Origin of the sequence: Amycolatopsis albidoflavus (assembly GCF_039525725.1) — a bacterium.
GTDB classification, from domain to species: Bacteria; Actinomycetota; Actinomycetes; order Mycobacteriales; family Pseudonocardiaceae; genus Amycolatopsis; species Amycolatopsis albidoflava.
In genome coordinates this window covers 770485-827393 of record NZ_BAAAHV010000011.1, presented here as the reverse complement: position 1 = coordinate 827393, position 56909 = coordinate 770485, and the positions used below count along the sequence as shown (strand labels likewise).

The 56909-nt window shown below is 68.8% G+C and carries 52 protein-coding genes and 1 pseudogene (2 of these 53 only partly in view); 27 read left to right on the top strand and 26 right to left on the bottom strand.

The features are described 5' to 3' along the window. The 8 genes from ABD156_RS18310 to ABD156_RS18275 form a co-directional block, all read right to left on the bottom strand. Positions 1-1048 carry the 5' portion of a Wadjet anti-phage system protein JetD domain-containing protein gene (locus ABD156_RS18310; protein ID WP_344274391.1) on the bottom strand. 125 nt of this gene lie to the left of the window's left edge, so 1048 of the gene's 1173 nt are visible here — the first part of the coding sequence; the start codon lies at positions 1046-1048; its stop codon lies off the left edge, out of view. Then, complete coding sequence (locus tag ABD156_RS18305; RefSeq protein ID WP_344274389.1) at positions 1045-4449, bottom strand: ATP-binding protein; 3405 nt, start codon at positions 4447-4449, stop codon at positions 1045-1047. Before ABD156_RS18305 ends, ABD156_RS18310 begins: the two co-directional genes overlap by 4 nt. Next, the gene (locus ABD156_RS18300; protein ID WP_344274386.1) at positions 4446-5189 is read right to left on the bottom strand and encodes a DUF4194 domain-containing protein; all 744 of its coding nucleotides are present in this window, start codon (positions 5187-5189) and stop codon (positions 4446-4448) included. Before ABD156_RS18300 ends, ABD156_RS18305 begins: the two co-directional genes overlap by 4 nt. Then, a complete protein-coding gene (locus ABD156_RS18295) occupies positions 5182-6660 on the bottom strand; it encodes a DUF3375 family protein (RefSeq protein ID WP_344274522.1) in 1479 nt (492 codons plus the stop codon). Before ABD156_RS18295 ends, ABD156_RS18300 begins: the two co-directional genes overlap by 8 nt. 851 nt (positions 6661-7511) lie before the next feature. Next, positions 7512-7838: a hypothetical protein gene (locus ABD156_RS18290; protein WP_344274384.1), complete on the bottom strand. Its 327-nt coding sequence runs from the start codon at positions 7836-7838 to the stop codon at positions 7512-7514. After that, entirely contained in the window at positions 7805-8158 is a 354-nt protein-coding gene (locus tag ABD156_RS18285; protein WP_344274381.1) for a hypothetical protein, read from the bottom strand. The genes ABD156_RS18290 and ABD156_RS18285 overlap by 34 nt, the downstream gene beginning before the upstream one ends. A gap of 70 nt (positions 8159-8228) precedes the next feature. Then, complete coding sequence (locus tag ABD156_RS18280; RefSeq protein WP_344274379.1) at positions 8229-8714, bottom strand: hypothetical protein; 486 nt, start codon at positions 8712-8714, stop codon at positions 8229-8231. Positions 8715-8970: 256 nt separating this feature from the next. Beyond that, the gene (locus tag ABD156_RS18275) at positions 8971-10122 is read right to left on the bottom strand and encodes a helix-turn-helix domain-containing protein (RefSeq protein ID WP_344274375.1); all 1152 of its coding nucleotides are present in this window, start codon (positions 10120-10122) and stop codon (positions 8971-8973) included. Between the two features lie 73 nt (positions 10123-10195). Here ABD156_RS18275 and ABD156_RS18270 point away from each other — a divergent pair, with 73 nt between their 5' ends. From ABD156_RS18270 to ABD156_RS18250, 5 genes and pseudogenes are all read left to right on the top strand, one after another. Next, the gene (locus ABD156_RS18270; protein ID WP_344274372.1) at positions 10196-10432 is read left to right on the top strand and encodes a hypothetical protein; all 237 of its coding nucleotides are present in this window, start codon (positions 10196-10198) and stop codon (positions 10430-10432) included. After that, a complete protein-coding gene (locus ABD156_RS18265; RefSeq protein WP_344274369.1) occupies positions 10429-10701 on the top strand; it encodes a hypothetical protein in 273 nt (90 codons plus the stop codon). Before ABD156_RS18270 ends, ABD156_RS18265 begins: the two co-directional genes overlap by 4 nt. Further along, the gene (locus tag ABD156_RS18260; protein WP_344274367.1) at positions 10702-10824 is read left to right on the top strand and encodes a hypothetical protein; all 123 of its coding nucleotides are present in this window, start codon (positions 10702-10704) and stop codon (positions 10822-10824) included. A gap of 51 nt (positions 10825-10875) precedes the next feature. After that, positions 10876-11501, top strand: a pseudogene (locus ABD156_RS18255) (helix-turn-helix domain-containing protein). 12 nt (positions 11502-11513) lie between these two features. Next, positions 11514-12044 (top strand): hypothetical protein, encoded by a 531-nt coding sequence (locus ABD156_RS18250; RefSeq protein WP_344274361.1) that lies wholly within the window; start codon positions 11514-11516, stop codon positions 12042-12044. 733 nt (positions 12045-12777) lie between these two features. Here ABD156_RS18250 and ABD156_RS18245 read toward each other — a convergent pair. The 9 genes from ABD156_RS18245 to ABD156_RS18205 form a co-directional block, all read right to left on the bottom strand. Beyond that, the gene (locus ABD156_RS18245; protein ID WP_344274358.1) at positions 12778-12996 is read right to left on the bottom strand and encodes a hypothetical protein; all 219 of its coding nucleotides are present in this window, start codon (positions 12994-12996) and stop codon (positions 12778-12780) included. Positions 12997-13080: 84 nt separating this feature from the next. After that, on the bottom strand, positions 13081-13788 hold the full coding sequence (locus ABD156_RS18240) for a hypothetical protein (protein ID WP_344274356.1): 708 nt from the start codon (positions 13786-13788) through the stop codon (positions 13081-13083). A 666-nt stretch (positions 13789-14454) separates the two neighbouring features. Next, on the bottom strand, positions 14455-15045 hold the full coding sequence (locus ABD156_RS18235) for a TetR/AcrR family transcriptional regulator (protein WP_344274354.1): 591 nt from the start codon (positions 15043-15045) through the stop codon (positions 14455-14457). 133 nt (positions 15046-15178) lie between these two features. Beyond that, a complete protein-coding gene (locus ABD156_RS18230) occupies positions 15179-15994 on the bottom strand; it encodes an ABC transporter ATP-binding protein (RefSeq protein ID WP_344274351.1) in 816 nt (271 codons plus the stop codon). After that, entirely contained in the window at positions 15991-17817 is a 1827-nt protein-coding gene (locus tag ABD156_RS18225) for a dipeptide/oligopeptide/nickel ABC transporter permease/ATP-binding protein (RefSeq protein WP_344274348.1), read from the bottom strand. Before ABD156_RS18225 ends, ABD156_RS18230 begins: the two co-directional genes overlap by 4 nt. After that, positions 17814-18755: an ABC transporter permease gene (locus ABD156_RS18220; protein WP_344274345.1), complete on the bottom strand. Its 942-nt coding sequence runs from the start codon at positions 18753-18755 to the stop codon at positions 17814-17816. Before ABD156_RS18220 ends, ABD156_RS18225 begins: the two co-directional genes overlap by 4 nt. Before the next feature lie 66 nt (positions 18756-18821). Beyond that, entirely contained in the window at positions 18822-20345 is a 1524-nt protein-coding gene (locus ABD156_RS18215; RefSeq protein ID WP_344274342.1) for an ABC transporter substrate-binding protein, read from the bottom strand. Positions 20346-20517: 172 nt separating this feature from the next. Continuing rightward, positions 20518-21495: a methyltransferase family protein gene (locus tag ABD156_RS18210; RefSeq protein WP_344274339.1), complete on the bottom strand. Its 978-nt coding sequence runs from the start codon at positions 21493-21495 to the stop codon at positions 20518-20520. A gap of 88 nt (positions 21496-21583) precedes the next feature. Continuing rightward, entirely contained in the window at positions 21584-22540 is a 957-nt protein-coding gene (locus tag ABD156_RS18205; RefSeq protein ID WP_344274336.1) for an aldo/keto reductase, read from the bottom strand. A gap of 86 nt (positions 22541-22626) precedes the next feature. On the opposite strand from ABD156_RS18205, the gene ABD156_RS18200 reads away from it, so the two are divergent. Next, on the top strand, positions 22627-23349 hold the full coding sequence (locus tag ABD156_RS18200) for an SDR family NAD(P)-dependent oxidoreductase (RefSeq protein ID WP_344274333.1): 723 nt from the start codon (positions 22627-22629) through the stop codon (positions 23347-23349). Between the two features lie 63 nt (positions 23350-23412). Here the strand turns inward: ABD156_RS18200 and ABD156_RS18195 are convergent, their stop codons facing one another. Next, the gene (locus ABD156_RS18195) at positions 23413-24774 is read right to left on the bottom strand and encodes an amidohydrolase (protein WP_344274330.1); all 1362 of its coding nucleotides are present in this window, start codon (positions 24772-24774) and stop codon (positions 23413-23415) included. A 104-nt stretch (positions 24775-24878) separates the two neighbouring features. Here ABD156_RS18195 and ABD156_RS18190 point away from each other — a divergent pair, with 104 nt between their 5' ends. The 5 genes from ABD156_RS18190 to ABD156_RS18170 all read left to right on the top strand — a co-directional run bounded on the left by ABD156_RS18190 (position 24879) and on the right by ABD156_RS18170 (position 30330). Further along, positions 24879-25988, top strand: coding sequence for a zinc-binding dehydrogenase (locus ABD156_RS18190; protein ID WP_344274327.1), 1110 nt, complete (start codon positions 24879-24881; stop codon positions 25986-25988). Between the two features lie 57 nt (positions 25989-26045). After that, positions 26046-27011 carry an aldo/keto reductase gene (locus ABD156_RS18185; RefSeq protein WP_344274324.1) on the top strand — a complete coding sequence of 322 codons (966 nt, stop codon included), beginning with the start codon at positions 26046-26048 and terminating at the stop codon, positions 27009-27011. A 138-nt stretch (positions 27012-27149) separates the two neighbouring features. Continuing rightward, complete coding sequence (locus ABD156_RS18180) at positions 27150-28127, top strand: alpha/beta hydrolase (RefSeq protein WP_344274321.1); 978 nt, start codon at positions 27150-27152, stop codon at positions 28125-28127. Beyond that, positions 28124-29098 (top strand): alpha/beta hydrolase, encoded by a 975-nt coding sequence (locus ABD156_RS18175; protein WP_344274318.1) that lies wholly within the window; start codon positions 28124-28126, stop codon positions 29096-29098. Before ABD156_RS18180 ends, ABD156_RS18175 begins: the two co-directional genes overlap by 4 nt. Further along, positions 29095-30330, top strand: coding sequence for a multidrug effflux MFS transporter (locus ABD156_RS18170; protein WP_344274315.1), 1236 nt, complete (start codon positions 29095-29097; stop codon positions 30328-30330). Before ABD156_RS18175 ends, ABD156_RS18170 begins: the two co-directional genes overlap by 4 nt. Here ABD156_RS18170 and ABD156_RS18165 read toward each other — a convergent pair. Both ABD156_RS18165 and ABD156_RS18160 read right to left on the bottom strand, forming a co-directional pair. Continuing rightward, the gene (locus ABD156_RS18165; protein ID WP_344274312.1) at positions 30316-30819 is read right to left on the bottom strand and encodes a GNAT family N-acetyltransferase; all 504 of its coding nucleotides are present in this window, start codon (positions 30817-30819) and stop codon (positions 30316-30318) included. The genes ABD156_RS18170 and ABD156_RS18165 overlap by 15 nt on opposite strands. Continuing rightward, on the bottom strand, positions 30816-31403 hold the full coding sequence (locus ABD156_RS18160) for a hypothetical protein (RefSeq protein WP_344274309.1): 588 nt from the start codon (positions 31401-31403) through the stop codon (positions 30816-30818). Before ABD156_RS18160 ends, ABD156_RS18165 begins: the two co-directional genes overlap by 4 nt. 193 nt (positions 31404-31596) lie before the next feature. Between ABD156_RS18160 and ABD156_RS18155 the strand changes: the two genes are divergently transcribed. The 6 genes from ABD156_RS18155 to ABD156_RS18130 all read left to right on the top strand — a co-directional run bounded on the left by ABD156_RS18155 (position 31597) and on the right by ABD156_RS18130 (position 37635). Continuing rightward, positions 31597-32514 carry an AurF N-oxygenase family protein gene (locus ABD156_RS18155; RefSeq protein ID WP_344274306.1) on the top strand — a complete coding sequence of 306 codons (918 nt, stop codon included), beginning with the start codon at positions 31597-31599 and terminating at the stop codon, positions 32512-32514. Position 32515: 1 nt separating this feature from the next. After that, complete coding sequence (locus ABD156_RS18150; protein WP_344274302.1) at positions 32516-34018, top strand: FAD-dependent oxidoreductase; 1503 nt, start codon at positions 32516-32518, stop codon at positions 34016-34018. 328 nt (positions 34019-34346) lie between these two features. After that, positions 34347-35060 (top strand): GntR family transcriptional regulator, encoded by a 714-nt coding sequence (locus ABD156_RS18145; protein WP_344274299.1) that lies wholly within the window; start codon positions 34347-34349, stop codon positions 35058-35060. Further along, positions 35053-35847: an arginase family protein gene (locus ABD156_RS18140; RefSeq protein WP_344274297.1), complete on the top strand. Its 795-nt coding sequence runs from the start codon at positions 35053-35055 to the stop codon at positions 35845-35847. Before ABD156_RS18145 ends, ABD156_RS18140 begins: the two co-directional genes overlap by 8 nt. A gap of 61 nt (positions 35848-35908) precedes the next feature. Further along, positions 35909-36757: an alpha/beta hydrolase gene (locus tag ABD156_RS18135; RefSeq protein WP_344274295.1), complete on the top strand. Its 849-nt coding sequence runs from the start codon at positions 35909-35911 to the stop codon at positions 36755-36757. Further along, positions 36754-37635, top strand: a complete 882-nt coding sequence (locus ABD156_RS18130) for an RNA polymerase subunit sigma-70 (RefSeq protein WP_344274293.1) — start codon at positions 36754-36756, stop codon at positions 37633-37635. The genes ABD156_RS18135 and ABD156_RS18130 overlap by 4 nt, the downstream gene beginning before the upstream one ends. Here the strand turns inward: ABD156_RS18130 and ABD156_RS18125 are convergent. Beyond that, positions 37616-38239, bottom strand: a complete 624-nt coding sequence (locus ABD156_RS18125) for a hypothetical protein (RefSeq protein ID WP_344274291.1) — start codon at positions 38237-38239, stop codon at positions 37616-37618. The genes ABD156_RS18130 and ABD156_RS18125 overlap by 20 nt on opposite strands. Positions 38240-38288: 49 nt before the next feature. Next, positions 38289-39065 carry a GH25 family lysozyme gene (locus ABD156_RS18120; protein WP_344274519.1) on the bottom strand — a complete coding sequence of 259 codons (777 nt, stop codon included), beginning with the start codon at positions 39063-39065 and terminating at the stop codon, positions 38289-38291. A gap of 352 nt (positions 39066-39417) precedes the next feature. Here ABD156_RS18120 and ABD156_RS18115 point away from each other — a divergent pair, with 352 nt between their 5' ends. Then, entirely contained in the window at positions 39418-41172 is a 1755-nt protein-coding gene (locus ABD156_RS18115) for a hypothetical protein (protein WP_344274288.1), read from the top strand. Positions 41173-41275: 103 nt separating this feature from the next. On the opposite strand, the gene ABD156_RS18110 is transcribed toward ABD156_RS18115, so the two are convergent. After that, positions 41276-42118, bottom strand: a complete 843-nt coding sequence (locus ABD156_RS18110) for an oxidoreductase (RefSeq protein ID WP_344274285.1) — start codon at positions 42116-42118, stop codon at positions 41276-41278. 98 nt (positions 42119-42216) lie between these two features. On the opposite strand from ABD156_RS18110, the gene ABD156_RS18105 reads away from it, so the two are divergent. After that, positions 42217-43113 carry a LysR family transcriptional regulator gene (locus ABD156_RS18105; RefSeq protein ID WP_344274282.1) on the top strand — a complete coding sequence of 299 codons (897 nt, stop codon included), beginning with the start codon at positions 42217-42219 and terminating at the stop codon, positions 43111-43113. A 12-nt stretch (positions 43114-43125) separates the two neighbouring features. Here ABD156_RS18105 and ABD156_RS18100 read toward each other — a convergent pair whose 3' ends face one another. Continuing rightward, complete coding sequence (locus ABD156_RS18100; protein WP_344274280.1) at positions 43126-48609, bottom strand: DUF6531 domain-containing protein; 5484 nt, start codon at positions 48607-48609, stop codon at positions 43126-43128. Between the two features lie 122 nt (positions 48610-48731). On the opposite strand from ABD156_RS18100, the gene ABD156_RS18095 reads away from it, so the two are divergent. Next, positions 48732-49310: a hypothetical protein gene (locus ABD156_RS18095; RefSeq protein WP_344274277.1), complete on the top strand. Its 579-nt coding sequence runs from the start codon at positions 48732-48734 to the stop codon at positions 49308-49310. Here the strand turns inward: ABD156_RS18095 and ABD156_RS18090 are convergent. Then, positions 49297-50187 (bottom strand): glycoside hydrolase family 16 protein, encoded by an 891-nt coding sequence (locus tag ABD156_RS18090; protein ID WP_344274274.1) that lies wholly within the window; start codon positions 50185-50187, stop codon positions 49297-49299. The two genes, ABD156_RS18095 and ABD156_RS18090, sit on opposite strands and share 14 nt — an antisense overlap. Before the next feature lie 217 nt (positions 50188-50404). On the opposite strand from ABD156_RS18090, the gene ABD156_RS18085 reads away from it, so the two are divergent. The 5 genes from ABD156_RS18085 to ABD156_RS18065 are packed head-to-tail and all read left to right on the top strand — an operon-like array spanning position 50405 to position 54383. Then, positions 50405-51235 (top strand): helix-turn-helix transcriptional regulator, encoded by an 831-nt coding sequence (locus tag ABD156_RS18085; RefSeq protein WP_344274272.1) that lies wholly within the window; start codon positions 50405-50407, stop codon positions 51233-51235. 41 nt (positions 51236-51276) lie between these two features. Continuing rightward, positions 51277-52131: an oxidoreductase gene (locus ABD156_RS18080; protein WP_344274269.1), complete on the top strand. Its 855-nt coding sequence runs from the start codon at positions 51277-51279 to the stop codon at positions 52129-52131. After that, on the top strand, positions 52128-52838 hold the full coding sequence (locus ABD156_RS18075; RefSeq protein WP_344274266.1) for an SDR family oxidoreductase: 711 nt from the start codon (positions 52128-52130) through the stop codon (positions 52836-52838). The genes ABD156_RS18080 and ABD156_RS18075 overlap by 4 nt, the downstream gene beginning before the upstream one ends. A 16-nt stretch (positions 52839-52854) precedes the next feature. Then, the gene (locus ABD156_RS18070; protein WP_344274263.1) at positions 52855-53193 is read left to right on the top strand and encodes a YciI family protein; all 339 of its coding nucleotides are present in this window, start codon (positions 52855-52857) and stop codon (positions 53191-53193) included. Further along, complete coding sequence (locus ABD156_RS18065) at positions 53190-54383, top strand: RNA polymerase sigma factor (protein WP_344274260.1); 1194 nt, start codon at positions 53190-53192, stop codon at positions 54381-54383. The genes ABD156_RS18070 and ABD156_RS18065 overlap by 4 nt, the downstream gene beginning before the upstream one ends. A gap of 33 nt (positions 54384-54416) precedes the next feature. Here ABD156_RS18065 and ABD156_RS18060 read toward each other — a convergent pair whose 3' ends face one another. Next, positions 54417-55019, bottom strand: a complete 603-nt coding sequence (locus ABD156_RS18060) for a TetR/AcrR family transcriptional regulator (protein WP_344274257.1) — start codon at positions 55017-55019, stop codon at positions 54417-54419. A 92-nt stretch (positions 55020-55111) separates the two neighbouring features. On the opposite strand from ABD156_RS18060, the gene ABD156_RS18055 reads away from it, so the two are divergent. Both ABD156_RS18055 and ABD156_RS18050 read left to right on the top strand, forming a co-directional pair. Further along, positions 55112-56569 (top strand): amidase, encoded by a 1458-nt coding sequence (locus ABD156_RS18055; protein ID WP_344274254.1) that lies wholly within the window; start codon positions 55112-55114, stop codon positions 56567-56569. A gap of 101 nt (positions 56570-56670) precedes the next feature. After that, positions 56671-56909 carry the beginning of a GDSL-type esterase/lipase family protein gene (locus ABD156_RS18050; protein WP_344274251.1) on the top strand. Its footprint extends 838 nt past the window's final position, so only the first 239 of its 1077 coding nucleotides appear in the window; it begins with the start codon at positions 56671-56673; the stop codon falls past the right edge of the window.

Below are 56909 nucleotides of genomic sequence, written 5' to 3'. Positions count from 1 at the left end.
AGACCTCGCGTTCCCCCGGCGTGAGCAGCGGCAAGGCTTTGGGGGTGGCCGGTTTCAACGGCACGCCCCTCTGGTCTGTGTCGGTGCCGAATCGCTCGTAAGTCTCGTAAGTCGCCCGGTCCATCAGGATGCTGCCAACCTCGACGCCATCCTCGCGCCAGCCGTTCAGGATCTCGTAACCGTGCGTGTCGATGTCACCCCAGTAGCAGAGGCGGGGCGCGCCGGTCAGCCAAGGGAACGCCGCCGCAGTCTTGCCTCCGAAGCCGTCGCCCTCCACTGCGATACCACCCTCGACCGGCGGGAAATGGAGGGCGGTGTCCTTGTTTTCGGAGATCACGACGACCTCCGGGCGGTAGGACGGTGCGAAAGCGTCGCCGACTGTCGCGCTGTCGTAGTGACGCCTACCCAACTTGCGGTGTCCGGGGTCCAGGTAGGTGAAGTGGATCCGAGCCGGATGCGGAGGCAGAAGGCCAAGTCCCTCCTTGCAGCTGAGCGCGGCAATCAAGGACTGATGACTGTTCAACCACTTGGCATGCACCCCGGGCACAGGCACTTGCCGCGGGGTAAGCCCTGCGGCGTCGTTCGCCTGGAACCAGCGAGCGACGGTCTGGAGCAGGTCGAAATCGACTTCACTGTATTCGTGCACGGCCCGGATCACAGTGGCAAGGTTCTCCGACGCCGGGAACGCGTCGACCAAACGCGCAAGCCGTTCTCGAGCCCGGCTCAGCTTGACGTCCCATCCGTCCCCGGCAACCGAGGCCGCCGCCTCAATCGAATCGATTTCGACGTGGGTAGGGATGTCCTGCGTTGTGCTGTACACGCGTTTCGGAGCCGTGAGCAACCGAGCCGGGCGACCGCTCACCCATTCGCGCCACTCCCGCCTCAGCGGTTCATACGTGGTTTGCCACTCGTTCTCCAGGGCGGTCTTCGTAGTCGTACCCAGGGAAAAACGGTGCGGCCAAGACACGGTCGTCCCCATGAGGTCGGTGGCCCACGTGTTGCCGAGCCTCCTGCGGATGTCACCGGCGACGGCGGCGGGTGCCTTCACGCGGACTCCTCCGCTGCCAGCGACCGCACGGCACGGCGGGTCGTCGGCGGCAGTGCCTTCACCGACGAATAGCCGCTGGCGCTCTTTGCCATGTAGAGCACGTGGTCGGCGTGCGGTTCGAGTGCGGTGAACTGGCCGTACGGCGCTCCGATGATCAACTGGAAACCGAGCCCCTTCCACGCGTCGACGGCCCGCCCGGCGAACTCGCTGTCGGCCTTGACGAACCCTTCGTCCAGGAACACTGGCGCGAATCGCGGGCGGGCCTGGGCTTCGTCGCCCAGCTGGAACCGGAGCGCGGCTCCGACGATGAAGGCGACCAGCTCCTGGGTCTCCCCGCCGGACTTACCCCCGAGAGCCGCGTAGGTCGACCGTTCGCGACCTTCGTCGTCGTAGGACACCGCGGTGATCTCGATGTGCTTGCGCACGTCGAGAAAATAGTCGCGGTGGGACTTGCCCGGGGCGTCGGTGCGGATGTGCCGCATGAAGCGGCGAAGCCGGGTGAACCAGTTCTGGACCTGTTCGTCGCTGAAAGTGTCAGTGTCCGCCCGGGAAAGAACGCTGAGTTCTCTCTTGAACTTGACCACATCGTCACGGCGCAGCTCCCGGAGATCGATCTTGAGTCGGTACCGGTGGGCCCCGAACGGGAGCCGGGCCAGGATCGCATTGACTGGTTCGAGCCGGTTACGGATGTCCTCGACCGCTAGGCTGAAGGCACCGGCTAGCGGCACAAGGTCCTGGCCGGACCATTCGGTGAGCCGCTTCGTCCACTCCCGGCGGCGTTCGTGCAATCCGGTCGCGGTGATCGTGTCGAGTATGCGCCGGTACGAGGCATGGTCCTCCACGGAGTCCGAGAGGCTGGGGTCGGGCCAGCGTTCGAGGTAGTTCCGGAATGTCTCCTCGAGCGAGCGAGCCGCGTTGTTCGCCTTTTCGCGAGCCCCCTTGCCGCGTTCGGCGAGCTTGCCTTTCAGCCGGCCGGCACCGACTTGGAACCCGGCGCGGTCACCGACCGTCGCAACCAGCGCGAACTCGGCAGTCAGCAGCTCGGCCTGTTCTTCCGTCAGGGTGACGGCCTGGTCGCGCTCGATGCGCTGGATTTCGCCGACGACGTGGTCCTTGCGCTTGATGACTTTGCCGCGCTCGGCTTCCAGTCTTTCGAGTTCAGCTCCGAGAGCACCGATTTCCCGGCCGGCACTTGTCAACGCGACCTTGAGGCGCTCGAGTTCCTCGTTGAGCGCCCGTAGCGCGTCGTCCGACTCGAGAAGACGCTTCTTCTGCTCCTGAAGCCGTTCGATGTCCGCTCGGATGCTGTCCGGATCGATGCTGCGCCACGCGGTCGCCAGTACGAGCTCGTGTGCGGCCTTGGCCGTGTGCAGGCCGTTGAACTCGATGTCTACGGCTTGCCGCCGCCGGTCCAGGCCGTTGAGGATATCCTCGAGTTCGCCGAGCCGTTGCTTGATCTCGGCGACCCGCTCTTCCTTCGAAAAGCCGATCACATACGGGGCATTGAGCTCACCGTGAGCACCGGAACGTCCCTGCCGGGTCTGGCCGTTGACCGTGACCCGGCGTCCCCCGCCGCCGAGTTCCTCCGCGGTCTCGACGCACAGCGCATCCGTGTTCGAAGCGGTGATGCGGTCCTGCACCCACGTAGTGAAAGGCGTGTTCTTGAAGGCAAGCTTGCCCGACACGAACCGCGGGTCCATGTCCTCCGGTTCGAACTGTGCAAGGTCGATCCCCTCGAAGTTGACCCGCCGCGGCAGTCTAATGCCGTCGATCAGGCGGGAAACCCGGTCGAGGTGCCGGACGTCGACGAGCAGAATCCGGGCGACGCCGAACAGCGTCGTTTCGACGGCCTTCCGCCACTGCTTGTGCTCGGGTCGGACGTCGACGAGCTCCCCGGCGAACGGGAGGTTCTTCGGTTCGATACCGGTCGCTTCGGCGATCAGCATTCGGGCTTGGTGCAGGCCCGGGTCCATGCGGCCGTCGCGATCCCGCAGTGACCTGAGTTCTTCGCCGAGTTCCCTTCTCTCGTTGCTGGGCTCGTACAGGTCGGTGTAGAGCGCCGTTCGGCGTTCATCGACCGCCTTGAGCGCAGACCCGAACCCGGCGAGGAAGTCATTCGCTCGCTCCTGCGCCGCACCGAATTCCGCCTCCGTGTCGATCCGCGCGCCGAGGCTGGCGGTCGACCGGTCGAAGTTGCCGCGCTGTGCTTCGGCAGCCAGGAAATCCTGCTCCAGCACAGCGACGTCCGCGTCGATCCGCTCGAGCGTCGCTTGGGATTCGTTGTCACCGAGGTCCGCTTCGACGGCTAGCTTCTCCTTCTGAAGACGCGCTTCCCGTCTCTCCGCATCGGACTTCTTTTCCGATGTTCGCTTGCGTTGGTCGCGAAGATCGTCTTCGGCCCCTTCGAGCAAGGTGTCCTCGGTAGTCAGCTTCCACAACTCGAACGGGCTGTCCCCGGTGCGGTGAATCCCGAAGGTGTCGATGAGCCGGGCATCCGCCAGCGCTTTTTCCCGTTCCTCGCAGAGTTCTGGCACCCGCGCGAGCGCCTCCGCCTTCTTCGCCTCAGTCGCCATGGCTTCGTAGGCGTCTTCGAGGTCCTTGAAGTGACCGATCGCCGCGTCGGCTGCCTGGTAGGTTCCCGGTGTCTCGATGACCATCGACTTGTACAGGTCGTCGACGGTGCGAACCTGCTGCCCACCTTGTATCCGGGCAAGCAGCCGGACGGCCTTGGCACCGTCACCCTGAGCCCCGATGCCGAGCCGCGTGAAGAACGCTTGGGAGAAGGCGCCATAGGATTCGTGCATCTTCAAGTTCGGGAACCGGGCGGTCACGGCACGTTTGTCGAACTTGCCCTCGGCGAACTGCTCGAGTTCCCGCAGGTCGATGGTGCCGTCGATCGTGCACATCTTGCGGGTCAGATCGCTGTCTCGGACCGCGGACCGCGGAACGTAGAACAGTCGCGCGAGAGTGTAGCGGTGTTCGCTGTCGTCGATGAAGGTCACCGCGAGAGCGCCCCAGGTCGCCGAGTCACGGCCGCGCAGAACCTGGTCGGAAAGCTCGCCGGTGCCGGTGTCCCGGCCGGTGTCCAGTTTGCCTCGCAGGTACGAAACCAGGCTGCGTTGGTCGGCGCTGCGCGCCCGGCCGACGGTGGCGTCGTTCGACGCCCCGTTGAACGGCGTGTTCGCGTCCATGACAAGCGCGATGTAGCCGTCGAGCAGCGTCGACTTACCAGTGCCGGACGCACCGGAGAGCAGCGTCGTGGTGCTCGCGAACTCGACGGTGCAGTGGCCGTGGAACCCGCCCCAGTTAACCAGCTGCAGCGTCTCGACTTTCCACTGCGGCGTTCCCTCGCCGGTTCCGGGCAGGTACCGGATCGAGGGCTGGGTCGCACCCGCTGTCACGACGTCGCCTGACTCTCCGTCGAGGCGGCATCGGCACGGTTCTCGTCGATGAGCCATTCCCACAGCTCGTGCAACCGGGGCAGCGGCAGCAGCACCGCGATGACCGGGGAGACCCGCAGCCGGGTGGGGTCGTTGGTCCGGGCGAGGACCTTCGCCTTCAGGAGGCTGTCAACCGCGTTGACGGCCTTCGCCTCATCACCGGACCGGTTGGTCGCGGAGGCGGGCCGGAACGAGGCGACGTGGGCGACGAGTTCGTCCCGCTCGATGGTGACGTCGTCGTGCCCAGCAGCCTGCTCACTTTGGAACCGATGCCGGAGGAAGACCAGCATGATCGTCTCTTCCCGCGTGTACGCCGTGTCGTGCAGGAGCGTCGGGAACTCCTTCGCGCCGCCCTCCGCGACCGCCTGCCGCTTGAACGCGACCTCGAAGTGCCGGTCCAGGTGGAGGTCCAGGAACAGGTCGTTCAGGCGGGCTTTGATCGGCGCGGGATCCTCGCGGATGACCCGCCACTCCGCGGGGTGCTGCACGGCAGAAATGAACCGATTCTTGAGCAGGATCACCAAGGCTCGGCGCTGAGCGAGCGAGAGCCCACCCGTATCCCCCTCGAAAAGCGCGAACGTCGACTCGCCTTCTTCTGGCTCGACGGCGTCACCGGGTTCGTCGATGAAACCGGTGTCGTCGATGAAACCGGTGTCGTCGTCGAACTCGGCGCCGGAAGAGTCGGCCGTTTCGTCACTCATCGCCGGCTCCTTCGAGCGACCAGCCATCGAGTGTCGCCACCTCGTCCAGGGTGAGCGTGATGGCAGGCACCAGAAAGTTCCGTCGGTTCCCGTCCGGGCGGATGGCTTCGAAGACCTCCGGACCGGCGTCGTCCCGAAGAGCACCAATCCCGTTCACGACGTGCAGTAGCCCGAGCACCTCGACCGGCCGGCGCAGGCGCGCCGGCAGCTCGTTGAACATCCGGCCGACGGTGTCCATATCGCCGGTCGCGAATGAGTCGACAAGGGCGAGCCGCAGTTCTTCCAAGGACGGACCGCCTCGCATGCGCAGCTCCTCGACGGTCGGCGGTTCCGGGGCGTCCTCCTCGACGTCTTCCAACGGCGGGGGTGGCGCTGCCGAGGCCGGATCCCACAAGCGCTCACGAAAGTGACCGACCTTCGCGGTCGGCGGCAGGAGCCCGACCGGGACCGTCGCCCGGGGCCCGGCTGTCTCCATCCACGTCGCCAGTTCGCGGTCGATGCCGCGCAGTACCCGCCCCAGCTCGCGCTCCTGAAGGACGTCGTGGTTCACGATGTGCTCCTTCAGCGTCGCGGTGAGCCGCCGGCGCTGCGCGAGCACGTCCTTGGTTCCCTGCCGGATCACCGCCTCCGCACCACGGATCTCGTTCAGGTCCTGGGTCTCGAGAACGGCCGCTGCGGGGTGCGCGAGGATCACTTGGACGTTCTCCCGCAGCTCGAGCAGGAGCGCGTCGTCGCGCAGCAGCACAAAAGCTCCATCGAACGCCCGACCCTCCGGAGTCGCCTTCACCAGCTCGTCTTGGTCGCGCAGGTATTCGTCGAGCACCTCGGCGACGGCGCGGTCCTCGTCGCGAAAGTCCCTGAGGATCTTGCGGTGCATGTCGAGCACCGACTCCTCGACGCGCTTGAAGTCCGACGGCAGCTGCCCTATCAGGTCGATGAGGTTCGTGTAGCCGTCCAGCATCCGGTCGTCGGACGCGGCGGCCACGTCACCGCCCGCTTCCAGTCGATCACGCTCGGCTTCCAGCTCGTGGATCTGCACGTTCAACCGCTCGATGCGTGCATCGGCGTCCGGCGCGGCCTCGAGCGCCCATCTTCGGACCGTGTCAAGAATTGTCGTCAACCGCGACTCTGATACGAGCACGCGATCCCGGGACATGCCTTGTACGAGGTCGATCGCCTCCAAGGCGAACGAAGTCAGCGAATATTCCAGGCTTCCATCCTGGGCGTTGTCTCGAAATAACCACTGGTCGTTCACCCACGAGTTGCACAACGATCGTCCAGTCGCGTTCGGTGGCACGTCGACGCCGTTGCCCTGCAATTCGTCGAGCAGAGTGTCGACCTGCACGTGCAGCCGATCGGCTTGCACCGAACGACGATCGCGGGAGAAGGAGCACCGGAAGACCGCGACTCGGAACGCCGCCCACTTGCCGTCCAGCAGCCGGAGTGTGGGCCGTTCAAGGGCATCTCGCACCCGGGCGTGTTCGCCGACGACCCCGCTCACATAACCTCCCCGTGCCGCAGGCCCGAACCTCCCCGAGACGGTAACCCCGGCCACCGACAGTTTCGGCGCTTCCGCTTTCTTCGGTGGTCGCCAGTTTCAGGACGAGCGTTTCCCGTGGCAGCCAATCGTTACGATCTCGTGGTAAGGGAAGTGAATGTGCAGCACGTCGGCAGCCGCGGATCAGCCATCCGGCCGATCCGAACCTGCATTCCGACCGATGCGGGTGAGGTCATCGATCAGCAGTCATCGGTGCCGTGACTTTCGATCCGGTCACCGATGCGGCAGCGAAATGCCTGGTCAGGGTGGCCGCGCGGCCGCAGACAAAAATCCTCTCCGCGATGCTCTCCGGACTGCTGCGCTCATTAATCAACGGGGTAGTCGCTGCGACCGCGCCGATTCCCTCTGTCTCGACATCTTCCCACTCGAGCAGGGGCTCCGCGCGGGAGCTGAGGGCGACGGGATGCACGCTCACCCGCAGATCGAGACGCTCGCTCGTCGACCAGCGAGCGTGACTCCTGGATCGCATGGCCAGCCTTAAGCTCCAGCTCGTCGCCTACGCCGCACGACGGCTCCGAGCAGAACAAGGAGCACGACGCCGATTGCACCGCCGACGGCGTACCCGGTGTCACCTTCGCGGTCTCGGCGACCGTCGTCAAGGCGATCTCCGCAGCGGACGCGACCGGCCAGAGGCAGATCCCGGTCGAAACTGCCATCCTCGGCGGTTGTGCAGCCACCGAGACGCGCCCACACCACTAGATCCGGCCAGCGCGCCGCTAAACCGCGGTCGAGTTCCGTTGGCCGCCGCAGTTCGGAAGTTGATGTCATAGCTTGGTTACAGGCAATGTCGAGACCGTGAAAACTCGTGAGATCCGGGTACGGCCGCCGTTCAATGTGCCGTCGACTAGCTGCCCGTGTGGCCAGTCGGAGTGCTCGCCGGTGGGCGGGCACGTCGGGTCTCGGTAGCCCGGCCCAGTGATCCTGCTGCTGAAATAGGTGCTGTCGTTGACATTTCGCGCTGTGGGGAACTGGACACGGAACTGCTCGGCGATGCCCGCGGTTTCGGTCTGGTCCTTCGGCACCACGGTCACCGAGGCTGGCATAGCGTCCGCCGACGTCAACTCCAGCAGATCCAGCTGGTTCGCGAACATCTTCCGGAACCTCGCGTAGCCCGCCTGCTTGGTCTCGGTGTAAGACCGCAGGACTCGGGATCGCCGCGCAACGCCCGGGCGACGACCGCCGTCTCGGTGTCGGTGCCGACCATGACGGTCACGGTGTTGGCGCAGACGTCGCGGTCGCCGATCGGTATCGCACCTTCCGGCAGCGAATACCCGTCGACGTAGCGTCCGTCGAACAGCCGCCAGCCCGAACCGCCCAGCACCGCGACGGCGTCCAGCACGACCGTTGCCATCGCCAGCCGATACCAGCGAGCAGGGCGCGGCTGTCCTGCGCTGAGGCCCGGTTCGCTCATCACGTGTCCTTGTTCTGGCGTTCGGCTGAACGCGCCGGCTCACGCCTGGCTGGGCGGCTGGTTGCGGTCCTCACGGGCGATTGGACGCGAAGTCGTCGAACGCAGGATACGGTTCCCAGTTCGCGTCGATCAGCACATCCCGGTAGTCCTCGGAGCTCACGGAGTTCCCTTGTCGCAGCTCACGGCGCACGACGCCGTCGGGCTTCTCCCAGAAGATGTCCTCGATGAAGACGGCTTCGTTCATCGCGTGGAACTTCCCGTCGTCCGGGTACTCCCACCGCACCACGTGCCGCAGAAACAGGGTGTCCGGTTCCATGAGCCAGAACCCGTAGGACAAACGCGTGCTACCGTGGCCGTCGAAGAATTTGACGGTGATCCGGTAGCTCGTTTGCGGATTGATCTCCAGCACACAGTCCGGATCGGACACCTCCCCGATGACTGCGCTGAACCGCCTTCCGTTGTTTTCGTATCGACGCTTCGCGGTCCGTTCCGTGAACGGCTGCCACATAGCCCGGTCTTCACCGCCCCACGCCCGGCAATGGTGCACAGTCAACACTGAAAACCCCCTGATGCTGAACGCGCCATCGGCCCCAGAATCAGCCACCCAGCGGTCCTGGAAATCCTGTCCCGCTGCGGTGCCTGGACGAGCAAACCGTCACCGCCCCGGGCACGACGGCCGCGACAACCTCAGCCGCCAGCTCGAAGCGGCACGGGCTTGCCGGAACCGAAGTTCCAGTCCCTGGCCAGCAAATGCAGGGATCGAGTCCAAGGCTCCGGCCTGCGGACGTAGCGGCCCGCTCCAGCGGGACGGCTTAAGCGGTCTTGAGCAGTCCCATACGCAAAGCCATGCCTCGGACGTTTCGCGCAACGCCTTCGCGGCGCGCGCGGGCAAGCATGGTCGAGACGATCTCCCGGACAAATGGGTTCGTGAGGGTGCGAATACGACCGAGCTTCTCGGCTTGCATGAGCAGTGAGACTATTTCCTCGTCAGGACGGTGCAGGCCGTAGAGCGCGCGGGCGTGCTCGATGAGGAACGTCGTGCGACGCGAGTCGATGGTCAGTTCTGCCGGATCGACTGTCGCCGCGAGCGCGGCGGCTTCAGCATGCTCGCCCTTCTCCAGGGCGACCGAGATCCGCCACAACACCACGTTCTCCGGACTGAACAGCAAGAAATTCCGGTTGCCGAACTCGGTGCGCTCGGCGAGCCCAGCGGCCTCGTCGAGGGCAGCGCTGGAGTCGCCGCCGAGCACCGACTCGGCATACCCGGTCGTGAGCGTCAACGCTCCGCGCACGTCGTAAGCCGCGGCCGGGACCGTGTCCAGGGCGCGTTCAGCAAGCTTTCCGGCACGCTTGTGCGCCCCGAGTCCGGAAAGTGCTTGCGTGCGAGCGAACTCGGCGAGCGCGATCCATGCGGGCTCGCCGAGCTTCAGCGCCGCCTCGTGTCCGCGGTCGGCGGCGATCCACGCCAACTCGAACGCGCCCAGCCCCTTGGTCAGCAGCGTCGTAGTGTGCGTGGCGGTCACGAGCGACCGCAACGCTTCCGGCTTGTCGACGTGAGTGTGCAAGGACAGCAGCAGTTCCGGAAGCCGCGCACCGACCTCGGCGTCTTGGTTGGCCTGGCGCAAGGCCGCGAGGAGTTGCGTTTCCGACAACAGCTCGGCAAGGTCACCGGCCGGCGGCTCGGTGCCGTCGAGGTCGGTGGACAGCAGCGCATCGCGGATGGCGGGGATCGTGGCGTCCGCCTGCGGGTCCCGGATCTCCAAGCCGTCACCGGTGATGTCGGACAGGCTCACCCGAAGGGCACCTGCGATCTTGACCAGCGTCGAGCGCCGGTCGACCGGCTTCTGCTCATTTTCGATCTTCGACAGATAGCCCTTGCTGATCCCGGACAGGCCAGCAAGCTGGTCGAGCGTCAGGCCACGCCAGCGGCGAAAGCGTCGGATGGTGACACCGATCGAACCCATATCGACCAGAGTACAGACCTGGGTTTCCCGTAGGGAAACTTTTGTGACCTGCACGTTTGTACGGTCTCTGACCATGCGTAGTCGACCGCCTACCGCCGATCTCCTCACTGGGTGCGCTTGCCGGACGCCGGACAACACCGAGAGCGTCCTGCGCGTCCAGGTCGACGCCAACGGCCAAATAGCCCTTTCCGGCCCGGTTGGCGTGGCGCTGCTCACCGCGGAGCAAGTCGCAGTGTTGCGCAATCTGCTCGGCGACGCGCTCACGGTCTCACTCCGCGACGCCTGCACCCATCGGCGGCGTCCGACATGAACGCGCTGATCTACCTCAACCTCGACCACCTCCACCCAGTGATCAATGGGGTCTGGCATCACGCCCGTTTTGCCGCAGTGCCCGCACCGGGCGACGCAATCACCACGCTGTGCGGAGAAACCGCCGTCGCGGTCTTCGAGCCGATGACCAGGCGTGGCACCAGCGGCCCGCCGCTTCAGTGCCCGTTCTGCGACGTCGCGCACCGCCGCGCGTCGGGATGGGCCGTCCGGCCGGATCACCCCGGCCTGCTACCACGCAGGAGGCCGTGAATGGGCTGGTGGATCGAAGCTGACGGAACCGAGACCCTGACCGACCCCGAGACCGGGCGAATCATCGCCGAGACCGTGACCGACTCCAGTGCCGATGAAACCGTCGCCAACGAAAAGGCATGAAGCGTGATAGTGGACAACAAATACGAACACAGCGCGGACCAGCCGCGAGTCATGCTTCTCGGCGCCGCCCTGCGCCGGTTGCGCATCGAGAACCGATGGGGGCTCCGCGAGCTGGCTCGACGGCTCGGCACGAACCCCGCCTTGGTGTCGAACTGGGAACTGGGGCAACGAACCCCGGCCGTAGAGGACGTGGCGTGCTACCTGGGCGCGCTCGGCATAGTCGGGCAGGACAAAAAACGCATCTTGCACCTCGCACACACCCTTACACCAGGCATCGTGATCTCAGGCGACCAGACCGTGCCACACCACCTGGCCACCCTGCTCGACGTGGAAGCAGCAGCCAAGACAGCAACGATCTGGGAACCCGTGCTGGTTCCAGACCTGCTGCAACTCCCCGACTACACCCGCGAAGTCCTCCTCGCCCTCGGCCGCAGCCCCGGCAAAGCCGCGGAGCTTGTCGAGCTGCGGAAGTTCCGAGAGGGAATCCTCCACGGCCCGAAGGCCAACCCATCACCGCCTACATCGGCGAAATGGTCCTCACCAAGCTCGCGGCCTCGGCAATGACCACAGCCGCACAGCTATGGCATCTGGCCACGCTTAACCGGAAAGCCAACCAGGTCACCGTCCGCGTCGTGCCTTTCGGCATCAGCAGCCATCCCGCCTTGGCCAGCTCCTGATCCTTCTACAAGATGACCCGACCCGTCGTCTACCTCAACCACGTCAACTCGGCCACCTTCGTCGACGACCAGTCCGACTACTACACCCGTGCCATCGCCGAACTCGCCAGAATCGCTCTGACCCAAGAGGAATCCACCCAGGCACTGATCCAGTTCGCCGCCAAACATGCCGATCCCCTACGGCAGGACAAAGAGGAGACCTCACGGAATCCGCAGTTGCCCCCTCGCGAGACGCGTCGGCCGGATCCTTCGGACCACCGCCGGAATGACCTGCTGACCGCCGCGACGGAACTTCTTCCGCAGCGCACGATCAGCTCACGCCCAAATCACGCGACAACGGGGGCAGGGTTCGATGACCGCTCGCCGCCGCCTGACGGTCACCGACCTCGCTCCGTTATAGCGCAGCCGCAGCGCTACATTCCGATCTGCAGGACGGGCGGAACAGCAAGACAAGAGGGCGACATGTACGAGGTATCCGACGCCGTCCACGGCAACACCGACAAGCACCTGTGCGGCGGTGCGGTCTTTCAGTTCGACGCGTGACCAACAAACCCATGCCACAGCGGTGAAAAGCAGGGCAAACGACGGGCCGTGGACCTTGACCAGGATTACGGTCGCGCCCGCCGCAACAACCGCGTCCCTTGAGATTTGAACTTCTGTCCGAAGGCCACGGCCAACCCGACAACCAAGCAAGCCAGTTCGGTGGCGGCGAGGGCCATCATCCCGCCGGGAGTTGCCGACCAGCACCGGTAAGAACCCGTCGGCCGCTCCAATCTCCTCATCAGCGTCCTGTACGGCAAAAGCCTTGGCCCTGACCTGGTCGCCGCCGCTGCCCCGATGAGCATCAACTTGTGTCCCGGACGGCTTCCCCAGCACCGCGGCGTAAGGCCCGTCCTGACACTGCAGGCGCTCCTTTGCCGCCGACGCCGAGAACACAGCCGTCTGGACGAGTTGGGCCCACAGCCAATGCCAGGCACTGGTCGACAAGTGCCGCAACAACGTCCACGTCAGGCGAGCGCCCGGTCCTCGCCACGCAGAAGCGCATCAGTATGAGTCTCGTGGCCGCACCCGGCACTACGCCGTCATCCTCCGAAATGTCGCGGCGTCGAGATGAAGCTGAGTTGATCGCGCGAGAATGCGCAGCGTCGACCGGCGGGTGCATTCCTTGCCTGTCCGCTCATGGGGCTCGTGCGTTCGGTTCCGAGTCGCGGTGAACAGATCGCGAAGCGCAGGAGCTGCACCGAACGTTGTGCAGATTCAGCAATAACGCTGCCCGTCAGCGACGGCGCTGTCCTTCGTCGTTGTAGTGGTCGGTTACGACGAATGCGGTGTCGTGCAAGGTTTCACCGACCGGGGTTTGCGCCCATGCCGCCACTTTCTCCTGGCTCGTGGCGAGGTTCAACAGCGCGAGCAGGTCGGCCGCCGCCGGTCGCGTGGCAAGCGCACAACGAATGACTGGCTCGCCGTGCGCCTTGACAGGGGTAGCCCTCTTCATCCCGTTCGTCCGCCTCCCAACGGTCGATCGCCACGCCCCACTGCGCTCGTTCGCCGTCGGCACCGGGCAAAGGAGCCTCCACGTTCAGGAAAAACCCGTCCAGGTCCTCTGGTTCCGCAGTGATCGAAGGGTCCTCCAACCGTAGACGAGCCTCCATGTTGCCGACCTGCGCCTCAACGTCGAGCAGCAGCCGCTCATCGATGATGGCCTCACGAACTTCCTGGTCGCCAGCTCCTGCCTCGATGCGGTCCACAAGGTCGCGGTCACTGCGGCCGAGACCGGTCCGCTCGTCGAACACCACGATCGGGTTCTCGAAATCCCAGATGCGTTGGGCTTTGTCATCGGGAATCTCGACCCCTCCGAGAACTCGGCGAGCGCGGCGCGCAGCCAGCGCTCCTCCGTTTCCAGTTCCGCCTCGACCGCCATCCGGACCGGAGCCGGCACCCCCGCGGTCGCCTCGTCGAGATCGATCAACGCTCCGTGGAGCAGCCACATCACCTGCTCATACCACAGACTGTGGGTGCCTTCGAGCAGGCTGGCGCGCACCGCGCGGTCGGTTAGCGCAGCGAGGTGTCTCGCAGGATAGTAGTTGACCCTCCGATTGCGTTCGTCGTGCACGCTCACCGGAACAGTGGCACACGCTGAGATTCGGTTCAAGGCATCGACAATCGGCCTCGCCACTTTGCTGGAATCGACGCTCGTCACGGTCGAGGCCACCATGCCGCCCCACCCGCGATAGTTGGCCAGAATCTGGATCTTTCCGCGCTGCGCATGCTGAGAGTAGATCGTCACCGCAAAGAAACCCTTCTGATCAGCGTGCCCATGGGGTACGCAGACCTGGGAAAAGTAAGGTACAGGGCTGAGGTGGTGGCGCAGGCACGAACCCACGCTCCATACCCGCGTAAAGGAGGTTGGCGGTGGTCCAGGTGCGATCCCGAACTCCTTACCTTCTTAGGACATTACCCGAACCACGATGGCACAGCTATCCACGACGCCTCGAGTCGTCAGCCCCACCTGACTGCAACGTATCGAAGCTGCCGATGCCGACGGGATATCCGGCCTTAGCGGGCCGCGCCGCGCTGAGGTGCCGATTCGCCCGGGGCCGACGAAGTTCAGCCGGACGTCCGCCCGCGCAGAAGATGGACTGACGGTCGTTTCCCGCCATGTCCGACGGGACGCGCCAGACCGTCCCCATCGTCTGAGCTGTCCAGCACGAAGGGCAGATCGACGTCCGCTCTGCCAACGGATCTGCGGCCGCCTGATATCGAGGTGCCAGCGCTCTCACGAAGCGAACCCACAGGGCCAGCCCGTTTCTCCGGATGCTGTGCTCACGGCTTGAGAACCCGCCAACTTCCCGTAGCTCAATACGAAGCCGAAACGCGGGCAGTCGCAATCAGCTTCGGGATGCGCCACGCAACCCCAAAAGCAATGTCGCCCCCCAGGCGACGAGCGGAACCCTCAATCCCCGATCCGAGCCATCAACCCGTCCACATAAGCCCGATACCGCCCAGCGACCTTCCCCACCGGATGCATCAACGAAGTCACATTGGCCCCGATGGAAACCGCGATGATCTCATCCGCCAGCACCCCGATCACCGGAGCGTCAGCAGACTCCTCTTTCCCCCGGGCGGCAGCGATCCGCACAGTCAGCTCAGCCCGCCAACTGTCCAGCAAATCCCGATACTGCCGAGCAAGATCCGGATTGGCCACGGAATGCTCCCACAACACGAGCAACACCCGAGCCGACGCGATCTGATGCGCATCCGTAGGAATAGCCGCCTCGACAAACCCCCGCAAAGACTCCACCGGCCCCAATGAAGGGTCCAGTTCGGACATCCGCTGCGAGGTCTCCTGCAGCACGCTCTCGAACGTAGCCGCGATGATGCTGTCCTTGCTGGGGAAGTAGTGCTTGAGGGCACCGTTCGCGAACCCGGCCGCGGTGACGATGCTGCGCATCGTCGCCGCCTCGAACCCGCCTTCGATGATCAGCTTTTTGGCGACCTCGACGATTTCCCGTCGTCGCTGATCGTGATCGATGACCTTCGGCATGGTTACAGACTCTAACCCGTATTCTCCCGCGACGGATGTGACCCTGCTCGACCGCACGCGGGAGCGGCGAGCCCGGAAAAGCGGGCACGGAGAACCGACCGCCGACGTCCAAGGCGGCCACAAGAAGAGGGGCCTACCCCAGGCCCAGCCGAGCCGCCCGTCTCTCCGCCTGCCGGGCCGGATCCGCCACCGGGGCGGCCAGGAGCAGCCGCTGCGTGTACGGATGCTCCGGCGCCCGCGTGACCACCGCCGTAGGACCGGATTCCACGATCTCTCCCTGGTACAGCACCGAAACCCGGTGACAGATCCGATGCACGACCCCCAGGTCGTGCGACACGAACAGGTAAGACACCCCGGTCTCGCGCTGCAGTTCCAGGAACAGCTCGAGAATCGTCGCCTGCGTGGTCAGGTCGAGCGCGCTCACCGGCTCGTCGCACACGATGAGCCGCGGCCGCCGCACCAGCGCCCGCGCGATCGCGATCCGCTGCCGCTGTCCGCCGGAGAACTCCCCCGGATACCGGTGCACCGTGTCGGCGGGCAGCCGCACCCGGTCGAGCATGTCCGCGACCACCGTCCGCGCGTCCGCTCGCGAAGTCCCGGCCACCAGCAGCGGTTCGGCGAGCACTTCGCCGACGGTCATCGTCGGGTCCAGCGATCCGTACGGATCCTGGAACACCACCTGGATGTCGCTGGCCAGCCGGCGCCGCACCGCGCCCCGCGCGTGCGTGATGTCCTCGCCGTCGAAGGTGATCCGGCCGGACTCCGGCGCGGCGAGGCCGAGGACGGCTTTGCCCAAAGTGGACTTCCCCGACCCGCTTTCGCCGACCAGTCCGACGCATTCGCCCGGCTTGACGTCCAGCGAAATCCCCTTCAGCGCCCGGAATCGCACCCGGCGGCTGAGCCGGTAGTCGACCACGAGGTCCTCGATCGCGAGCAGCGGAGCGGTCATCGTCCGGCCTCCTCTCCGGTCGCGTGGGCGAGCCCGCGCCGTTCCCAGGCTTCGTCCAACTCTTCCCGTCCTTCGGTGTCGTCCAGCGACGCGCTGATCAGCTCGGCGGTGTAGGGGTCCTCGGGCGCGCGGAAGATCCGTTCCACCGGACCGGTTTCCACGATCCGGCCGTCCTTCATCACCACGACACGGTCGCAGATGTCCGCGACGACGCCGAAGTTGTGCGTCACGATCACCAGCGCCATCCCGTACTCGGCCTGCAGTTCGCGCAGCAGCTCCAGCACCTCGGCCTGCACCGTCACGTCGAGGGCGGTCGTCGGCTCGTCGGCAACCAGCAGCGACGGCCGCCCGGCCACCGCGCCGGCGATCAGCACGCGCTGCGCCATGCCGCCGGAGATCTGGTGCGGGTAGCTCGCCATCACGCGGTCCGGGTCGGTGAGGCCGACTTGCAGCAGCACCTCGCGCGCCCGTTCCTTCGCCGCGGCCTTGTCCAGCCCGTGCACGCGGCGCAGCGGCTCGACGAGCTGGTGGCCGATCAGGTAGCACGGGTCGAGGTTGGTCATCGGTTCCTGCGGCACGTACCCGATCTCACGTCCGAGCAGCTTCGCCCGCTCCGCCGCTTTGCCGACCTCGCGCCCGCCGACCCAGATCCCGTCCGCGACCGCGGTCCCGCCCGCCGGCAGGAGGTCGAGCACCGAGAACACCGTCTGCGTCTTGCCCGAGCCGGATTCGCCGACGATCCCGAGCACCTCGCCAGGAGCCGCGTCCAGCGACACTCCGCGCACGACCTCCTTGACGCCCTTGTCCGTCGCATAACCGACCCGCAGGTTCTCGATCCGCAGCGCGCAATCCGCCGCCGCGTGCTCGTGCGCACCCGAAGCCGCGCCGCCGTCCAACGCATCCGGCGAAGGAGCCGCGAGCGCTTCCCGCACGCGAGCCCGGCCGCGCCGCGTCGGCTGTTCGGCGCGAACACTGACCAGGTCCGCGAGCGTCGAGCCGATGAACGCCAGCGCGGCGATGGTGACGCCCAGCGCGATCGACGGCCACAGCAGGATCAGCGGGTACGTCAGCATGTTCAGGAAGCCGTCGTTCATCGTCTGGCCCCAGCTGGGCGTGGACGCCGAGCCGATGCCGAGGAACTGCAGACCGGCCTGCATGCCGATGGCGAGCCCGGCGGTGAGCGCGGTCTGCACGATGATCGGCGCGTACACGGCGCGCAGCAGGTGCGTGCGCAGGATTCGCAGCGTGCCGACACCAGCCACGCGCGCGGCGTCGATGTACGGCTCGCGGCGCACCGTCAAAGCCCGGGCGCGGGTGATCCGGTAATAGCCGGGCGCGAGGAACACACCGAGCGCGATCATCAGCACGGTGAAGTCCTGGCCCGTGCCGGCCGCGACGACCAGCAGCACGATCATGCCGGGCACCGACTGCAGCGCGTCGCTGATCCACGAGCAGATCCGGTCGGTCGCGCCGCCGAAGTACCCGGCGACCACGCCGGTCGGGACGCCGAGCACGATCCCGGTCACGCAAGTGATCAGGCCGCCGTACAGCGTGGTCCGCGCGCCGTAGAGCAGGCGGCTGAAGATGTCGCGTCCGGCGGAGTCGCCGCCGAGCAGGTGCCCGTTGCCGGGTTCGGCGTGGGTCAGCGCGAAGTCGACGTGGTTCGGGTCGTACGGGGCCAGCCACGGCGCGAACACCGCGGCCAGCACGACGATCGCGAACACGACCAGCGCGACGATGCCGACCGGGCGGCGGAAGTACCGGCGCAGCAGGGAAATCCGCTTCACCGGGGCGAGCGTGGCGGGGAACGGGGCAGCGGTCATCGGTCGCGCACCTTCGGGTTGACCCACCCGAGCACGAGGTCGAGCAGGAAGTTGACGATCACGACGAACACGACGGTCACCGCGGTCAGGCCGAGCAGCACCGGGATGTCCCCGATCTGCGACGCCGACTGCGTCAGGCTGCCGATCCCCGGCAGGTTGAACACGATCTCCACGACCACCGCGCCGCCGAGCAGGCCGACGAACATCAGCGCGAGCACGGTCAGCGCGGACGGCGAAGCGTTGCGCAGCACGTGCGTCGTGACGCGGCGCGACGACAGGCCGCGCGCCCGCAGCGTGCGGACGAAGTCTTGGTTGGCGACCTGGAGGAACCCGTTGCGCAGTTGTTCGGCGATCATCACGATCGCGCCGAGCGACAGCGAGATCGACGGCAGCGCGATCGACCGCAGCCAGCCGACCACCGACTGGTCCGGCGACACGTAGCCGACCGCGGGGAACCACTGCAGCTGGATCGCGAACCAGGTGACCAGCACGAGGCTGACCCAGAACCCGGGCAGCGCGAACAGCACCACCGAGGCGAGCTTCAGCACGCGGTCGACGACACCGCCGGGACGCAGGCCGCAGACGACCCCGACGAGCACGCCGAGGATCGCGGCGAGCAGCGTCGCGGCGACGACGACCGAAAGCGTCACGGGCACGCGCAGCGCGATCTGCTCGCCGACCGGCTGGAAATTCCGCCAGGAAGTCCCGAAATCGCCGGTGGCCGCGTGCGTCAGCCAGTCCCAGAACTGCGCGAGCAGCGGCCGGTCGTACCCGATCTGGGCGCGCAGCGCCGCCTGCTGCGCGGGGGTCGCGCTGTTGCCGAGCAGCCCGGCGGTCGGGTCCCCCACCGCCGTGTGCGCCAGGAAGAACGTGCCGCTCGTGACGAGCACGAGCAGCAGGATCCCGGACACCAGGCGTTTGACGATAAATGTGAGCATGTTCCGGCTCCTCCCCGGGGCGGGTCCATCCACAAAGGACAGACCCGCCCCGGGACGACGGGCGCGTCAGCCGCGCTGGATGAACCGCAGCGTCGGGAACATCATGCCGGTGATCGGCGTGACGGTGATGCCCTTGACGCTGAAGTAGAGGTTGTCGGCCTGATACCAGACGTTCCACCAGGCGAGGTCCACGAGCTTCGTGTTGAGCTCCTTGAGCGCGGCGGTCTGGGCCGGGCCGGGCTGGGCCTGTTCCGCCTTCTGCACGAGGGCCTTCACCTCCGGGAAGGCGTCCACCGACGGCTTCGGGTTGTACCACTGCGACGACGTGACCTGGTCGGTCAGCGTGGCCATGTCGTTGCCGTCCATCGCGATCACCGCGAGGAACATCGGGTACGTCGGCGCGTTCTTCTGGTAGTCCGGCATCGACATGTTCTGCCAGTCGACCTTGATGCCCAGCTGCCCGAACGTCTGCTCGGCGGCGGGCTGCCACGCCTGGAAGATCGTCGACATCGGCATCTTCAGGCTGAACCCGTTCGCATAGCCGGCTTCGGCGAGCAGCTGCTTGGCCTTCGCGAGGTCAGTCTTGTACTTCCCGTTGCCCGCCGCGTCGTACACCTGGCTGCCGCTCGGCCACAGCTGGTCGGTGACCGTTCCGGCGTCGTTGCCGACCGCCTTGAGGATCCCCGCCGCGTCGAAGGCGTACGAGATCGCCTGCCGCACGCGCTGGTCGCCGAGCGCCTTCACCTGGCTGCCGGTGCGGTCAGCGAACTGCACGCCGACCCACGACGCCGGCTTCTTCGCGACGTTCCAGCCGTTCTGCTGCGCCTTCGGCAGGTTGGCCGCGTTGGCGAACTGGACGTTCAGCTGACCGGACAGCATCGCGTTGAAGCTGGCCGCCTGGTCGGTGATCGGGAACAGCCGCACCGTCGGGAACGGGTAGGTGGCGCTGTCCCAGTGCTTCGCGCGCTTCTTGAACACGTACTGCGACTGCGGCTGCGAGGAACCCTTGTCGAAGGTGTACGGGCCGGAGCCGTCGGGACCGTTCGCGAGCGAGTTGGCCTTGATCGCCTTGGGCGAGGCCATCCAGCTGCGGCCGAGGCCCATGAAGTACAGCAACGCGTCGTCGCGTTCGGACAGATGGAGCACGACGGTCGACGCGTCCTTCGCCTCGACGCTCTTCACGTCGATGTAGGCCTGCCCGGACCGCGTGCCGGACTTGAGGTGATTGAGGTTCTCGACCGCCGCGGCGGAGTCGAACTTCTGGCCGTCGTCGAACGCGACGTCGTCGCGCAGGTGCATCGTGAGGCTCAGCCGGTCGGCCGACCAGTCCCACGACTTCGCGAGCGCGGGGATCGGCTTGGCGTCCTTGTCCAAGGCGACCAGCGGGTCGTAGACCGCGGACAGGTACGGGCCGTCGAAGCCGATGTCGGCGTTGGCCGGGTCCCACGACGTCACGTCGAGGAACACGCCCGCCTTCAGCTCGTCGGTGCCCGCGCCCGCCCCGGCGGCGCCCGAGCCGGTGCATCCGGCGATCGCGAGCAGCGCCGCGGCGGCCGCCGCGAACAACGCCGCTGTCCTTGTCCTCGTCATTGAGTCCCTCTCTCAGGGTGCTGGACCGCCGGCGGGGTCGCTCGGCGCCCCGCCGGGAACGGCGGGCCGTCGAGTGCGGCCCGGCTCGCCGTGGTGCGGGATAGTCTACGATTGTCGGCTAAAAAATCAACGGGCCGGATGCGTTCGTTATCTCCCGGCCCCGCGGCCGTTTTCAGACGGCGTCGGCGACCAGAACGCGCGGGCTCCCGGGCAGTGCGAGGACATCGCATACGCGCCATCCTGCACCGTCCAGCCATTCGCGGACTTCCGCCTCCGGATAAACCACGGTTCCGTCGATCACGAAGTACTCCCCGGCGTGCAGCGCGTCGATCGGGCGCTGCCGTTCGTCGTCGTCGAGGAAGAAGTCCAGCAGCAGCAACGTCGCGCCGTCTCCGGCGGCGGCGCGGGCGTTGGCCAGGATTTTCCGGTTCTGTTCCGCGGTGAACCGGTGCACGACGTGGTTCACCATCACCAGATCGTGCTCGCCGCCCGGTTCCGCGGATTCGGTCGGCGCGGGGTCGATGCTGATGCGATCCGCGCACCCGGCGGCATTCACCGCGTCGGTGATCCCTTGCGTGGACTCGGGTCCGAAAACGAAGCGAGCGGTCAGTGCGGGATTCGCCCGCAACGCGCCGATCGCGAATTCCGGCGACAATCCGCCCAGATCGAGCATCGAGCGATACGGCGAGAAATCGAATGCGCGCGCGAGCATCGACGCGTGCAGCGAGTTGTAGCGCATCACGCCCGCCATGAACGTCGCCCAGCGGCCCTCGTCCATCTGGAGGTCGCCCGGTTTGCCACTGTCCACAGTGGTGTCGAACTGAAGCCAGTGTCCGTAGCTGATTTCGTTGAGAAAGGTCAGGAACGGTGCCAGATCCGTAGCACCGTTCCCTCCCAGGTACTCCTGCGCGTCCTCGGCCAGCGAGTAGCGGCCGTCGGTGCGCTCCAGCAGGCCGCGCGCGTTCATCGCGTCCGCCAGGATCCGGGTCAGCTGCTCGCCCGTGCCAGTGGCGGCGGCGAGCTCCGGCGCCGTTCGCGGACCGTCGGCGAGCGCGCGGAACAGACCGATCCGCGAGGCGGCGAACAACTGCTTCGCGCCCATGTACCCGATGGCGATGTCGACGATACGGTCCGGCGCTGGTTTCGTCATGTGGCGGCTCCTCACGGCGTCGGGGGTGCCTCTCCGGGCACCCCGGGGAGCTTTAGTCTACGCACGTCGACAAAAAACACCAGCCCCTTCACCAGGTTCCGTCGGCGGCGACTTCGCGGTCGAGCCACAGTTCCTTGGCCAGCTCGCGAATCCGGTCCGCGCCGACCCGGTCCAGCAAGGCGATCGCGCCGGCATTGTCCTCCAGCTGCGCCTGCCGCGATACGCCCACGAGGACGTTCGCGGTCGCGGGATTGGCCAGGCAGAAGGCAATTCCGAGCTGCGCGGGCGACGCGTCCAGCTCGGCGGCGATCTTTTGCACGGCAGGCCAGGCGTCGGCGATCTTCTCCCGGATGCCGCCGACATCCGCGCCGATCTTGCGATTCGGCTTCAAATTCCCGACGAGCAGCCCGCCTTCGAAAATGTCCGACGCCTGCAAGGCCAGCTGCCCGGAAGCGAACAGCGGCGCGTAGAACTCGCCCTCGGCCATCGACCGCCGCGCCAGCCCGTACTTGAGCTGAGCGAAAACCGGCGGCGCCAAACCACGTTTGCGCGCAATGTCAAAAGCTTTGCGCAGATCGTCAATGCGCCAATTGTTCACGCCCCACGCGCGGAACCGGCCAGCGTCGATCTGCTCGGCGACGTCCGCGACGACGCGCTCGAGGTCGACTTCGCCGAAGTAGTCGCCGACCACGACCAGATCGGCCGACTCGACGCCGACACGGTCTAGCGAGGTGTTCATTTGCTGCGCGAAGCCGACGTTCGGGTAGTCCCAGAGCCAGAGTTTCCCGCAGTAGAGCCAATCTTCGCGGGCGAGACCGGCTTCGCGGACCGCGCGGCCGAAGATCTGGTCGGTCGTGGAGCCCTCGGCGTGCGGGCCCATGTCGTAGTGCGCGACGTCGAAGAAGGCGTGCCCGAGTTCGGCCGCGCGGGCGATCAGCGCCACCGCGTCGCCGAACTCCATCCGGTCCCAGGTGTTCCACGAGCCGAGCGACAACGCCGGCACGCGCGGGAACGCCGGGCCCAGTCCAGGTCGATCCGTCGCCACGATTCCTCCTGCGATTCAAGGGGTTTATTTTCTACGCTTGTATACTATAAGCCCGCGTACCCCGCTCCCGGCGAAAGGAAACGACGATGCCCGCTGCCCGTACCGTGCTGATCACCGGAGGTGCCGGCGGCATCGGCGCCGCGATCGGCGCCGCCTTCGCCCAGGCCGGCGATTCCGTGGTGCTCGCCGACCTCGACGGCGCCGAAGAAGCCGCCAAATCGGTTGGCGGGCGCGGAATCCGGCTCGACATCACCGACGAGGCCGCGATCTCCGCGGCGCTCGACGAGGTCGGCCCGGTCGACATCCTGGTCAACAACGCCGGCCTCCTCAGCGTCCACGGGCGGTTGCTGGACCTGCCGGGCGCGGACCTGCTGCGCATTCTTTCGACCAACGTGCACGGCACGTTCCTGATGACGCAACTGGTCGCCCGCCGGATGGTCGAGCGCGGTGCGCCGGGCGTCGTGGTGAACCTGTCCTCGATCGGCGGGCGGCAGCCTACGCCCGGCATGGGCGGTTACGAAAGCAGCAAAGCGGCGGTCGACGCGTTGACGCGCTGGGCCGCGATCGAGTTGGCGGAGCACAAGATCCGGGTGAACGCGGTCGCCCCCGGCCCAGTCGCGACACCGATGCTCGCCGCCGCCATGCCGCCGGGATCGCCCGCCCACGACGCGTGGGTGGCACGGATCCCCGACGGCCGGATGGCCGCGGTCGAAGACGTCGCCGCCGCAGTGGTCTTCCTGGCAAGCCCCGCCGCCGCCCACATCACCGGCACCAGCCTCCCCGTGGACGGCGGCCAGCTGCTCACCTGAAATAGCTGTCCGTGAAGGGCTCCTTGAGGGAATCTGATTCCCTCAAGGAGCCCTTCACGGACGTTAGGCGATCTTCCCCGGCGTGCGCTCGTGCACGATCTGTCCATCGAGGACAGTCAGGTCGATTTCGACCTCGGGCAGTTCGGCGGGGGTCACCGAGAGCGGATCGGCGGACAACACACACAGATCAGCCGCCATTCCCGGCGCGAGCGTGCCCTTCCACGAAGCCGCGCCGTCCTGCTGAGCCGGGTGCACGGTGTAGCAGCGAAGCAGGGTTTCCATTCGCTGCCGCACGTTCTCGGCCGGGCCCATCCACTGGTCCGCGGCGGCGATTTCCTTTCGCCAGTCCGGCGGCAGCACCGGCGCATCCGAGGTCAGGCACAGCGGGATCCCGGCGTCCAGCGCCTCCTGCAGCGGCCACGCGGCGTCCGAACTGCCCGCTCCCAGTGCCGCGTCGACGACTCCGGCAGTCCGCACCGCGATCCCGGCCTGTGCGGACAGCCCGACCCCCAGCCGGGCCATCCGCTTCAGCTGCGCCGCGCTCACCAGGTCGCCGTGGATGACGTAGTGGCCGAGGTCGACGTCGCGCTCCTCCCGCGCCCGCTCGACGGCGTCCAGCATCAGCTCGATCGCCCGGTCCCCGGTCGCGTGCACGCCGACTTGCAGTCCGGCCTCGTGCGCGGTTCGGACCATCCGGGTGAAGTTCTCCTCCCGCTCCGGATCGTCCGCACCGCCGACGAGCAGATGGGCGTGACTGCCGTCGGCGTAGCAATGGTGGGTGTACGCCGAGCGCATCGGCGGGATGCCGTCAGCGAAGATCTTCACCCCGCGGAAGTTCAGCCGGCGCGGGTCCGGGCCTGGTCCGTCCACTGTGGCCAGTCCGGCGCGGAAGTTGTCGAACGTGCTCGGGCCGTCGAGTTCGCCGTACAGCCAGAGCGCGGTCACCCTTGCCCGCAGCTGTCCTTCGGCGGCCAGTTCCCGGTACTGCTCGACGACGGACATGCCGAACGCGCCGATGTGCCCGTTGTCCTCCCCCGGGCCGAGACCGGGTTCGGTGTAGCTCGTAATGCCCAGCGCGGCAAGGATTTCGCCCGCGCGGAGGATGGCCGCCCGGCGTTCGGCGGCGGTGCGCAGCGGTTTCTCCGGGCCGGGTCCGGGCGCGCCGTCGTCGGCGAACAGGGTGTCCGGCCACAGCGCGCCGAGCCAGGCGCCGTGCAGGTGCGCGTCGTTGATGCCCGGCAGCACCGCGCGGCCGCCGAGGTCGAGCACTTTCGTGCCGGGTCCGATCAGCTCCCGCACGTCCGCGTCGGTTCCGGCACGCAGCACGCGTCCGTCCCGCACGGCCAGCGCGGTCGCGGGCGCGGCACCGGCCATGGTGTGCACCGCTGCTGCCCGCAAGACGAGATCCGCAACTGAGGTCGGCACAGGCGCTCCTGGAGGGATTCGGGGACTCGACATTTTTGTCGACGTCCGTAGACTAACCCATCACACGGCCCTCCCGGGCCCGCCAGCCCCCGGAAAGGTTTCCCATGACCGTCCCGACTTCCACCCGCGCCGCGGTGCTGACCGAGCACGGCGCGCCGCTGGAGCTGACCGAACTCCCGCTGCCCGCCGAGCTCGAAGCCGGCGCGGCGCTGGTCCGCGTCTCGTGCGCGACGCTGTGCGGCACGGACGTGGAGATCTGGTCCGGGAAGATGAGTTTTCCCGGCATGCTGCCGATGGTGCTGGGCCACGAAATGGTCGGCGAAGTGGTGGCGGCCGGACCGGACACCCGCGACGCGCTCGGCCGCGAGGTGACGGTCGGATCCCGGATCGGCTGGTCGGAGTCGACCTGCGGCGAGTGCTACGGCTGCACGGTGCTGCGCGAACCGGTCGCGTGTTCCCGGCGCGGCTACGGATTCCTGCAGCGATCGGACGTCGCACCGTTCGCGACCGCCGGATTGTGCGAATATGCCTACGTCGTCCCGGGCGCGGCGAAGCTCCTGCTGCCCGCCGAAGTGCCCGACACCTGGGCCTCGATGGCCGGATGCGCGGCGAAAACCGTGCTGCGGGCGTTCGACCGGGTCGGCGGCGTCCGGCCCGGATCTCGCGTGGTGGTGCAGGGATCCGGCGCGCTGGGCCTGTTCGCGACCGCGGTCGCGCACCTCAGCGGGGCGGGCAGCGTCATCACCGTCGGCGCTCCCACGTCGCGGCTGGAGCTGGCGAAGGAGTTCGGCGCCGACGACGTGGTCGATGTCGCCGGGGGTTCGGACGCGATCGTCGAGCGCGTCACCGAACTGACCGGCGGACACGGCGGCGATCTCGTGCTCGACTTCGCGGGTGCGCCGTCGATCGGTCGCGAAGCGGTCGCGATGGCGGCGCAGCGCGGCCGGGTCGTGATCGTCGGCAGCACCGGGCCGGAGCCGACGCCGGTCCCGCTCGGAACCGTGATGGGCAAGGAGCTGACTGTCGTCGGTTCGCTCAACGGCGACATCGCCGACTACCACCACGCGATCGAGTTCTTCGGTTCGTTCGCTGCCCGGATGCCGTGGGACCGGCTGTTCGGCGCCCCGGTCGGGCTGTCCGGCGCCAGCGAGCGGATCGAGGCCATGCACCGGCTGGACGAGACGAAAGCCGTCGTCGACCCGCGTCTTCCCTGATCTCCCGTTACGAGCCAATCCCTTACGAGCCAATCCCTTACGAGTCAAGGAGGTCTCGTGTCCGCATCCTCGCCCCTTCCCCGCCGCAAGGTCGGCACGTCCGGTTTGGACGTTTCGCTGCTTTCGCTCGGGTCGTGGCACACCTACGACCGGATGGACTTCGCCGATTCGGTCGCGATGATCCGCGCCGCGGTCGAGGCCGGCGTGAACCTGTTCGACGTCGGCGTCTACGGCATGCCCGGCCATCCGCCGGTCTTCACCGACGTGCTCTGGAGCGCGATCGTCCGCGCCGCCCGCATCCCGCGCGAGGACTACCTGGTCTCGGCGAAGCTGTGGATCGAAGGCTTCGGCGACCAGGGATTCCGTCCCCAGCTGGAAAACGCGTTCCTGCGCGGCGGCTTCGACGTCGCCGATCTCGTCATCCTCGGCGACCTGCGCCGCGACGACGTCGCCCTGGAAGACCTGGTCGAAGACCTCGCCGGGCTCACCCGCTCCGGGCTGATCCGCGCGTGGGGGGTCAACAACTGGTCCGCCAGGAACATCGCGCGGCTGCGCGAAATCGCCGAAGCGCTGCAGGTGCCGGGGCCGCAGATCGCGCAGCTGAAGTACAGCATCGGCCGCCGGTCCATTCCGGACGGCGAACCGTTCGCCCGGCTGTTCGCCGACGGTTTCGTCATGCAGGCCTCCGACGTCCTCGAAGGCGGGATCCTCGCCGGGCGCACTAAGCTGACCCGCGAGATCGGCCGCGACCCCGGCGACGTCCGCAAGCGGATCACCCGCGACGCGGCCAAGGTCGTGAAGGTCGCGGAGGAACTCGGCACCAGCGCGGCCCGGCTCGCGGTCGCGTTCACGCTGACGCATCCGGCGAACGTCACGACGCTCTTCGGCGCGACCCGGATGGAACAGCTCGAGGACAACCTCGCCGCGGTCGAGCTGGTCGAGAAGGTCGGGGCCGAGCAGATCCGCGCGCTGGTGGAGCCGTTCTGGGCCGACCGCGACGCCGTCGATCCCGAAGGCCCCTGAGCCACCCCTCGTCTTCACGTCCGTGAGGGGAACCCTGAGGGACTCAGAGTCCCGCAGGGTTCCCCTCACGGAACGCAACCGGTGCCGCCGCAACCCGCGCCGCCGCAGAATTCGCCCGCTCTCGCCGAGGAGGCCGCCTTGACCCGTCCCCCCGTCCCGTTCGACCCGGAGATCGAGCCCGCGCTCGCCGAGATCGTCCCGGCCGACGCGCCGCCGTTCACCCCGGAGACGATCCCCGGCCTGCGCCGCGCGATGGCCGAGACGTTCCCGCCCGCCGCCGAAGCCGTCGGCGACGCGCCGGTCACCGTCGTCGAGCAGACCATCCCCGGCCCCGAAGGCGCGCCGGATCTGGAAATCACCATCCTGTCCCCGCACGAGAGCGACGGCGCGCTGCCGGTGCTCTACAACATCCACGGCGGCGGCATGATGGTCGGCCACCGCAACATGGACGTCGGCCGCCTGCTGGCCTTGGTGCTGGAGCTGAACGTCGTCGCGGTGAACGTCGAATACCGGCTCGCGCCCGAACATCCGCACCCCGCACCGGTCGAGGACTGCTACGCCGGTCTGGTGTGGACAGTCGAGCACGCCGACGAACTGGGCGTCGACCCGTCGCGCGTCGTGGTGATGGGCGGCAGCGCGGGCGGCGGGCTCGCAGCGGCGGTCTCGCTGCTCGCGCGCGACCGGAAAGGCCCGGCGATCGCGGGACAACTGCTGCTGTGCCCGATGATCGACGACCGCAACACGACCATCGCGAGCCAGCAGTACCCCGGTCTGGGCACCTGGACGCGGGAATCCAACCTCGCGGGCTGGCAGTCGCTGCTGGGCGACGCGGTCGGCACCGACGACGTCTCCCCCTACGCCGCTCCGGCGCGCGCGACCGATCTGTCCGGTCTGCCCCCGGCGTTCATCGAGGTCGGCAGCGCGGAGCCGTTCCGCGACGAGGACACCGAGTACGCGCTGCGGATCTGGGCGACCGGCGGACAGGCCGAACTGCATGTCTGGGCCGGTGCCTTCCACGGGTTCGACATGTACGTCCCGGACTGGCCGATCAGCAAGGCCGCGCTCGAAACGCGCAACTCGTGGCTGCGCCGGATCCTCGGGAAGGCGGGGAAATGAGCGTCCCGCCGGTGCCGTACGACCCGGAACTGGAACCCGGGCTCGCCGCGTTCCTCGACCTGGTCGAGCGGATCCCGCTGCGCGCGGACACGATCCTGGCCAACCGCGCGCATTTCGCGACGATCATCCCGCCGGTCGAGCAGCTGGTCGGCGACCACCCGGTCGAGCTGACCGAGCACACCGTCCCCGGCCCCGAAGGCGCTCCGGACATCGTGCTCACGGTCGTCCGGCCCGCCTCGGGCGTCGCCGACGCGCCCGCGCTCTACAGCATCCACGGCGGCGGAATGGTGCTGGGCAACCGGTTCTTCGGCCTCGACGGCCTGATCGACGACGTCCTGCGGTTCGGCGCGGTCGGCATCTCGGTGGAATACCGGCTGGCTCCGGAAAACCCGGCTCCCGCCGCCGTCGAGGACTGCTACGCGGGTCTCTTGTGGACAGTCGAGCACGCCGGCGAACTCGGCATCGACCCGTCGCGCATCGTCGTCACCGGCGCCAGCGCGGGCGGCGGTCTCGCGGCGGGCGTCGCGCTGCTGGCCCGCGACCGTAACGGCCCGGCCATCGCCGGACAGCTGCTGGCGTGCCCGATGCTCGACGACCGCAACGAATCGGTCTCGACCCGGCAGTACAACGGAATCGGCGCCTGGGACCGCAACAACAACGACACCGGCTGGGACGCCCTGCTCGGCCCGGCGCGCGGAACCGACGCGGCCTCGCCGTACGCGGTCCCGGCGCGGATGGCCGATCTGTCCGGCCTGCCGCCCGCGTACCTGGACGTCGGCGCCGCGGAGATCTTCCGCGACGAGACGACCGAGTACGCCTTGCGGATCTGGGCGACCGGCGGACAGGCCGAACTGCACGTCTGGGCGGGCGGGTACCACGGGTTCGCCGGTTTCTCCCCCGACGCCGAGGTCTCCCGCTGCGCGGTCGCGACCCGGCTTTCGTGGCTGCGCCGGATCCTGCGTGCCGGATGAAGCCGCTCCAGACCGAAGCGAGCCCGGTCGAGCCGGTGGTGCCGAAAAAACGCCCAGGCGCGCTCCGGATGGCGGTCGTGCTGGGACTGCTGGAGGTCTTCGGCCCGATCTCCATGGACCTCTACCTGCCGGCGCTCCCCCAGCTCGCCGGCGATCTCCGGGCCGGGCAGAGTCTCGCGCAGGCGACCATGTCGGTCTGCATGCTCGGGCTCGCCTTCGGCCAGCTCGTCGTCGGCCCGTTGAGCGACCGGTTCGGCAGGCGGCGTCCGCTGCTGGCCGGAATCGGGCTTTTCACCGCGCTGTCGGTGGTGTGCGCCTTCGCACCGTCGATCGAGGTGCTGCTCACGGCGCGATTCCTCCAAGGACTGTGCGGTTCGGCCGGAATCGTGCTGTCGCTGGCCGTCGCCCGAGACCTCGCCGAGGGCGTCGAACTGGTGCGGCTGCTGGCCTTGCTGACCACCGTCGGGGCGCTCGCACCGATCGTCGCTCCGGTGATCGGCGGCCAGCTGGCGGCCGTCATCGGGTGGCGCGGCATCTTCGGCGTCCTGGCCGGGATCGGGGCGGCGCTGCTGATCGTCGCCGCGACCGCGCTGCCGGAAAGCCTGCCGCCCGAGGCACGACATCCGCGCAACGGCCGCGGCGAGTTCCGGATACTGCTGAAAGACCCGCTGTTCCTGGGTTTCCTGCTCGTGAGCACCTGCGGCGGGGCCGCGTTCTTCACCTATCTGGCGTCGATCAGTTTCGTCCTGCAAGACGGATTCTCGTTGTCGCCACAGCTGTTCAGCGCGTGCTTCGCGGCGAACGCGGTGATGTCGGTCCTCGGCGCGCAAGTGAACCGGGCAGCAGTGCGCCGAGCCGGTCCGGTCCGCATGTACGTGCTCGGCACGACCTTCACCGCGGCGGCGGCGCTGACGATGCTAGGCGCGGTGTTGTTCGGAGCCGGACTCGCAGCGTTGCTGATTCCGTTGGCACTGCTGATGCTCGCGGGCGGCACGACACAGGCGAACGGCAACGCACTCGCCCTCGCCAACCACGGCCAGCGAGCCGGAACCGCGGCGGCGCTGCTCGGAACGGCGTCGTTCGCGATCGGCCCGATCGTCGCGCCGCTGGTGTCGCTGGGCGGGACTACGCCGTTGTCGATGAGCCTGACGATGACGGTGGCGTACGGAATCGCGACTGTCCTGCTGTGGCTGGCGGTGCTGCCCCGCCTGCGCCGATCAGGGACGGCCTGACTCGAACACGAGCTGGCCGTCCTCCTCTCCGACCGCCCGGAACCCAGCTTTCTCGAGCACCCGGCAACTCGCCTCGTTGCCGGGCAGCACATACGCCCGCAGTTCGGGAGCGAGAGCGGGTTCCGGGTGGTCCTCGTGCCATTGCCGCAGCGCCTGCGTCAGCTCCGTGGCCAGTCCCGCACCCCAGGCCGCGCGCGCCAGCAAATAGCCGACTTCCCGGTGCCCGCTGCCGTGCGCGAGGCCGAACCCAGCACGGCCGAGAAATCCCGACGCGCCTTCGACCCGCCACTTCGACCAGCCTCGCGCCCGGTGCTCGGCGATGAACGCTTCCAGCCGTTCCCGAGCAGCCGCGCGGCTCTGCGGACCGGTCGTCATGTGCCGCATAACCTCGCCGTCGGCATGCAGGGCGGCGAGATCGTCCAGATCCGAGGGCAGCCAGGTGGTCAGCCGCAGCCGCGGGGTGCGGAGGATTTCTTCCCGGTCCGTCACCAGCCGGGGTGGTACGGCGCGGGCGGGGCTTTCGGCAGCAGCCACGCGCCGGTCGCCCGGTGCGCCGCCAGTACGAGCGCGGCGACCGGGACGATCAGCCACAGGAAGCCGCTCGGGAAGGTCATCTGCAGGGTCGGCGGCGCGCTCTTCCGGACGAAACTGGAACCGAGGCCGACGATCATGAAGACGACGATGTCCAGCACCGCCAGGCTGCTGCCGGCGAGCACGCAGACCCGGCCCGCCGGAGAACGCTTGAACAGGCCGATCGCGCCGGCGACCGCCAGTGCCGCGATCGCCAGGTCCGCGGCGCCGACGATCCCGTTGGAAAGCAGCCTGCTCGAGGACGGATTGCCGATCATCCGGATGACGGCCACGACGAAGCCGATCGTGGCCACCAGGCCGATGACCGAGGCCAAGGTCGCCGCCGCGACCGCGGTGGCCCCGAAATACGCGGTCGGCGGCGCCGGAGGCGGCGGCTGCGCCGGGAACTGGCCGCTGTAAGCGGACTGCCCGCCGTAAGCAGGCGGCAACGGCGAGTACTGCTGCGGACCGGTGCCGGGATACGGCTGCGGCGGTTGCGTCACGACGGCGGTTCCTCCGAGGTCAGGAAGACATTCGCGGCTCATCCTGCCAGGTCAGCGGCCCCTTCCCGGCCCGACTGCCCGAACGGGCGACACGCGGTTCGCCGGTACCTCTCGCGATACGGCCAGATAGGTGTTACCTTAGGTAACAGTGAATCGCGGTAACGCCTAACCAATGTCGCTCAGGGAGGACCGAATGACCAGCGCAGACGTGCAGCGAGCACCGGAAGCAGCCCCGTCCGGCCGGCACGAGACCGCGCAGCGGCTGCTCGACTCCTCCGCGACCCTTTCCTACGACCCGGCCACCGAGGTCGACTGGGAAACCCCGCTGGACAAGGACTTCCACGGGGCCAGCCCGGAGTGGAGCACGCTCTACGGCACGAGCTACTGGGCCGAGATGACCCCGGAGCAGCAGAAGGAGCTGACCCGCCAGGAGGCGGCGTCGGTCGCGAGCACCGGGATCTGGTTCGAGATGATCCTGCAGCAGATGGTGCTGCGCGATTTCTACGCCAAGGACCCGACCGACCCGGCGTTCCAGTGGGCGCTCACCGAGATCGCCGACGAATGCCGCCACTCGATCATGTTCGCCCGCGGCGCGCAGAAGCTCGGCGCTCCCCCGTACCGGCCGCGCAAGCTCGCCGTCGAACTGGGCCGCGTCTTCAAGGCGGTCGCCGGCGGCGAAGCGGCGTACGCGGCGATCCTGGTCGCCGAAGAGGTTCTCGACGTGATGCAGCGCGACTGGATGCGCGACGAGCGCGTGGTCCCGTTCGTGCGGACGATCAACAACATCCACGTCGTGGAAGAGTCGCGGCACATGAAGTTCGCCCGCGAGGAGACGCGCGAGCAGCTGGAGGGCGCGGGAGCCGTGCGCCGCCAGGTCAACGCGCTGGTCATCGCGATCGCGTCGTACTTCATCGTCAGCAGCATGGTCAACCGCGACGTGTACAAGAACGCCGGGCTGGACTCCGAGCGCGCGCTGCGCGAGGCGAAGGCCAACGAGCACCACAAGTCGATGATGCGGTCGAGCTGTGCCGGGCTGATGGAGTTCCTCGGCTCGTGCGGGCTGCTGACGAAGCCGGCGCTGGTGTTCTACAAGCGGGCGAATCTGATCTGACATGGCCTTCGCGATCACCCAGACCTGTTGCAACGACGCGACGTGCGTGTCGGTCTGCCCGGTCAACTGCATCCACCCGACGCCGGACGAGCCGGACTTCGGGACCACCGAGATGCTCTACGTCGACCCGGAGACGTGCATCGACTGCGGCGCCTGCGCCGACGCCTGCCCGGTCGACGCGATCTTCCCGGTGGACCTGCTGACCGACTCGATGAAGGTGTACGCCGGGATCAACGCGGACTTCTACGCCGACCGCGCGCCGGCCGCCGCGAACCCCGCGCCGAACTTCCACCGCTGGGGCCCGCCGACGTTCGACCGCGAGATCCCGAGCGACCTCGAGCCCGCGGACGTGGCCGTCGTCGGCACCGGCCCGGCCGGGATGTACGCGGTGGAAGACCTGTTGCTGCACACCAACGCGCGCGTCACGCTGATCGACCGGCTGCCGGTCGCGGGCGGGCTGGTGCGCTTCGGCGTCGCCCCGGACCACCCGGACACGAAGCGGATCGGCGAGGCTTTCTCGCGCTTCCACAACCACCCGCGGCTGAAGCTGAAGCTCGGCGTCGAGGTCGGCCGCCACGTGACCGTGGACGAACTGGCCGAACGCCACGACGCGGTCATCTACGCAGTCGGTGCTTCGTCCGCGCGCACCCTCGGCATTTCCGGCGAAGACCTGCCCGGCAGCCTCGCCGCGACGACGGTCGTCGCCTGGTACAACGGCCACCCGGACGTCCCCGCGCACGCGGTGGACCTCTCCGCCGAGCGCGTGGTGCTGATCGGCACCGGCAACGTCGCCCTCGACGTGGCCCGGATCCTCACCGCCGACCCCGACGATCTCGACGGCACGACCATCGCCCCGCATGCCCTGGAACGCTTGCGCTCCAGCAAGGTCCGCGAAGTGGTCTTGTTGGCCCGACGCGGCCCGGAAGACGCCGCCTACACCTCGCCCGAGCTGATCGCGCTGGCCCAGCGCGCGAACGTGCCGCTCGTGGTCGACACCGAAGACCCGCGCACCGCCGCGGCGATCGACGCGGGCACCGGAAAAGCCGCGCTGCTGCAGGATTTGGCCCGCGAGACGGTCGACTGGACCGCCCCTCCATCGGATGGCCCCCGCCGGATCGTGCTGCGCTTCCATTCCGCTCCGGTGGAGATCACCGGGGACCGCCAGGTGCGCGGACTGCGCGTCGACGGCCCTTCCGGCCCAGTCGAGATCGCCGCCGGTCAGGTCGTGCGCGCCGTCGGCTACCGGGGACGTCCGGTGCCGGGCCTGCCGTTCGACGAGACGGCCGGAACGATCCCGAACACCGCAGGCCGGGTCGAAGGCCAGACCGGTGCTTACGTGGTGGGCTGGATCAAACGCGGCCCGTCAGGCGGGATCGGCGCGAACCGGACTTGCGCCGGGGAAACCGTGGCGACGCTTCTCGCGGACATCACCTCCGGGCAGGTTCCATTGCGGGGACGGCGGTCGCCGATCGCCGCACTGGCCGCGCGGTTCCGGGGTCGCTGAGAGAGTCCTTTGTGGACTGCCGCCGCCCTTTCGGTCGCGGCGGCAGTCCGCCACTCGCCCTTCGCTGTTGCGCGCGAGGGAGCCGGATCGACCTCGAAATCCGGCGGCAGCCGAACACCACTGCCGTCGTCATCGCATGGGCACATCTCCCGGCCGCCGCCCTCGGGACCTAACACCTGAACCCCTTACCGGACAACGGTTTCGAATAGCCGGCAAGCAACTCCTCACCCGCTTTGCCTCGCCGCCTAAAACTGCCTTGCCAGATTGTCCGACAATCTGGCAATCTGGCAATCTGATGCGCACTGGCGGGGATGTCACGGGGAGACTGATGACTTCGACGAATCCGATCACCGGCCTCGGCGCGAGCATCCAACGGCAGAGCACCACCGAACAAGCCGCCGACGCCGTCCGGCAAGCCATCTTGTCCGGCCAGCTGCCGCCCGGCACTCCGCTGCGCGAGGCCGCCCTCGCCGCCGAGCTGGGCGTCTCCCGCAGCACCCTCCGCGAGGCCTCGCGGACCCTCGAAAGCGAAGGCCTGGTCCGCTACCAGATGAATCGCGGCGTTGTCGTCGCGGACGTCACCGGGCCCGACGTCGCCGACATCTACGCAGCCCGCACCTCCGTCGAACTGACCGCGGCCGACGCCCTCACTCAGCACCGCGATCCGGTGATCTACCAGCAGCTCGCCGATTTGGTCGACCAGATAGAACACGCCTTCGACCACGGCGACACTGCCGCGGCGCTCGACGGCGACCGGCTCTTCCACGCCACCCTGGTCACGGCCACCCGAAGCCCCCGCCTGTGCCGCTTCCACGCGCAGCTCCAGCAAGAACAGCGCCTCGCCCTTGCCCTTGCCGAACGCTCCCGCCGCGAACTCGGCCGCACCGAAGACGACCACCGCCGGCTGCTGGACGCGCTGCACGGCAGCCCGAAGCAAGCCCGAACGGAACTCACCGCGCACCTGCGAGCCGGTGCCGCCGAACTGCGACGGCTGCTCGACCTGCTCGCCCACCAGAGCGAAAGAGAGACCCCTCGTGGCTGAACGCAGCTGGGACCTGGTCGTCACGCCCTGGCACCTCGACCAGCACCTTCCGGAATTCCCGATCCCCGCCACCGCGACCCAGGTCGTTCCCCCGGTCCTGCCCGCCGGCCCCGCCCGGATGAGTCTTCTGCACCGGGCGACAGCCGACACCGTGGCCCAGTCAGCAAAGCCCCTGATCCTCTCCGGCGACTGCCCCACCAGCCGCGCCGCGGTAGCCGCACTGCAGCAACGCCACCGAGACCTGGCCGTGCTGTGGCTGGACGCCCACGGCGACTTCAACACCCCCGCCATCTCCACCAGCGGATACATCGGCGGCATGGCCCTGGCCATGTTGACCGGCCGGACCTCGGGTCTGTTCGACGACACCCTCGGCCTGCGCACCGTCCCCGACACCAGCGTCGTCCTCGCCGATGCCCGCGACCTCGACCCCGCCGAGCGCGACTCCCTCGCCGCCAGCCAGGTCCACCGCATCCCCGCCGACCCCGCCGCGATCACCGCCGCCCTCGGACGGCTCGGCCCGGTGCCCGTCTACCTCCACCTCGACATCGACGTCCTCGACAGCGCCGACCTCTCCGGCGCGCGCTTCCCTTCCGGCCCCGGCCCCTCGCTCGCGCAGATCGAGGAATGCCTCGCCGCTGCCGCCGCCTCCGCCGATCTCGCCGCCGCTTACCTCGCCTGCGCCTGGCTCCCCGAGCACGTCAACGACGAAGCGACCCGCCAGACGATCAGCCGCCTCACCGCAGCCCTCGGCGCCAGCCTGACCTGGCGCGAACCCGCCGGCCGCTGACCCGCCCAGCGCACCCGGAACCTGACCGATTCCTTTCCGCCCCGCCCGGGGTCTATCCGTCATGACCACAACAACACAAGACCCCAACCGCACACTCTGGGAAGCACGAGCGCGCGGTGAGCAAACCCCGGCCTGGGAAACGCTCGCCACAGAGCCAAAAGGCATCGCGATCGAGGCGGTAGACACACCGGCCGGGCTATGGCTGCGACCGCCGAACGCCCTGACCGGTCCAGCGATCCTGGCCATCCACGGCAGCGGTTTCGTGGGCGGATCCTCCGGCACTCATCGCCGGATGTTCGGCCATGTGGCCCGGGCCGCCGGGGCAAACACGTTCGCTGTCGACTACGGCCTCACCCCCGAGCACGTCTTCCCCAGCCAGCTCGACACCGTCACAGCGGCCTATCAATGGTTGCTCAGCAACGAATCCGGCCCGATCGCCATCGCTGGCGACTCCTGCGGAGCAACGCTGGCAGTAGGCCTCGCCGCACGCGCCCGCGAGGAGAACCTGCCGATGCCCGCGTCCTTGCTGCTGCTGTCGGCATGGACCGACCTCGAAGCGAACGGCGCCACTTACGACACCGGCACCGACCCGTTCTTCACCCGCGAGCTGGTCCGCACCCTCGCGACCGGTTACCTGGCCGGAGCGAATCCGCGTGACCCGCTCGCGTCGCCCCTACACGCGGACCTGCGCGGGCTGCCGCCGACGTATCTTCAGGTCGGCGCGGAGGAGTCGCTGCTGGACGACACCAGGGAGCTGGCCCGGCGGATGCGGGACGCGGGCGTCGAGGTCCGCATCGACGAATTCCCCGGCCAGGTCCACACCTTCCAGATGGCGGCGGGCAACACCGCCGTCGCCGACGAGGCGGTTCGGGAGGCGGGATCGTGGCTGCGGTCGACACTGGTCAGGTGACGGATTTCGAACGGGCGGCGGCCCCGCTCCGCGGCGAACTGCTGGCGCACAGCTACCGGCTGCTCGGGTCGTGGCACGAGGCCGAGGACGCGGTCCAGGAGACCTACCTGCGCGGATGGCGCGCCTGGGACGGCTTCGAGGAGCGGTCCTCAGTACGCACCTGGCTGCACCGCATCGCGACCAACGTGTGCCTCAACGCCGCTCGTGACCGCGGGCGGCGCGCCCTGCCCTCAGGCATCGCCGCCGACGACACGCGACCGGACGTGCTGCCGCCGGAGACGTGGATCGAGCCGTTTCCCGGCGACCGCGCGGACTTGCGGCTGGCGTTGATCGCCGCGATGCAGACGCTGCCTCCCGCCCAGCGAGCCGTGTTGCTGCTGCGCGAAGTGCTGGCGTTCCCCGCCGCCGAGGTCGCCGAGATGATGGACATGTCCGTCGCCGCAGTCAAAAGCAGCCTGCAACGCGCCCGCGCCCGGCTCGCCGAGGTCGAATCCGGTCTTGAGGACGTCGTCGAGCCCACCTCCCCTCAAGCGAGGCGGCTGCTCGACGCGTACGTCACCGCGTTCGAGAGCGCGGACGTCTCTGGCCTGACGAACGTGCTTCGCGCGGACGCCACGCTGGAGCTCCTGCCGAGCCGCACGTGGTTCAAGGGCATGGACGACTGTTCCCAGGTATTCGCCGAGGCGATGGGCAAGCCCGGCGACTGGCGGATGGACCGAGCGGTCGTCAACGGTCAGCCCGCGGCCGTCGTCCGCTGGCACGGGAAACCGTTCGGCGTCGCGGTGCTCGACGTCCGACGGGACGGCATCGCGGGAGTGACTGTCTTCAACGACCCCGTACTCGTCGAACGCATCGAGGTCACTCCGTCTTCTGCCTAGCCGCCAGCGTCTCCTCCACCTCCGGCACCCAAAAGCTGAGTTCCAGGGTCTTCACGCTCGCCCAATGCGACATCAACCGGCCTTGCGCGACCAACGCCGGAAACGCGCCCGCGAACAGCACTGCGGCGCACGCCGCGAACACCGGATGCGGCCCGACGATCAGCTCGACCACCGACGCCACGAACCCGAACGCCATCGCCGGGCTGGAATTGCGCAGCATCAGCCCGGCGGTGCGCAGTCGCGTCGCTTCCATCGCCGCGTCGGCGTCGTGCAGTTGCAGCGCCGAGAGCAGCAGAAACGAGTCCGCCTCGACGAACACGCTCCCGCGCGCGGCGGGATTGCGGCGCAGGAACTCTTCCCGCGCGTTCCGCTTCCGCCGCCGCGGCAGCCACCGCGACGCCCGCGCTCCCATCGGATACGCCAGGTACCCGAGCAGGTAGCTCGCCACGACGATCCCGATCACCAGCACCACGCCCGGCCCGCGCGAGACGGCGGCGAGGTCGAGCCAGTGCAGCCGTCCGGCGAGATAGGCCAGGAACGCCAGATGCAGCGCGCCGGGGATCGCATAGGTGAAGAGGTCGAAGAGACCGATCGCGAAAGTCACCCGGTGATCCAACTACGACCGGGCGCTCTCCGGTACGGCTTTCAGGCGATCACGCCGACGAACCGCCTCCCCTGGCGAGCGCCTCGACGCGGTTCATCGGCCCGTTGTAGTAGTTCTGGTCGCCGGGCAGGCTGCCGGTGCGCGAGAACTGCCAGATGCTCTGCTTGTCCCAGCCCGCGGGGAGTTCGCCGATGTCCGGGGCGTAGCGGGCGAGCCACAGCGGGTTGGTGTCGCCGAACCCGCCCGCGTTGCCGGTGCAGAGCTTCCACCAGGACGTCGAAGTGTAGATGAGCGCGCTGCGGCGCTGTTTCGCCAGGTACCGGTGGGTGAAGTCGGCGATCCAGGCGGTCATGTCGGCCTGGCTTTTGCCGTAGCAGGCGTCGCCGTACGGGTTGTACTCGATGTCGAGCGCGCCCGGCAGCGTCGAGCCGCCGCCGTGCCACGCGCCGCCGTGGGCGATGAAGTAGTCGGCTTGCTCCGCGCCGCTGGAGACGTCCGGGCGGGCGAAGTGGTACGCGCCGCGGATGAGGCCCGCGTCGTGCGCGCCGTTGTACTGCTGGTCGAACTGCGGGCTCACGAATCCGGTGCCCTCGGTCGCCTTGACGTAGGCGAACCGGGCGCCCGCTCCGGCGGCCTGGCCCCAGTCGACCGCGCCCTGGTGCCCGCTCACGTCGTGGCCGAGGGTCTGCCCGGCCGCCGGGTCGAACCGCGGGCTTCCGCTTCGGACGCCTTCGTGCCGCAGAATTTGTGAACCGGCAACATTCTCGCCGGCCTTCGAGTAGTCCGCGGCGGCGGCCGGTCCGGCGGTCGCGACGCCGCACGCCATCGCCAAAACCGACACGGCGGCGGCGAAGGCGAGCCGCCAGGGTTTGTCCGTTGCTGTCCGGGTCACCGAGACTCCGATCTTCACGGCGGCAGGTCCAAGGTCATCTTGCGGCACGACGCGGCGCGAGGCTGGCTGCGTCACCCGGACGTGAACAGGATTCCGATAGCCGGAATCGCGCCAGTGGTCCAGACAACCGTGACCGAGTTGTGACCGGCGCCACGCGGCCGGGCGTTTAATTTGTTGTGGCCGACCACAAACTGGTGGGTAAATCCCCTACCGCGGAGGTGTCCCCGACGTGAACCGGACTTATCGACCACCCCGACCTCGTCGATCCCGTGGCCCGGCAGTCGCGATGCTGGCCCTGCTGGCCGCGGCCGGGCTCGCCGTCCCGGCCGCCGCGGCCCCAGCGTCCGGGCAGGCGGGCTGCACCGGCCAGTCCGATCAGCCCGATTTCGGGCCGAACGTGCACGTTTTCGACCCGGGAATGCCCTCCGCGACGATCCAGGCCCAGCTGGACAAGGACTTCGAGGCGCAGAAGGACACGCAGACCGCGCAGTTCGGCTCGGGCCGCGTCGCGCACCTGTTCAAGCCGGGCACGTACGCGGTGCACGACAACGTCGGCTTCTACACCTCGGTCGCCGGTCTCGGCCAGAATCCGGACGACGTCCAGATCAACGGCGACATCACCGTGGACGCCTTCAACGGCTCCGACCAGGGCTCGGCGCTGCAGAACTTCTGGCGCTCGGCGGAGAACATGGCCGTCACGCCTTCCAGCGGCAGCGACCGCTGGGCGGTGTCGCAGGCCGCGCCGTTCCGCCGGATGGACATCAAGGGCGGGCTGCAACTGTTCCCGGCCAGCTACGGCTACGCGAGCGGCGGCTACGTCGCCGACACCCGCGTGTCCGGCCAGGCCGCGTCGGTTTCGCAGCAGCAGTGGTACACGCGGGATTCGGCGCTGGGCAGCTGGGACGGCGGCGTGTGGAACATGGTCTTCTCCGGGACCACCGGCGCGCCGGCCAACTCGTTCCCGAACCCGCCGGAAACCACGCTCGACACCACGCCGGTGTCGCGCGACGTGCCGTACCTGTACGTGGACAACGGCGGCAACTACCGCGTCTTCCTGCCGTCCCTGCGGACGAACGCGTCCGGGCCGAGCTGGGCGAACGGCGGCACGCCCGGCGATTCCGTCCCGATGAGCCAGTTCCGCGTCGTCAAACCCGGCGACACCGCGGAGAGCATCAACAGCTACCTCGACTCCGGCTGCAACCTGTTCTTCACCCCCGGCGCCTACCACCTCGACCAGACGCTGAACGTGACCCGCCCCGGCACGACCGTGCTCGGCATCGGCTACCCGACGCTGATCCCGGACAACGGCGTCGACGCGATGCACGTATCCGATGTGGACGGTGTGCGGGTGAAGGGCCTGCTCTTCGACGCGGGCACGCAGAATTCGCAGTCCCTGCTGACCGTTGGCGAGAGAGGGAAGCACACGAGCCACGCAGCGAACCCGACCTCGTTGCAGGACGTGTTCTTCCGCGTCGGCGGCGATCTGGCGGGCAAAGCCACCAACAGCCTGGTCGTGAACAGCGACGACACGATCGTCGACCACGTCTGGGCGTGGCGCGCCGACCACGGCAACAGCGGCACCGTCGGCTGGACGACGAACACCGCTGACACCGGCCTGCTCGTCAACGGCGACAACGTGACCGCGACCGGGCTGTTCGTGGAGCATTACCAGAAGTTCCAGGTCGTGTGGAACGGCCAGAACGGGAAGACGATCTTCTTCCAGAACGAAATGCCTTACGACGTCCCGGATCAGGGTTCGTGGAATTCCGCGCCTGGCACTGCCGGGTACGCGGCGTACAAGGTCGGCCCGGACGTGACGTCGCACGAGGCTTGGGGGCTGGGCAGTTACTGCTTCTTCGACACCAACCCGGCCGTCTCGAGCTATCACGCGTTCGAGGTGCCGCAGAACGGCGGAGTGAAGCTGCACAGCCTGCTGACGGTATCGCTGAACCACCGCGGCACGATCACCCACGTCGTGAACGACACCGGCGACGTGACGCCGGACGGCACGAAGCCGGTCAACGTCCCGAATTATCCGTGACTCGACCGGTCCCCACGTCCGTGAAGGGCTCCTTGAGGGAATCTGATTCCCTCAAGGAGCCCTTCACAGCCCGGAACCCCGCACCAGACAGGGCAGGCGCGCGTCAGCCCAGCGCGGTCGCCCGGCTCACCGACTCCCAGGAGTCGAGATCTTGAGTCAGGGCCTCGATTTTGCCTCGGATCGCGTCCACGGCGTCGCCGCCGAGCGCGAGCCGCAGCGGTGCGTCCGGAGCGTTCACCGCGCGAAGGATCGCGGCCGCCGCTTTCGCCGGATCACCGGGCTGGGTTCCGTCCATTCCCTCGATCGCACCCCGGGTGGCGGCGGTCGTTTCGGCGTAGGCGTCGATCTTCCGGGAGCGGTGCATCGCCGCGCCGCCGAACGACGTCCGGAACGCGCCCGGCTCCACGATCAGCACCTTGACCCCGAGCGGCGCGACCTCCGCCGCGAGCGCCTCCGACATGCCTTCCAGCGCGAATTTCGCCGCGCAGTAGGCCCCGAACGCGGGCGGCGCGAGCAGTCCGCCCATCGAGCTCATCTGCACGATCGTGCCGCTCCCCTGTTCCCGCAGCAGCGGGACGACGGCCTTCGTCATCGCGACCGCGCCGAAGAACATCACCTCCAGCACCGCGCGCAGGTCGGGCAGCGTTAGTTCCTCCACGGCACCGACCGAGCCGTGTCCGGCGTTGTTGACCAGCACGTCGATCCGGCCGAACGCGTCCAGCGCGGTTCGCACCGCGGCGTCGATCTGCGCCGTATCGGTGACGTCCAGCGCGGCCGTGCGCACCCGGTCCCCGCCGGATTCGGCGAGGCCGGCCAGCGTCTCCGGCTTCCGCGCGGTCGCGACGACCCGGTCCCCCGCGGCCAGCGCGGCCTGGGCGAGTTCGCGGCCGAAGCCGCTGGAGCACCCGGTGATCAGCCAGACGCGGCCGTCGGTTTCCTCGGTCATTGAGCAGTCCCTCCAGTGGTTTCTTCCGCCTCCGATCGTGGCGCGCACCCGCCGGGGTCCGCCAACACCGGTTCGCTGGCGGGCTACAGTCTCAGCCTGTGACCCCTGAGCTGCGGCAGCTGCGCTACTTCGTCGCCGTCGCCGAATCAACGAGCTTCACGCGCGCGGCGGCGACCCTCCACATCGCACAGCAGTCGCTCTCGCAGCAGATCACCGTGCTGGAACGCCAGCTCGGCGCGCAACTCTTCGACCGCGACGCCCGCGGCACCCGGCTCACCCCGATCGGCGAACTGTTCCTGCCGGAAGCGCGCGCGGTGCTCGCCCGCGCCGAACAAGCCGTCGCGACAGTCTCCCGGGCGGTCCGCGGCGAGATCGGCACCCTGCGGCTGGCTTTCCTTGCCAGCACAGCGAATTACCTGCTCCCGCCGGTCGTGCGCGCGGTCCGGGAGCAGTTGCCGGAGCTGACCGTCACCACCGCCGAGCTCTCGATCGCCGAGCTAGTCGACGGGGTTCGCGGCGGCCGGTTCGACGCTGGCTTCACGCGCCCGCCGTTGGTCGACGGCTTGGAGACGCACACCCTTCTCACCGAGGAGGTCTGCGCGGTCCTGCCCTCCGGTCACCGGCTGGCTGACCGTTCCTCGCTGCGCCTGGCCGATCTCGCAGACGAGCCGTGGGTGCTGACGCCGCGCACGTCGTGGGATCCGTGGCACCGTAAGTACGACGCCGACTTCGCGGCCGCCGGGTTCACGCCGGACGTCGTGCAGCGCACCGCGACCGTGCAGGGATTGCTCGGGCTGGTCGCAGCCGGGGTCGGCGTGACCCGACTGGCGCGGTCCGCCCACAGCCTGCGCCGCACCGGCGTGGTGTTCGTGCCGCTGGACGGCGAAGCCGCGCGCACCGTGCTGGTGTGGCGCTCCGACGGCCCTCGGCCGGCCGCGCTCCTGGAGGTGGTCACGCGGCTGGCCGAGACGACGGATCTGTCCGGCGCGGGCTGACTGACAAGCGCGTCAAAGTCCCCCGTTGTTCTCGTCCAGCTCCAGGGCCCGCGTTTGCTGCGCGAGCGCCTTTTCCTCCATTGCCTTCATCTCGGCGCGCTTCGCGTCCGGAATGGGCGTGTTCCCGTCGTGGCCGCGCAGTTCCGGCGGGTCGTAATCGCCGTTCTGCCACCGCTGCCACATCGGGTCGTTCTTGTCCTTCGGAGCCTGGAAGCCCCATTTGTCGAGCAGTTCGTCGGCGGATCCCTTGGGGTACTCGCCGGTGCGGCGCTGTTCGTACGCCAGGTGCGCCTCGGCCCGGCCGCCCGCGGTCAGCGGGTCGGTGCGCGCGAACGAGTCGCCGGACGCGGTCATGTCCGCGTGCGCCTTCGAGCCGGGCGCCGGGACATACGGCATTCCCTTGCCGCCGGCGTACATTTCGTCGACCATGCGGTGGTAGGAATCCTCGGACCCGCGCATCCACCGCTGCTCGTCGTCGAAGTCCTTGAGCTCTTTTTTGCGCGCGGCGTCGTTGCCGTTTTCGATTTCGCTGCGGTGTTCGTTGAGGTCGTCGCGGCGGGCTTGTTCGGCCTTCGCGTCTTCCGCCCGCTGTTTGTAGGCGTCCGCCGAAGCCTGCCGCTGTTCCGGGGTGTTTTCGATCCGTTCCCGCACTTCGGAGCCGTCCGGGTGCTGCTTTCCGGGCACCGGTTTGGTGTCGGTTCCGTAGGTGTGGATGCCGTGCTTCGGGTCGTGGAAGTCCGGGTGGTGGACGTGGTTCGGATTGTCGCCGTGGTAGACCTTCTCCTGCGGGCTCACGTACGTGTCGTGCGGCTGGCGTCCCGGCACCTGGTAGGTCGGGCGCGTGTACTTGCCCTCCATGTGCGAGTAGCCCATTTGGTTGAGCTGCAGCAGACCGGACGTGTCCTTGCGCTCGTAGGCCTGCCGCTGCGCGTGGGCGTAGGTCAGCTGGTGCTCGTCGTGCGTCTTCCCGCCGGTGAAGCCGGAGGTGTGCATCTGCTTGCCGCTTCCGGTGCCCGGGTGCATCCGGTGGAAGTCGTGGCTCTCGTAATAGCCGAAACCGGCGTTCTCGAGGGTCTTTTCGTCGGACCGCTTCCGCGCGGCTCCGCTGCCGTCTTCCGCGGCGGCCTTGTGCAGCCCGGCGTGTTCGAGCTGGTTGGTCTGCTGCCCGTCGACCTTGTAGCCGTGCGCGTCGCCGATCCGCGCGGCCTCGTTGGACTTGTCGCCGAAAGTGCCGGGCGGATTCTTCGGCTCCTTGGCGGCCTTCTTGGCCGGGGGCTGCCCGGACGTCGCGTTGCCGCGTTTGCGCTTGTTGTTCGTCCGCGCGGCGTTCGCGGCCGCCTGCTGTTGTTGCTGCTGCCGCCGCATTTCCTCGAGCTTTTTGGGGCACGGCCCGACCGGGGCGGAGGCGGTGAGGCCGAGCGGGTCGACCATCGCGTTCGGGTTGTCCACGTAGGCCAGCGAGTCCGGGGACGGGCCGAGGCCGAGCGGGTCGTGCGAGAGGTAGCGGCCGGTTTCCGGGTCGTAATAGCGGTGCATGTTGTAGTGCAGCCCGGTTTCCGGGTCGTAGTACTGGCCGGGGAACCGCAGCGGAGTGCGCGCGGTCCCGTCCTCCGCGACGACCGAGCCCCACAACGAACTGCGCTGGTGCCCGGCCAGCGCGCCGGCGCCGTCGAGCAGTTCGGCGGGCGCGCCCACCAGGTCGGTGACGACGGCGTGGAACCGCTCGGCGGAGCGTTCGCCGAGCGTCCGTTCGGTCTGCGCGAGCACCTGGTCGGAGTCGGGCAGCCAGTCCCACACGGTCGCGACCTGCGGCCGGCCCGGGACGCTGTGCACCTGCTCGGCGGGCTGGTAGTGGTCCCAGGCGAACTCGATCAGCTCGGCCACCGCGCCCGACTGGTCGAGGCGCTGCTTGGCGACGCGCCTGCCGAGCGCGTCGTAGCGGTAGCGCCAGACCGTGCCGTCCGGGGTGCGCACGCCGGTCAGCCTGCTCGCGGAGTTCCACTGGTATTCCCACCGCTGCCCGCGGCGCTCCCGCACCACGACCCGGCCCTCGGCGTCGTGGGCGTAGCGGGTCTCGCCCGCGGACTCGACGAGGGTGCCCCGGTAGGTACGGGTGCCTGCTGCGGCCGGGTCGCCCGGCCAGGCGGCTTCGGTGATCGCACCGGCCGCGTCGTAGCCGTAGGTTTCCCGCCAGTCCGGGCCCTGGACCGCGCTGACGCGGCCGCCGGGGCCGACCTCGAACGAGCGCGGCCCGGCGAGCAGATCGCCTGTCGCGTAAAGGTTTCCGTCCGGCAGGTAGCGGTAGTCGCGCTGCTGCACGGTCGTGTCGCCGCGCAGCACGGTCTGCCCGCGCAGCTTGCCGGTCGAGGTCCAGTGCTGGCGCAGTTCCGCCACCGGCGCGGTTCCGGCGAAGAGCCGGCGCACCGTTTCCTGTCCCGCCGCGTCGTACTCGAACCGCAGCGTGCGGCCCCCGGTGGTGATCGCGGTCGGGCGGTCCGCGGAGTCGTAGCCGACCGACGATTCGGCCCCGCTGGGCGTGCGGCGGCCGGTCCGCCTGCCGAGCGCGTCGTACTGGGACCGCACGACGCGGCCGTTGATCGACTCGGACACCAGCTGCCCGGACGCGTCGTAGTCGAACCGGACCTCAGTCTCGCCGTTGCGCGCCAGGATCATCCGGTCCGCGTGGTCGTAGGCGAATTCGGCGACGTCGTCGTCGGCGGCGCGCCGCACGAGCCTGCCGAGCGCGTCGTATTCGAGCGCGATCGCCTGCCCGGCCGCGTTGACCCGGCGGACGAGCTGCCCGGCCGCGTCGTAGCCGTAGCGCAGGATCCGGCCGTTGTAGTCGGTCTCCGCGACGACCCGGCCCGCCCGGTCGTATTCGTAGCGCCAGACCAGGCCGCGTTCGTTCGTCACCGTCGTGAGCCGCAGTTCGGTGTCGTAGCCGAACCGCCGGACGCCGCCGTCCGGGTCCTGTTCGGACAGCGGCAGGCCGAACGCGCCGTACTCGACCCGGTGCACGCCGCCGCGCGGGTCGACTGACTCCTCGACGTTGCCGACCGCCTTGAACCCGAACTTGCTCACCGAGCCGTCGGCGTTGCGCTGCTGCACCAGGTCGCCCGCCGCGTTGCGCACCCGTTCCACGAACGCGCCGGTCGGCCCGGTGATCGAGGCGATCGCGCCCAGTGCGTCGTAGCGGTACCGGGTCACCGCGCCGTCGGGAGCGGTGATCGCGGTGGGCAGGCCGGCCGCGTCGGACTCGATCCGGGTGACGCCGCCGAGCGCGTCGGTCCGCGTCGCCACCGCTCCGGTGACCGGGTCGTAGGTGTAGGCGGTGACCCCGCCCGCCGGGTCGATTTCCTTGGCCAGGCTGCCTTGTTCGTCGTACTCGTAGCGCCAGACGTCGCCGGAGGGGCCGGTCGTCGAGACCGGCAGGCCGCGCTCGTCGTACTCGTTCGCCAGCCGCGTGCCGTCCGGGCGGGTGACCGCGACGACGTTGCCGATCTCGTCGTACTCCCAGCGGGTGGCGTGGCCGAGCGCGTTGACGCTGGCGGTGACGCGGCCGTACTCGTCGTATTCGGTGGTCGACGTGTTGCCGAGCGGGTCGGTCTCGGCGATGACCTTCAGCTGGTCGTTGAGCTGGAAGCGGCGGACCGCGCCGAGCGAGTCGGTGACCGTGGTGACCAGGTTTTCCCGGTCGTAGGACAGTTCGGTGTCGAGGTAGCCGCCGTCGCCCCGGGCGCGCACGCACCGGCCGTCGCTGTCGTATTGGTAGCCGTACCAGCGGCCGTTGACGTCGTCCCAGCGCACCATCCGGCCGTCGGCGTCGTAGCGGAACTTGTGCGAGGTGCCGACCGCGTCGACGACCTCGACCAGCCGGCGGGCGGAGTCGTAGCGGTACTCCCGGACCGCCACCGGCTCGTCCGGCACGCGCAGCGCGGTGACCAGCCCGTCCGCCGAATCGATGCTTACCCGGTAGCCGCCGGAGTGCTCCATCTCCACCGGCACGCCGTCCTCGTAGCGGAAGACGATCCGGTTGCCCGAGCTGTCGGCCAGCGTGTGCAGGCGGAGGGTGCGCGCGTCGGGGTCGCCGGTGAAGTAGCGGATGACGTTGCTCTGCGGGTCGCCGACGATGAACCCGGTGGTGGTCCGGCGCAGCGCGAAATACGGACCGTCGTCGGTGGCCACGGCTTCGATGTCGCGTGGGAAGGGGAAGCGGACCAGCACGCCGTTCGGGGCGGCGTAGTGCAGGCCGTCGTCGCGGACCTCGAGCCGTTCGTCCAGCGTGGACGACCAGGTGGGGCCGAAGAATCCGCCGGAGCGGTAGGACGAGCGGTGGGTCCGTTCCACCGTCAGCGGCAGCATTCCCGGCAGGCGCAGGTCCTCCTGGACCAGGAACACCGCGCCGGTGGCGACGTCGATCGGGTCGCCGCAGTCCCGGACTTCCTTGGGGTCGGTGTGGTGTTCGGCGGGGTTCTGGTTGCCCCTCGGCTGCTGGGTCGAGGACGTGTGGACGTCGTTGCCGCCGGTCTCGTGCGACCCGGAGCCGCCTTGGCCGCCGCCTTCGTGCCCGCTTTCCGAACTGCTGGTGTGGGTATTGCCGGTATTGCCGGTATTGCCGTGGTGCCCGCCGCCACCGCCGCCTTCGGCCCCGGAGGTGTGTGTGCCTTCGTTGCCGCCAGGGCCGGAGCGGGTGCCCTCGGTTTTGACGTTGATGTCCTTGGGCGTGTGCGTGGGAGCGTTCTTGCCGCCCTTGAGCCCCTTCAACGCCTTTCCGGCGTCCTCGAACAGCGTCCCGGCCTTCTTCAGCAGCGGGATGAGCGCCTTGAAAGCCTTGACCAGCCTGGTGGTGATCTGGGTGATCTTGGACGCGGTCTTCGCGACCGCCGCCGCGACCTGCGGGCCCACCCAGGCCATCCCGATGCCCGCGGTGAGCAGCACCTGCAGCGCCCACGAGATGAGGTGCCCGACCAGGTCCGCGATCGTGTCCCGCACCAGCGACCGGACCGCCGCGACGATCTCGCCAGCGGTCTTGACGCCGCTGGCCGCGCCCTCGGAACCCTTCTGGGCGCTGGCGATGAGAGCGGAGGTGTCCGCGGCCCGCTTGCGGTAGCTGTCGGCGGCCTCGCCCTGCCAGTTCTCGAGGTCTTTCTTGACCAGGTCGCCGAGGTCCGCGGAGACGCCTTCGAGTTCCTTGGCGACGTTGGTCCAGGTCTCCGCCTGCGAGCTGATCTCGTCGGCGTTGCCGGTGAGCGCGTCGAGGGCTTGCTTGAGCGGGCCGACGTGCTCCATCAGCCACCCGACGCCCGCGGCGAAGATCGCGCCGAACGGGTCCATGACCGCGGTGAGCACGTCGAGCGCGGTCCCGACGGCCCCGATCGCGACCGCGGCCCAGTTCTTGCTCTCGATCGCGTCCTTGAGCCCGGTGGCGTCCTCCAGCAACGGGACTCCGGCCATCGCCGAGGTCTCCTTGACCGGTGCCACCAATGGGTTGCTCACGTTGTTCCCCTCCGCCCGCTGCTGCGTTGATCACGGTACCTACCGGGCCCCGGACCCGCGCGCGGCAGGCGGCCTTGCTTAACCGGGTGCCTCGCTGGCTGATGTTCCGAGATACTGCGGCGGTGACGTATACCGAGTGGGTGGTCGAGCGGGCGCAGGATTTCGACTCGCTGCGCGGCAGGCGCATCGACTCGTGGGCCGGTGTCAAGATGGCTCTGCGGGAGGACGGCCCGGACGGCGGTCCCCAGTTCGCCGACCCGGCGGTGCCCTGTCTGCAGTTGTGGGGCATGCAGGCGCACCTGGACGACGGCCGCACGCTGAGCGTCCTGACGTACCAAGACGACGATCTGTTCGGCCTGTGGCCGCAACGCCGCCCGGATCCCCGGCTCGAGAACCGCGAGCGGTGGGACGGCATCTACCGGTGGACGGCGCTGAGCGAATTGCCGACCGGCCTGGTCGAGGACGTCATCGTCTTCGCTGAAGAAGGCGTGCTCGCCGAAGTCGATCTGCGCGTCGGCGGCAGGCCGCTGGTGCTGGTCGCGGGCGAATTGATCGAGGACTGGACCAGGCTGGTGTTCAATCGGCTCGACGAGTCGGTCCTGGTGTTCACCGATCCCGCCGCGGCCGAGCGCGTCGCATGGTCCACGCCGCAACTCGGCCGCGCCCGGATCGATCCGTGGCCCAAGGTCAGCTTTTGCTGACCTTCACCGAAAACGCGTCGATGCTCATCCCCGCGCCCGGCGTGATGTCCGCGCCCGGGCTGGTGCACCCGCACACCTTGTTCGGATAGGACCCGCCGATCGCCACGTCGAAGATCGCGAAGAACCCGTGGTCCACCGCGGCCTTCCACGTCGCATCGGACACCTGGTTCTGCTTCACCGTGAAGGTTTCCTTGCCGTCCAAGGAAAACCGAAGCTCCTCGGCGGCCGCGTCGCGGCGGTCCACCACCACCGAATACGTGTGGTACCCGGTCTTGCAGCCGGCGCAGTCCTGCAGGTCGCTGCTGATCCCGTCCGGGTCGTGGCACTCCCCGGCCCACTGTCCACAGTGGAACGTGCTGGAATGCTTGTCCAGCGCGTTCACGTTCTCCATGATGTCCAGTTCGCCGATGCTCGGCCAGTTCGTCGCGCCGACCGGCCGGGCGTCCGCGCCCATCGCCCAGAACGCGGGCCAGTAGCCGAGGCCGTGGTCGGGATTCGGCTGCTGGATCGTCGCGCTCATCTCCATCTGCCCGCCCGCCGGCGCGCCGAAGTCGGTGCGCTGGGTTTCGATCCGGCCGGACGTCCACGCGCCGTTCGCGTCGCGCAGCGGCTTGATCACCAGGTGCCCGGCACCGTCGTGGTAGACGTTGTCCGTCGAGTCCGTCGACGTCTCGATCTCCCCGGTGCCCCAGTTCGCCGCGCCGCCGGGGTAGCCGGTTCCCTTGTCGTAGAGCCAGTTCTGCGGGTCGAGGCCGGTGCCGGCGGGGCCGTCGAAGGTGTCCTCGAACACCGTGGTCCAGGTTTCGGCCGCCTGCGCGGGCGCGGCGGCCATCGACAGGGCGGCCACGGCGGCCAGGATCAACGGGGTTCGGCGCATGGTTGGCCTTCCGATCGAGTGGGGTGGTCCCAGCAGGGTCGGCCGCCGCCGTTGACCAGTCAAAACAGTCTGCCTGCCGGTTCCGCGGCCGAAGTGCGCGCGGGCAGCGCGCGTCCGGATAGGTTTGAACCACTGCGCGCCGGGGTACCGGCAGGGTGGGAGAACCGCACCCCCTTTGACGCCTCCACGGCCGCCGTCGGCGATCTAGCCTGGGTTCATGAGCGACAGCAACCTCCTCGGCGAGTTCCTGCGGGCCCGGCGCGGCACCACCGTCCCGGCGGACGCGGACGTGCTCGCCGACACCCGGCGCCGGGTCAGCGGCCTGCGCCGGGAGGAGGTCGCGCAGCTGGCCGGGGTCAGCACCGACTATTACGTGCGGCTTGAGCAGGGCCGGGAGCGGACGCCGTCGGCGCAGGTCGTCGACGCGCTCGGCCGGGCGCTGCGACTCGACGACGAGGCGCTCGCGCACCTGCATTCGCTGGCCCGGCCGAAGCGGCCCAAGCGACGTCCGGCGAGGGAACGCGTCAGTCCGCGGCTGGTGCAGCTGATGGACGCGTGGCCGCAGACTCCCGCGGTCGTGCTCGGCCGGTGCATGACCGTCCTCGCGTCGAATCTGCTCGGCGGAGCGCTGTTCGGCGGGCACGAATACAGCGGCGACCTGCTGCGGCTGGTGTTCCTCGACCCCGACGCCCGGAACTTCTACCCGGAGTGGGAACAGGTCGCGGTCAACACCGTCGGCGGGCTGCGGTCGGCGGCGGGCTCCGACCTGGACGATCCGCTGTTGATCGAGGCGGTCGGCGAATTGTCGCTCAAGAGCGCCGATTTCCGCCGGTTGTGGGCGCGCCACGACCTCCGGCAGAAAACGCACGAGACGAAACGGTTCCGGCACCAGCTCGTCGGAATGCTCACCCTGCACTACGAATCGATGACCGTGAACAGCGCTCCCGGCCAGCAACTCGTGGTGTACCAAGCGGATCCGGGCAGTCCGTCGGAGGCCGCGCTGGGACTGCTCGGCAGTCTCGCCGCCGGCGACCACCCGCATCGCTGACGCTTTTTTCGCAATTTCCGAATTCACCCAAGGGTAGATCCATGTCTGAAAACAATGCACCCGTCTGGTTTATCACCGGATGTTCCACCGGCCTCGGCCGCGCACTCGCGACCGCCGTCCTCGAACGCGGCCTGCGCGCGGTCGTGACGGCCCGCGATCCGCAACGCGTCGCGGACCTCGTCGCCGCGTACCCCGGCCGCGCGGTCTCGGTCGCGCTGGACGTCACCGACAAGCAGCAGATCACCGAAGCGGTCGCCGAGGCACACCAAGCCTTCGGCCAGATCGACGTGCTCGTCAACAACGCGGGCTACGGCTACCTCGCCGCCGCCGAAGAAGGCGAAGACACCGAGATCCGCGCACTGTTCGAGGCCAACGTCTTCGGCCTGATGGCGCTCACCCGCGCGGTCCTGCCGGGAATGCGGGCTCGGCGCAGCGGTCACCTCGTCTCGGTCTCGTCGCTCGGCGGGCTGGCCGCCTTCGGCGCGACCGGCTACTACCACGCCACCAAGTTCGCCGTCGAAGGCTTCAGCGAGTCGCTCGCCGCCGAGGTCGCGCCGCTCGGCATCGGCGTCACGATCGTCGAACCGGCCGCGTTCCGCACCAACTGGTCGGGCCCGTCCATGCGGGAATCCGCCGTCCGCATCGACGATTACGCCGACACCGCGGGCGCGCGCCGCACCTCGACGCTCGCCACCTACGGCAAGCAGCCCGGCGACCCGGACCGCGCCGCGACCGCGGTCATCGACGCCGTCACCTCCGCCGAACCGCCGCTGCGCCTGCTGCTCGGCCAGGCGGCTTACGCCATCGCCACCGCCCGCCTCGACACCCTCCGCAAGACGTTCGACGACTGGCGCGACGTCACCCTGTCCGCCGACTTCCCGAAGGAATCCGAATGAGCAAGGTCGCCCTGATCACCGGTGCCAGCAGCGGCATCGGCGAAGCCACCGCCCGCCGCCTGGCCGCCGACGGCTGGCACGTCGTCGCCGGAGCGCGCCGCGAAGACCGCCTAGCCGAACTCGCCGCCAGCACCCGCGGCATCGAAGTCCACCGCCTCGACGTGACCGACCGCGCCGACGTCGCCGAGTTCGTCGACCGCGCGGCGCGCCACCACGGCGAGATCGACGCGTTCATCGCGAACGCCGGCGTGATGCCGCTGTCCCGTTTGGACGCCGGGCTGGTCGAGGAATGGGACCGGATGATCGACGTCAATGTCCGCGGCCTGCTGCACGGCATCGCCGCCGCGCTGCCGCACTTCACTCGCCAGCGCCGAGGCCACTTCGTCACCGTCGCCTCGATCGGCGCGCACCAGGTCACGCCGACCGCCGCGGTGTACTGCGGGACGAAATACGCGGCGTGGGCGATCACCGAGGGCCTGCGGCAGGAATGCGACCCGTCGATCCGCGTCACCACGGTCTCCCCCGGCGTCGTCACCTCGGAGCTTGCGGACACGATCAGCGACCCGGAAACGCAGGAGGTCATGCGGATCTACCGCAAGGACGCGATCGAACCGAAAGCGATCGGCGACGCCATCGCCTACGCTCTCGACCAGCCGGCCGACGTGGACGTCACCGAGATGATCGTGCGCCCCGCTCGGCAACGCTGAGCGAAGGAGGGCGCGCATGCCGCAGTACCTGCTCGGGATCTACCAGCCCGACGGCGGGACCCCGGATCCCGAGGTGCTGGCGGACATCGCCGCGCGCCTCGAAGCGGTGACCGACGAGATGAAAGCGACCGGCGTCTGGGTCTTCTCGGGCGGGCTGCACCCGGCGCCCGCCGCTCGAGTCGTCCGCGCTTCCGGCGACGACGTCCTCTGCACCGACGGTCCGTTCGCCGAAGGCAAGGAACACCTGGGCGGCTTCACCATCGTGACCGCGCCCGGCCCGGAGGCCGCCGCCGAATGGGCCCGGCGGATCGCGGAGATCACCACGCTGCCGGTGGAAGTCCGGGAGTTCCATTGATCTCGACGGCCGTGCTCGAGCGGATCTTCCGCGCCGAGCACGGCCGCGCGGTCGCGGTGCTGGCCAGGGTCTTCGGCGACCTGGACCTCGCCGAGGACGCCGTCCAGGAGGCGTGCGCGATCGCCACCGCGAAATGGCGCGCGGAAGGGCTTCCGCCGAGCCCCGCTGGCTGGCTGGTCACGACCGCCCGCAACCGCGGAATCGACCGGCTCCGGCGCGAATCCACCCGCGCCGACCGCCACGCGCAAGCCGCGCTCCTGCACGCCGCCGAACCGTTCGACGAAGGCGCGATCCCCGACGAACGCTTGAGGCTGATCTTCACCTGCTGCCACCCCGCCCTCAACCCCGCCGCCCGAGTAGCGCTCACCCTGCGCCTGCTGGGCGGCCTCACTACCCCCGAGATCGCACACGCGTTCCTAGTCCCGGAATCGACGCTGGCACAACGCTTAGTGCGCGCGAAAGCCAAGATCCGCGACGCCCGCATCCCCTACCGCGTCCCTGACGCCGCCGACCTCCCGTCTCGGCTCAACGCCGTCCTCGCGGTGCTGTACTTGATCTTCACCGAAGCCCACACCGCCAGCACCGGCCCGGATCTCACCCGACCGGACCTGGCCGCGGAGGCGATCCGCCTGACCCGAATCCTGGCCGCGCTGCTGCCCGACGAACCGGAAGTCCTGGGCTTGCTCGCACTGCAGCTGCTCACCGAATCCCGCCGCGCGGCCCGCCTCGACGCCGACGGAATCCCTGTCCTGCTGCCCGACCAAGACCGCGCCCGCTGGGACTGGGCGCTGATCGCCGAAGGCCAGTCGCTGGTCCGTCAGTGCTTGAGACTCGACCGCCCCGGGCCGTACCAGATTCAGGCCGCGATCAACGCCGTCCACAGCGACGGGACCGACTGGGTCCAGATCCTCGCCCTCTACGACCAGTTGCTCGCCCTGACCCCCACGCCGATCGTCGCGCTGAACCGCGCCGTCGCGGTGGCCGAGGTCGAAGGCCCCGCTGTCGCGCTGACCATTGTGGACAGTCTCGACCTCGGCCACCGGCACCTGTTCCACGCCGTCCGGGCGGATCTGCTCGCCCGGCTAGGCCGAACCGCCGACGCCGCGGAGGCTTACGACGAGGCTTTACGTCTAGTCGCCAACGAGGCCGAACGCCTTCTGCTGCAACGCAAACGGGCCGCTCTCAGCTGACTGACTGATCACTTCTTCGCCGGGAGCTCGCCCTCAGCCCGCTTTCCCGCGGCTGACGACCCCTTCGACGATCTTCGTCAGGTGCGCGCCGACGTTCTCCACACCGCCGTTCTGCACCGCGATCTGCGCCCCCTCCATCGCGAACGTCAACTCCGCCGCACTCAGCTCCGGATCGGCTGACCCGAGCCCCTCGCACATCGCCCGGAGCCTGCCGAACTGACGGGTCTTGTGCTCGCTGATCAGCCGCCGAGCGGGATGGTCCGGGTCGGGCAGTTCGGCGACGGAGTTCGTGAACGGGCAGCCGCGATGGGAGAACTCGGGCAGCCCGTCGACGATGAACCGCCCCACCGCGCGGATCTGCTCCGCGAAATCGCCCGGATGCGCCTGTTCCGCCGCGTCGAACGCCGCGGAGTAGTCGTGCACGACGATCCGCAGCCATTCCGCGATGAGCGCGTCCTTGGTGCCGAAGTGCCGGTAGATCGCCATCTTCGTGGTCCCGGCGCGGTCCGCGATCGCCTGGACCCCGACCCGCACCACGCCCTCGTTGAGGAAGAGTTCCTCGGCCGCGTCGAGGATGCGCTCGCGAGGCGGCAACGTCGCGACCCTCGTCGGCCGCCGGTCGGAGGTGCTCGTCATCGGTTCTTCCTCGAGGGGCTTGGCAATCCGGTTCTTCCCGGCTACGGTACACAACCGTCCCCCGTGATACCACTCGGTATCACTCAATACGGATGAGTCTCCCGAAGGGCCTGCTGGTGAAAATCTCCGAATACGCGAGCTGCGACGCGGTCGCCTTGGCCGACCTGATCGCCCGCGGCGAGGTAACGACGGCCGAGGTCGCCGACGCGGCCGCGCGAGCTGGGGAAGCGGTCAATCCGCAGATCAACGCCGTAGTCGAAACCTGGCCGCCCGAAGACACTCCGGCCCCCGGCTCCGCACCGCTGGCCGGCGTGCCGTTCCTGATCAAGGACCTGGGCGTCGCCATGGCAGGCAAGCGCAGCGAACTCGGCAGCCGCTTGGCCGCAGGCTCCGTGTCCCCCGAAGACTCGTTCCTGATGCGCCGCTTCCGCCAGGCGGGCCTGGTCACCATCGGCCGCACGAGCACCCCGGAAATGGCTTACAGCACCACGACCGAACCGGAGTTCTACGGCGCGACCCGCAACCCGTGGTCCCTGGACCTCAGCGCAGGCGGCTCGAGCGGCGGTTCCGGTGCCGCCGTCGCCGCCGGAATCGTGCCCCTCGCGCACGCCACCGACGCCGCGGGTTCCATCCGAGTCCCCGCCTCCAGCAACGGATTGTTCGGCCTGAAGCCGACCCGGGGCCGGGTTTCGCAGGGCCCCGGCGCCGACGAGGTCTTCAGCGGACTGGCCGTGCAAGGCAGCCTGAGCCGATCTGTCCGCGACAGCGCCGTCCTGCTGGACCTGATCGAAGGCCCCGAACCCGGCGACCCGTACTTCGCCACCCGCCCGGATCGCCCCTATGCCGCCGAAGCCCGACTCGATCCCGGCCGCCTGCGGATCGCCGTCCTGCGCCAGCCATGGGGCGGCCGACAGCCGACCGCGCCAGTCTCCGCAGCCCTCACCGAAACCGTGCGCATGCTGGACTCCCTTGGCCACCACGTCGAAGAAATTCCGCTGGATCTGGGCGTCTCCTGGGAAGAATTCGTCCTGGGCAACGCCCGGATGTGGACCGCGAACCTGGCCCCGTGGATCGACAGCATCTCCGCCGCCACCGGCCGCCCCGTCGACGAGACCACCTTGGAACCGGTCACCCTCGCCAGCTACCGCTACGGCCACCAGGTCACCGCCGACGAGTTCGTCCGCGCGCTGGCCATCCGCAACCAGGTCTCCCGAACCTTCGCCCAGCACTTCGCCCGCTACGACCTGCTGCTCTCCCCCACCCTCCCGGAGCCGCCGGTCCCGCTAGGCGTCTACGGCGACGGTGCCGACCGCCTGGACGGTCTCGGCTGGCTGGACCGCATCCTGGACCGCTCCCCCTACACCGCCGCCGCGAACGTTTCAGGGGTCCCGTCGATGTCCGTCCCCCTGGCCGAACACGAAGGGCTTCCGATCGGCATGCAGTTCACCGCCGCCTTCGGCCGCGAAGACCTGCTGTTCCGCCTGGCCGGACAGCTGGAACGAGCCGCCCCGTGGACCCACCGCAAGCCCCCGATCTGGGCGGCCGAATGACCCCCTGAGTCCACATTGGACGAACAGCGGACGGTGACCCGCGTCCCAGCCACCCCAAACCCTGACGGCACCTCCGGAGTTCTCGCTAGACTTGGCAAGCGATGCGACGATTCCGGTGGTGGTGGGGGGCGCTGGTCCTCGCCTGCGTAGCTGTTCTCGTGGGCTTTTTCGTCTTTTTCGGCACCGAGAGCCGCCCAGGCCAGCCTTTTCCGCGGCAAGGCCCGCCCGGCCGCGGCCCGCTGACCATCGTCTCGCTTGGCGACAGCACTGTCTCCGGCGAAGGCGCCGGCGCCTACACCCCCGACACCGACGGCAAGAACGGCGACTGGTGCCACCGCTC

What these genes read in the sequence shown, in the direction of transcription:
- ABD156_RS18300 (WP_344274386.1), bottom strand. Translation starts at nt 5,189, where the DNA reads ATGAGTGACGAAACGGCCGACTCTTCCGGCGCCGAGTTCGACGACGAC.
- ABD156_RS18290 (WP_344274384.1), bottom strand. Translation starts at nt 7,838, where the DNA reads ATGTTCGCGAACCAGCTGGATCTGCTGGAGTTGACGTCGGCGGACGCT.
- ABD156_RS18285 (WP_344274381.1), bottom strand. Translation starts at nt 8,158, where the DNA reads ATGAGCGAACCGGGCCTCAGCGCAGGACAGCCGCGCCCTGCTCGCTGG.
- ABD156_RS18275 (WP_344274375.1), bottom strand. Translation starts at nt 10,122, where the DNA reads ATGGGTTCGATCGGTGTCACCATCCGACGCTTTCGCCGCTGGCGTGGC.
- ABD156_RS18270 (WP_344274372.1), top strand. Translation starts at nt 10,196, where the DNA reads ATGCGTAGTCGACCGCCTACCGCCGATCTCCTCACTGGGTGCGCTTGC.
- ABD156_RS18265 (WP_344274369.1), top strand. Translation starts at nt 10,429, where the DNA reads ATGAACGCGCTGATCTACCTCAACCTCGACCACCTCCACCCAGTGATC.
- ABD156_RS18260 (WP_344274367.1), top strand. Translation starts at nt 10,702, where the DNA reads ATGGGCTGGTGGATCGAAGCTGACGGAACCGAGACCCTGACCGACCCC.
- ABD156_RS18250 (WP_344274361.1), top strand. Translation starts at nt 11,514, where the DNA reads ATGACCCGACCCGTCGTCTACCTCAACCACGTCAACTCGGCCACCTTC.
- ABD156_RS18245 (WP_344274358.1), bottom strand. Translation starts at nt 12,996, where the DNA reads ATGAAGAGGGCTACCCCTGTCAAGGCGCACGGCGAGCCAGTCATTCGT.
- ABD156_RS18235 (WP_344274354.1), bottom strand. Translation starts at nt 15,045, where the DNA reads ATGCCGAAGGTCATCGATCACGATCAGCGACGACGGGAAATCGTCGAG.
- ABD156_RS18230 (WP_344274351.1), bottom strand. Translation starts at nt 15,994, where the DNA reads ATGACCGCTCCGCTGCTCGCGATCGAGGACCTCGTGGTCGACTACCGG.
- ABD156_RS18225 (WP_344274348.1), bottom strand. Translation starts at nt 17,817, where the DNA reads ATGACCGCTGCCCCGTTCCCCGCCACGCTCGCCCCGGTGAAGCGGATT.
- ABD156_RS18220 (WP_344274345.1), bottom strand. Translation starts at nt 18,755, where the DNA reads ATGCTCACATTTATCGTCAAACGCCTGGTGTCCGGGATCCTGCTGCTC.
- ABD156_RS18215 (WP_344274342.1), bottom strand. Translation starts at nt 20,345, where the DNA reads ATGACGAGGACAAGGACAGCGGCGTTGTTCGCGGCGGCCGCCGCGGCG.
- ABD156_RS18210 (WP_344274339.1), bottom strand. Translation starts at nt 21,495, where the DNA reads ATGACGAAACCAGCGCCGGACCGTATCGTCGACATCGCCATCGGGTAC.
- ABD156_RS18200 (WP_344274333.1), top strand. Translation starts at nt 22,627, where the DNA reads ATGCCCGCTGCCCGTACCGTGCTGATCACCGGAGGTGCCGGCGGCATC.
- ABD156_RS18190 (WP_344274327.1), top strand. Translation starts at nt 24,879, where the DNA reads ATGACCGTCCCGACTTCCACCCGCGCCGCGGTGCTGACCGAGCACGGC.
- ABD156_RS18175 (WP_344274318.1), top strand. Translation starts at nt 28,124, where the DNA reads ATGAGCGTCCCGCCGGTGCCGTACGACCCGGAACTGGAACCCGGGCTC.
- ABD156_RS18170 (WP_344274315.1), top strand. Translation starts at nt 29,095, where the DNA reads ATGAAGCCGCTCCAGACCGAAGCGAGCCCGGTCGAGCCGGTGGTGCCG.
- ABD156_RS18155 (WP_344274306.1), top strand. Translation starts at nt 31,597, where the DNA reads ATGACCAGCGCAGACGTGCAGCGAGCACCGGAAGCAGCCCCGTCCGGC.
- ABD156_RS18150 (WP_344274302.1), top strand. Translation starts at nt 32,516, where the DNA reads ATGGCCTTCGCGATCACCCAGACCTGTTGCAACGACGCGACGTGCGTG.
- ABD156_RS18145 (WP_344274299.1), top strand. Translation starts at nt 34,347, where the DNA reads ATGACTTCGACGAATCCGATCACCGGCCTCGGCGCGAGCATCCAACGG.
- ABD156_RS18135 (WP_344274295.1), top strand. Translation starts at nt 35,909, where the DNA reads ATGACCACAACAACACAAGACCCCAACCGCACACTCTGGGAAGCACGA.
- ABD156_RS18120 (WP_344274519.1), bottom strand. Translation starts at nt 39,065, where the DNA reads ATGGCGTGCGGCGTCGCGACCGCCGGACCGGCCGCCGCCGCGGACTAC.
- ABD156_RS18115 (WP_344274288.1), top strand. Translation starts at nt 39,418, where the DNA reads ATGCTGGCCCTGCTGGCCGCGGCCGGGCTCGCCGTCCCGGCCGCCGCG.
- ABD156_RS18110 (WP_344274285.1), bottom strand. Translation starts at nt 42,118, where the DNA reads ATGACCGAGGAAACCGACGGCCGCGTCTGGCTGATCACCGGGTGCTCC.
- ABD156_RS18090 (WP_344274274.1), bottom strand. Translation starts at nt 50,187, where the DNA reads ATGCGCCGAACCCCGTTGATCCTGGCCGCCGTGGCCGCCCTGTCGATG.
- ABD156_RS18085 (WP_344274272.1), top strand. Translation starts at nt 50,405, where the DNA reads ATGAGCGACAGCAACCTCCTCGGCGAGTTCCTGCGGGCCCGGCGCGGC.
- ABD156_RS18080 (WP_344274269.1), top strand. Translation starts at nt 51,277, where the DNA reads ATGTCTGAAAACAATGCACCCGTCTGGTTTATCACCGGATGTTCCACC.
- ABD156_RS18075 (WP_344274266.1), top strand. Translation starts at nt 52,128, where the DNA reads ATGAGCAAGGTCGCCCTGATCACCGGTGCCAGCAGCGGCATCGGCGAA.
- ABD156_RS18070 (WP_344274263.1), top strand. Translation starts at nt 52,855, where the DNA reads ATGCCGCAGTACCTGCTCGGGATCTACCAGCCCGACGGCGGGACCCCG.
- ABD156_RS18060 (WP_344274257.1), bottom strand. Translation starts at nt 55,019, where the DNA reads ATGACGAGCACCTCCGACCGGCGGCCGACGAGGGTCGCGACGTTGCCG.
- ABD156_RS18055 (WP_344274254.1), top strand. Translation starts at nt 55,112, where the DNA reads ATGAGTCTCCCGAAGGGCCTGCTGGTGAAAATCTCCGAATACGCGAGC.